We start from the raw sequence: 57,671 nt of genomic DNA, 5'->3' as shown, positions 1-57,671 counted from the left end.
GTAGATCAGGTACAGCTCATACACGGTGCCGTTGAACGTCACCTTGTTGCCGACCGCGATGCCGGGACGGTCCTCGGTTCCCACCGGGAATTCCGTGGAGGCCCAGAACTGGTCCTTGCCGGAGTCCTGCACCGCCTTGCGCAGGTCGGGCGGAATGACACTGATCGTGAGCTGGTCTGAGGCCCGCGACTCGACCCACCGGTTGCGGGGCTTGGTCTGTTCCGGCATGGCTTCGAAGACGTAGCGCCGCTGGATTACCGAACCGCGGCCTTCGACGGCGTTCAGGGTGTCGTAGACGAGGGTGATGACGCTCGACTGGTCGGTGACCTGCGCGCCGTCGAACGTGTCCTGGACCTGCTTAACGTTGTAGCGGGTCTCCGACTCTGCCTGCGTCAGCCGCTCCTGGAAGAGGTTGTTGGCGATCTGGTTCGAGAGATACGCGCCGACGACGGCGAAGGAACCGATCGCCAGCATCAGCGTGGTCAGCACGGTGCGGAACTGCAGGGACCTCCGCCAGCGGCGGTGCAGGGCGCGCAGCAGGTACCTGGACGCGGGCAGGAGCCGGGACACGCCGGTCCGGACCAGCCGGGCGACGCGGGCGGTGACGATCCGGGCGCGTCGGGCCCAGATGCGGGCCCGGAACAGCGCCGGCTGTCCGTGGAGCGACGACGGCGCGCTGCCGGTTTCAGGCGCGGAGCCGCCAGGAGCGGCGGGCTCCGGGGCTGGCTCCGCTGCGTCCTCGGCCGGCGCGGCGGCAGCCTCAGGGAGGTCGAGGCGGGGATCGGTCTCCGGGGCAGCTGTCTCCGGGGCAGGCCCGGGCTGGCCGTCCGCCGGCTCAGGAACCTGCTTTGTAGCCGACACCACGGACCGTCAATACAACTTCAGGGGCTTCCGGATCACGTTCGATCTTCGAGCGCAGCCGCTGGACGTGGACGTTGACCAGGCGGGTGTCCGCCGCGTGGCGGTAGCCCCAGACCTGCTCCAGCAGCAGTTCCCGGGTAAAGACCTGCCACGGCTTGCGCGCCAGCGCGACCAGCAGGTCGAATTCCAGCGGGGTCAAGGAGATCCGTTCGCTGTTGCGGCTGACCACGTGGCCGGCGACGTCGATCGTGACGTCCGCGATGCGCAGCGTCTCCGGGGCTTTCTGGTCGCCGGGACGCAGCCGGGCGCGCACCCGGGCCACGAGTTCGGCGGGCTTGAAGGGTTTGGGGACGTAGTCGTCGGCGCCGGATTCGAGGCCGCGGACCACGTCGGAGGTGTCGGACTTTGCCGTCAGCATGACGATCGGGACGTCGGACTCGCCGCGGATCTGGCGGCACACTTCAATGCCGTCCATGCCGGGGAGCATCAGGTCCAGCAGCACGAGATCCGGCTTGGAGGCGCGGAAGACCTCCAGGGCCTGGCCCCCGTCCGCGCAGAAGACGGGGTCGAAGCCGTCGTTGCGCAGCACAATACCGATCATCTCGGCCAGCGCCTCGTCATCGTCCACTACCAAAATCCGTGCCTTCATAGCTTATATATTCCCCTATTGAAATGGCTTTGTCGTATTCGGGCAGTCACCGGCATGGCGGGGGCGCCTGTGGCTGCTGCGGCGCCCGGGGCGGCCCGGCCGCTAATTTCGTGCCGTGAATCGGCCCGAATGCTTGCGGCCAGCCGACGAAACTATAGGCTGGGGGCAAGCCTGGCCCGGACACACGCCGGGGGCGCGGGCAGCAGGGCTTACGGGTCCCGTTCGCGTGCATCCGGTGGGCAATTTCTTGGGGAGGAAAAGCTTGTCTGAGCAGGAACCTGGCGGCCCGTCGCAATGGACCGGCCCGTCGCAGTGGGGCACCAACCCGCGGGCCCAACAACCCGCTTGGGGGCAGCAACCCCAGTGGGGCACCAACCCGCCGGCCCAACAGCCGACCTGGGGGCAGCAGCCCCAGTGGGGGCAGCAGTCGCCGGCCCAACAACCCGCCTGGGGGCAGCAGCCGCAGTGGGGTGCGCAGCACCAGGATGCCCGTTTTTCCGGCCCCCAGAGCCCCTCCCCCTACGGCCAGCCGCGCTACGTCGCCCCGCCTAAGCCGGGCATCGTGCCGTTGCGTCCCCTCATGTTCGGCGAGATCCTGGACGGCGCCTTCCGGACCGTCAGGCGCAACCCCGCCGCCATGCTCGGGGCGGGCGTGATCGCCCAGGCACTGGGCTCGGTCACCTCGGCCCTGGCCCAGACCGGCGCCCTCTTCGGAGGTTCGGCCGCGCCGTGGCTGGCGGAACTGCGCACGTCGCAGGCCGCGGCGCTTGCCTTCGGCACCGTGGCCACCGTAGGTGCCCTCATATCGCTCGTGGCGATTCTGATTTCGACGGTCATGCAGGGTGCAATGGCGGTTCCCGTGGCCCGCGAGCTGCTGAACCGGCGGACCGGGTTCCGCAGGATGTGGGTGCTCTCGCGCTCCCGGACCGGTGCCCTGCTGGGACTCGCCGGCCTGCTGATCCTGGGCGCGGCCGCCGTCGTCGCCGTAGCGGTGCTGGCTGCTTTCGCCCTGCTGGCGACCATGGGCCGCTCCGCCGTGCTGGTCCTGGTACTCCTGTTCTTCGGCCTGGCCATAGTGCTGCTCTGGGTCGGCATCCGGTTCATTGTCGCGCCGGCCGCGATCGTGGTGGAGGAGATCGGTACTTTCGCCGGACTGCGCCGTTCATGGCAGCTCACCGGCAGGAACTGGTGGCGCATCTTTGGTGTCACCCTGGTGGTGGGCGTCCTCGTCGGGGTGATGACCCAGATCCTCCTCATTCCGGTCAGCCTGGTGGGCCAGGCTCTCGGGGCCACAGTTTTCGCCCAAGGAGGCGAGGGTGGGTCCCAGGCGGTCAGGATCCTGGTCACGGTCGCGGGCACTGTGGTCATCGCGCTCGTGGGCGCCGTCGGCTATGCCTTCCAGACCTCGACGGTTGCACTGCTCTACCTGGACCTGCGGATGCGCAAAGACGGCCTCGATCTGACCTTGTTGCGGCAACTGGAGACCGGAAGTGATCCGGACGGGGTCCCGGGCCGGGCTCCCGCTGCCCTCCTCGGCGACACTTCCGCCTGGCAGCAGCCTCCCTACGGCCCTCCCCCGGTCCGAAGGTGACGGTCGGTTCCGTCTTCGCCGCTGAGCGTGCCGCGGCGGTTCTGTCCGCGCGGTTGCAGCCGGAACCTCCGGTATTGCCTGACCGGGAAGAAGCCCGGCGCTGGGCGGCGGAGGAGCTCGCCAAGGCACCCTACCGGGACGCCGATCCCAGCTGGCTGGACAAGGCGCTTGCCGAGTTCGGGCGTTGGCTGCGCTCGCTGTCCGGGGACGGTACCGCCGGCGCCGACGGCGGTTACGCCGTCCCTTTGCTGCTCATCATCGCCGCCGTCATCATCGCCGTGGCCATCCTGGTGGTGCGTCCGCGGCTCAACGCCCGGCGGCCCGCCGAGAAGGACGTGTTCGACGCCGAATCTGCACTCAGTCCCGAGGAGCACCGCGAACGGGCCGCCGCCGCGGCGGCCAGCGGCGACTGGTCCGCCGCCGTTGTCGAACAGTTCCGCGCCCTGGTGCGCGCGGCGGAGGAGCGCTCCGTGCTGGACCCGCAACCCGGCCGGACCGCCGGCGAGGTGGCCGGCCTGCTCGGCCGGGCCTTTGGACCGTACGCCCGCGACTTGGAAGACGCGGCGCTCACCTTTGACGCCGTCCGTTACGGCGGCGCGAACGCAGGAGCCGAGGACTACGACGAAATCGTCCGGCTCGACGCGTCGCTGGCCGGCACCACTCCCGATTACCGGGGCACGAACCCGAACGCCTTCGTCAGGCCGCTGTGAACACCGCAACGGCGGTGCCCAGCTGGATCCGCCGGCACCGCACCTGGGCCATCCTGGGCTTCGTCTTTGTCGCCGCCCTCGTCCTCACCACGGCGCTCCAGCTGCAGCCCCGCGGCGACCGGAGCCCGCTGTCCATCCGCAATCCTGCCCCGGAGGGAGCACGCGCCGCGGCGGAAATCCTGGGCCGGCATGGCGTCGCCGTACAGCAGCTCGATTCCTTCGATCCGACCATCAAGGCGCTTGAGGACGCCCGCCGGGCCGGCGAGCGCAGCACGGTGCTGCTCTACGACCCCAACGGGTACTTGGGCCACGACCAGCTGCGGTTCCTGGACGGCGCCGCGGACCGGATGGTGGTGGTCACGCCCCGGCTGAACACGCTGCAGGCCGTGGGCGGCGGAGTCGAGCAAGCCGGAGTGGTGCGGGACGGTACCGCGGAGCTCGCACCGGCTTGCGCCAGTCCCGACCCCACCGCGGCCGGCACGGTCTCGGCCGCGCATGGCTACCTCTACAGCGGAGAAGTCGTCTGCTACGCCCCGGGTGACGGCGGGGGCGGCCTCTACGCCGTCAGCGACGACGGCCGGACCGTGGTCCTTGGCAGCACCGAAATCCTCAGCAACGGGGCCCTGGCCGAGCAAGGGAACGCCGCACTGGTGCTGCGCACCCTTGGTGCCGAGCAGCGGCTGGTCTGGTACCTGCCCGGGATCGCCGATGTGCCGGCTGCGAAGAAACCGGTGACCCTCGATGAGCTGGCCGCGCCATGGACCCACGTCCTTGGGCCCTGGCTGGCTTTCGTCGCCCTGCTCGCAATCTTCTGGCGCGGACGCAGGCTCGGCCCGCTGGTCTTCGAACCCCTCCCCGTGGTGGTGAAGGCGGTGGAGACCGCGGAAGGGCGGGCCCGCCTGTATCACGACGCCCGAGCCGTGGAGCGCGCCGCCGAGGTCCTCCGCTCCGGCGCACTGGTGCGGCTGGCCAGGACCCTCCGACTGGGACCGGAAGCAGGGGCAGCGGCCATCATCGATGCCGCCGCCCGGCACCTGGACCGGACAGCGGAGAGTGTCTCCGGCGTCCTCGACGCCGTACCCCGCGGCGAAGCCGAGCTCGTGCGCTGGGCCCAAGAGCTGGAAAGACTAGAGAAAGAGGTACACGCCCGATGAACGATCAGCCCAGCGACTCCGCCGGCTCAGCAGCAACGAGCACGGCTGCCCCCTGGCCGGCGCCCCGGCCCGCCCCACAGCAGGCAGCGCATCAGGCAGCACAGCAGGCAGCGCATCAGCATCAGGAACCGCCGCAGGCGCAGCAGCGGCCGGCGGGTACCGACGGCTACTGGGCCGCCCCGGACCGGGATCCGGTCCGCCAGGCGCTGCTGGACGTCCGCCAGGAGGTCGCCAAGGCGGTCGTCGGGCAGGACGCCACCGTCACCGGGATGCTGATCGCCTTGCTGTCCCGGGGACACGTGTTGATCGAAGGGGTCCCCGGCGTGGCCAAGACCCTGCTGGTGCGCAGCCTCTCCGCCGCCCTCAGCCTCGACACCAAGCGGATCCAGTTCACGCCGGACCTGATGCCCGGCGATGTCACTGGCTCGCTCATTTACGATTCCCACACCTCGGAGTTCAGCTTCCGCGAGGGGCCCGTCTTCACCAATATCCTGCTCGCGGACGAGATCAACCGGACCCCGCCCAAGACGCAGGCCTCGCTCCTGGAAGCCATGGAGGAGCGGCAGGTCTCGGTCGACGGAGTCTCGCGCCAGCTTCCCGCGCCCTTCATTGTGGCCGCCACGCAGAACCCGGTGGAGTACGAGGGGACGTATCCGCTGCCGGAGGCGCAACTGGACCGGTTCCTGCTCAAGCTGACCATGCCGCTGCCCGGCCGGGAGGACGAAATCGAGGTGATCCGGCGGCACGCGGCCGGCTTCGATCCCCGTAACCTGGCCGCCGCCGGTGTCCGACCCGTCGCGGGTCCCGCCGAGCTGGAGCAGGCACGCCAGGCCGTGGCCGCCGTCGAGATCGGTCCCGAAGTCCTGGCCTACATAGTCGACGTCGTCCGCGCCACCCGTTCGGCGCCGTCGTTCCAGCTGGGCGTCTCGCCGCGCGGCGCCGCGGCCCTGCTGAACGGTTCCCGTGCCTGGGCGTGGCTCTCCGGCCGCCGCTTCGTCACCCCGGACGATGTCAAGGCCCTCGCGCTGCCCTGCCTGCGGCACCGGGTGGCCCTGCGCCCCGAGGCGGAGATGGACGGCGTGCAGGTCGACGGCGTGCTGGGCAGCATCCTCGCGTCCGTGCCCGTCCCGCGCTGAACCATGGCGATTTCCGGACGCTTCGTGCTGCTGGCGGTTCTTGGCCTGATCCCCGCAGTGCTCCTGCCCGGCTGGGCGTCCGCCACGGCGGTGGTCCTGCTGCTCGCCGCCGCGGCGCTGCTTGACCTGGGCCTCGCGGCACCGCTGCGGCAGGTCTCGGTGCAGCGCAACGACCCCGGCAGCGTTCCGCTCACGGGGTCGGCCGAATCCGTGCTGACGGTGGCCAACACCGGCCGCCGCACCCTGCGGGGCCTGGTTCGGGACGCCTGGCAGCCCTCTGCCGGTGCGCAGAACCCGAGCCAGCGCCTACTCGTGCCGGCCGGAGAGCGCCGCCGGATGACCGTCACGCTGCGGCCCACGCGTCGCGGTGAACTGGGCGCCGCACATGTCACGATCCGCGCCTTCGGCCCACTGGGCCTTGCCGCGAGGCAGCGCACGCTGCCCTGTCCCGGCGCCCTCCGGGTGCTCCCGCCGTTCCATGCGCGCCGGCACCTGCCGTCCAAGCTGCGCCAACTGCGGGAGCTCGACGGCAGGGCCGGGGTCCAGATCCGTGGTGCCGGCACCGAATTCGACTCGCTGCGCGATTACGTCCGCGGCGACGACGTGCGATCCATCGACTGGCGTGCCACGGCCCGCCGGTCCGCCGTCGTGGTCCGCACCTGGCGGCCGGAGCGCGACCGCCGCGTCGTCATCGTGCTGGACACCTCGCGCACGGCGGCGGCCCGGATCGCCGACGAGCCGCGGTTGGACACCGGCATCGAGGCGGCACTGCTGCTGGCTGTCCTCGCCGAGCGGGGCGGCGACCGCGTCGACTTCCTCGCCTTCGACCGCCGTCTCCGGGCGCGGGCAGGATCGGCGGCCAAGGGCAACTTGTTGGGGCGGCTGGTCCAGGCCATGGTTCCGCTGGACGCCGAACTCATCGAACTCGACTGGTCACAGATTCCTGCCCAGGTCCGTTCCGTTTCCGCGCACCGCTCCCTGGTGGTGCTGCTTACCGCGCTGGACGGCGGCGCTCCCGAAGAGGGGCTGCTGCCGATGGCCGCCCAGCTCGCCCGGCAGCACGTGGTGGTGGTGGCTGCGGTCCGCGATCCCATGCTCGGCGAAATGCTCCGGGAGCGAACAAGTGCCAGCGGTGTCTTCCGTGCCGCGGCGGCCGAGCGGGCCCTGCTGGAACGCGAGGCGGTCAGCGCCCAACTGCGCCACGCCGGCGTCGAAGTGGTCGACGCCGAACCGCTGGAACTGCCGCCGGCGCTGGCGGACGCGTACATTCGTTTGAAGGCCGCGGGACGGCTGTGACCCCAAGGAGGATGCCGTGACCGGCTACGAACCCATTTACAGGCAAGGCCTCGGCCCGGATTTCTCCCGGTTGCAGCCGGAACTGCAGGAGTACTTTTCGCTCGCCCCCGGCTCCGGGCACTACGGCGTGGGCGAGGGCGTTTTCGATTTCGTCGGCTGCCGGCAGCGCTGGCTGCGGCCGATGCTGCGGCTGGCGACCGGTGAACAGGCGTTCTTCCCGGAGTACGGCGAGGGGATCAGGTTCCGGATCGAGAACCACGCCCATTTGGATCCGTTCGGCCGCTCCAGCCTCACGGCCCGGCGGGAAATCCACTTCCCGCAGACCACCAGGATTTTCTCCGACACCACCAGCGTGGACTCCTCCGGAGGCGCGCCGCGGCTGGTCGATTACGTCGGCCGCTACCGCCGGCTGGTCACCGACCTCAACCTCAGCGTCACTCCCGAGGGCAGGCTGCGCGGCGTGTCCGAGGCCTCACGGTTGCTCCTGGGGCCGCTGCGGATTCCGCTGCCGGACGCCCTGGACGCCAAAGCCTACGCCGAGCAGTGGTGGTCGCCGGAGGAGAGCCGGCACCGGATCCAGGTCAAGGTGATCCAGCCGCAGATCGGCCTGGTCCTCGTGTATGCCGGCCACTTCGACTACCGGCTTGAGCCCTACCCCGCGGGCACCATGGCGCCGGGCTACCTTCCCGATCATGCCCGGCCGGACCGTTGGGAACGCCGTGCCTAGGTCCTACCCGAGCGCGATCTGGTTCAGCCCGTCGGCCAGCTGGGTCAGCCGGGTCAGCACCGCCGTCGCGGAAGACGGCGTGTGACCGGCGAGGCCGGCCGACGGCGTGACCCGGACGGCGCCCAGCGCGGCTGGCGGGAGGCCGAGCTGGCGCCACGGGCGCCAGAGCATTTCCACCGCCTCAGGGACGCGCGGCAGCACCGCGGCCGGATCATCGACCGGCAACGCCCCCGCCCAGAAGCGTTTCCCGGACTCCAGCGCACCGGCGATTTGTTCCCATTGGCGGGAGGTCAGGGCCCGCAGCGGCACCGCGATCCCGTCCGCGCCGGCGGCGAGGATCCGGTCGAAGGGAGCCTCGACTTCGGGCACGCAGACCACGACTTCGGCCGCCCCGGCATCCCTCAAGGCGTCGATGACAATACGCCAGGCCTCGGTGATTTCGGACCCCGCGACGGCGCGGAGGGTGCGGTAGCCACTGGCGGTGGGAATGGTGCCGGCCATGACCGCGGCGATGTCCGGCTCGTCCAGCTGCACCACCAGTCCGGCGCCCGGCGCCGCCGCAGCCACCCGGCGCAGGTAGGCGCCCACCCCGGCGGCCAGTGAGGCCGCAAGGTCCCGCCGCGCGCCGTAGTCGATGAGGGCCCGCTCCCCGTTGTGCAGGTGCAGTCCTGCGGCGAGGCTGAATGGGCCGCGCAATTGGATTTTGAGTTCCGAGGACGGCGTGTCCTCGGCCCCGACGACGTCGGCCAGGACGTTGATATCGGTGGACAGCGCCGAACGGGCCCGCAGGAGGTCCTTCCCCGGCCGGTCGACCAGCCGCCAGCCGTGGGGCTGGACGTCGACGGCGAGGCCCTCCAGCAGCGACGCGGTCCGGCCCAGGGCATCGGAGCCGACGCCCCGGTCCGGGAGTTCGGCGAGGAAGGGAAGGTGCGGGCTGCCGAGCTCGCCGCGGATGATGCGGGCGGCTTCAACCGGGTCCTCCCCCGGCCACGGCCCAAGCGCGGTGGCCGTGACCTGGCCGGGGACATCAGGCACGGCCACGGCTACGCCTCGGCAGTAACGGCGGGGTCCGCGGCAGCCGAGGCACGGTGTGCGGCCTCGTGCGCGGCGGCCTCGTGATCCTCGGCGATGGCCTCGTGGTGGCGGATCACTTCGCCGATGATGAAGTTCAGGAACTTCTCGGCAAATGCCGGGTCCAGGTGCGCTTCGGCGGCGAGCCGGCGCAGGCGGGCGATCTGGGCCGTCTCCCGGCCCGGGTCCCCCGCGGGAAGCTTGTGCGCGGCCTTGAGGAAGCCGACCTTCTGCGTTGCCTTGAAGCGCTCGGCCAGGAGGAAGACCAGGGTGGCATCGATGTTGTCGATGCTGGAGCGGATGGAGAGCAGTTCCGCCATCACCGCGGGATCCACGTGCCCGGCCAGCGAACTGGCCGTGGGGTCATAGGAATCTGCGTCGGGAAGGTTCAGGTTCTGCTCGGTCATTCGTCCAGTGTAGGGGCTGGCACGGGTGTCCCGCCGGGTGTTAAGCGGGACATGCCCGCCGTTCGCAGTGAACGGCGGGCATGTCCCGTGGTGCGGCCGGTGCTTCCCCGGCAGGGCCGGCGAGGCCGGCTCTCAGGCTCCGAGTACCGCGCGGAATTCCTCGCGGCGCCGTGCCTGTTCGTCCGGATCCGGGACCGGCAGCGAGGCGATAAGCCTCTTGGTGTAGTCGTGCTGCGGGTTCCCCATCACCTGGTTTCCGAGGCCCTGCTCCACCATCTTGCCCTTGTACAGCACCCCGACCCAGTGCGAGAGGATGTCCACCACGGCGAGGTCGTGGCTGATGAAGAGGCAGGCGAACCCGAACTCTGCCTGGATCTCCTTGAACAGCTCCAGCACCTTGGCCTGCACCGATACGTCCAGCGCCGACGTTGGCTCGTCGGCGATCAGCAGCTTCGGGTTCAGGATCAGTGCCCGCGCCAGCGAGGCGCGTTGGCGCTGGCCACCGGAGAGCTCGTGCGGGTACCGGTCGGCGTAGGCCGCCGGCAGCTGCACCGATTCGAGCAGTTCCCGGGTCCGCTGGCGTGCCTGCGCCGGCGTCGGCTTCGTGTGGATGACCAGCGGCTCGGCGATGCACTCGCCGATGGTGAGCTGCGGGTTGAACGACGCCGCCGGGTCCTGGAAGACAAAGCCGATCTGCTTGCGCAGCGGCTTGAAGGTGCGCTCCTTGAGATTGAGCATCTCGTAGTCCAGCACCTTCAGGCTGCCGCCCGTGGTCTTGTTCAGGCCCGCGATGGCACGGCCGATCGTCGTCTTGCCGGAACCCGATTCGCCGACGAGGCCGAAGACCTCACCCTCGGACAGGGTGAAGTTCACACCATCCACGGCCTTGAACGCGGGGCTGCCCAGCCGGCCGGGGTACTCGATGGTGAGGTTCTTGGCCTCGACCAGCACCTTGCCGCCCTGGTGGGCCCGTTCGGTCATCCCCGCCGAGGCGGAGTTCCGGCCCAGGTGCGGGACGGCGGCCAGGAGCTTCTTCGTGTAGTCCTGCTTCGGTTCGGCAAACAGCACCCGGGAGCTGGCCTCCTCGACGACGTCGCCTTGGTACATCACGACGACGCGGTCGGCGAGGTCGGCCACAACGCCCATGTTGTGCGTGATCAGCACGATCGAGGTGCCGTACTGGTCCCGCAGGTCACGCAGCAGTTCCAGGATTTCCGCCTGCACGGTGACGTCCAGGGCGGTGGTCGGCTCATCGGCAACAATGAGGCCCGGGTTGAGCGCCAGCGCGGCGGCGATTACGACGCGCTGCTTCTGGCCGCCGGAGAACTGGTGCGGGTAGTAGTTGACCCGGGTCTCCGGATCCGGGATGCCTACCTTCCGCAGGGCGTCGATGGCGCGCGCCTTGGCTTCTTTGGCGCTGACCTTGCCGGCTCCCCCGTGTCCGGCATGGGCGCGGATGCCCTCGGCGATCTGCCAGCCCACGGTGAAGACGGGGTTGAGCGCCGTCGACGGTTCCTGGAACACCATCGCCACGTCGCGGCCGCGGATTTCGCGCAGTTTCGAGGCGCTGACGCTGATCACGTTGTTGCCGTTGATCAGCACGGCGCCGGAGCTGATTGCCGTCTCCGGCAGCAGCCCCAGGATGGTCTTGGCGGTCACGGTCTTGCCGGAGCCCGACTCGCCAACGATGGCGACGACCTCGCCCGGGTTGACCTCGAGGCTGACATCCTTCACCGCGTAGACGTCCCCGGCGTCGGTGGCGAAGGTGACCCTGAGGTGGTCGATGTCCAGCACAGGCCCGGCGCCGCGGGCGGGCTGGTCCGATACGGATCCGATATTGGTGGTCATGAACTGCTCACTTCTGCTGATGCCGCCGCCTGGCTGCCGGCGGGGGCGGGTCCGGCGGGGGTGGGTCCGGCTTTGCCGGAGGCGGCCTTCTTACGGCCGCGCAGGCGCGGGTCGTTGAGGTCGTTGATGCTTTCGCCGACGAGGGTCAGCCCCACCACGGTGAGGACGATGGCCAGGCCCGGGAAGACACCGGTCCACCAGATGCCGGAGGTGGTGTCCGCCAGCGCCTTGTTGAGGTCGAAGCCCCACTCGGCGGCCGAGGTCGGTTCGATGCCGAAGCCCAGGAAGCCCAGGCCCGCGAGGGTGAGGATGGCTTCGGAGGCGTTCAGCGTGAAGATCAGCGGCAAAGTGCGGGTGGCGTTTTTGTAGATGTGCCGGGTCATGATCCTGATGTTGGACGCCCCCACCACCTTGGCCGACTCGACGAACGGTTCGGCCTTGAGCCGGATGGTTTCGGCGCGGATGACGCGGAAGTACTGCGGGATGAAGACCACGGTGATGGAGATCGCCGCGGCCAGGATTCCGCCCCACAGGCTGGAGCGTCCGCCGCTGATCACGATCGCCATGACGATGGCGACCAGCAGGGACGGGAAGGCGTACACGGCGTCGGCGATGACCACGAGGATCCGGTCCAGCCAGCCGCCGATGTAGCCGCTGACCAGGCCGAGGATGACGCCGATGAAGATCGACATGATGACCGCCACGATGATGACCATGACGGCGGTCTGAGCGCCCCAGACGACGCGGGAGAACACGTCGTAGCCGCCCACGGTTGTGCCGAGGAGGTGCTTGCCGCCGGGGGCCTGCTGGGCCGGGAAGCTGCCGTCGGCGTCGGAAATCTGGGAGAAGCCGAACGGCGCGATCAGCGGGGCGAAAATCGCGGTGAGCAGGAACAGCCCGGTGAGGATGAGCCCGGTGACGAGCATGCCGCGCTGCAGGCCGACGCTCTTGTTGAAGTGCGAGACGACCGGCAGGCGCCGGTACCAGGGGTCCCTGCGGGCTTCTGCCGCAATGGTTGGTTCGATGCTCATGTCAGTACCTCACGCGGGGGTCGATCAGCGCGGCGACAATGTCCACGATGAAGTTGGTCACGGCCACGATCACGGCAAGCAGCACCACGATGCCCTGCACGGCCACGAAGTCGCGGGCAGTCAGGTAGGTCGCGAGCTGGAAGCCGAGGCCTTTCCACTCAAAGGTGGTCTCGGTCAGCACGGCGCCGCCGAGCATGACGGCGATCTGCAGGCCCATCACGGTGATGATGGGGATCAGGGCCGGCTTGTAGGCGTGCTTGGTGACCAGGCGGAATTCGCTGACGCCGCGTGAGCGTCCGGCCTCCACATAGTCCTTTCCGAGGGTGCCGATCACGTTGGTGCGCACCAGCCGCAGGAAGATGCCGGCGGTCAGCAGACCAAGGGCGACGGCGGGCAGCACGGCGTGGGCGGTGACGTCGCCGAGTGCGGCCATGTTGCCGCTGCGGAGCGCGTCCAGCCAGTAGATGCCGGTGGGAGCCTCCAGCGCGGTGAGGGCCAGTTCCGTGGAGGTCTTGGCCCGCCCGGCGACCGGGAGCCAGCCCAGCCAGACCGAGAAGGTCAGCTTGAGCAGCATGCCGGCGAAAAAGACGGGTGTGGCGTAGCAGAGGATCGCGAAGATCCGCAGCACGGCGTCGGCTGCCTTATCGCGGCGGTGCGCGGCGATCATGCCGAGCGGGATGCCCACGAGCAGGGCCACGATCAGCGCGTTGATGGACAGCTCGAGCGTCGCCGAACCGTAGGTGGTCAGCATCTCGGAGACCTGGCGGTTGTCCGAGAGTGTGGTGCCGAAGTTGCCGGTGATCAGCTGTCCGAGGTACTCGAAATACTGCACGAAGATGGGCCGGTCGTAGCCGGCCGCGTGGATGCGCTCCGCCAGCTGCTCCGGCGGGAGCCGTCCGCCGAGGGCGGCAGTGATCGGGTCACCGGTGATCCGCATCAGGAAGAACACGAGCGTGACCAGGATGAAGATGGTCGGGAAGATCAGCAGGAACCTGATCAGGATGTACTGGCCCAGTCCCCCACCGGACGCCTTTTTCTTTGTCGGCAATAGGCCGTCGGCGTCGCTGGGCGGCGCCTCAATAAGTGTTGTCATTGGTACCTAAATTTGTGCTTCCGTCGGCTTCGTGGGCTTCGGGAATCGGTTGTCCCGCCATCAGCAAGAAAGGCGGGACGCCGCGCGGGCGCCCCGCCTCCTTGGCTGGTCAGGACCGGATGGGGAATGGACCTACTTGGAAATCACACCAAGACGGGTCTTGAAGGACGCGTCGAGGGTCTTTTCGACACCCTGGACGTCCTTGCCGGCGACCATGAGCTGGGCGCCCTGCAACAGCGGCAGCGTGGAAAGGTCCTTGGCGACGGCCGTCTGGGCGTCGCCGAGCACCTTTTCGCGCTCGGTCTTGTCAACGGTGGTGAGCTGCTTCTTGATCAGCGCCGTGACAGTCGGGTTCTCGTAGTGGTTCTTGAGGAAGTTGCCCGGGATGAAGAACGGGGTCAGGTAGTTGTCGGCGTCGGAGTAGTCCGGGAACCAGCCGAGCTGGTAAACCGGGTAGACATCCTTGGTGCGGTCCTTGGAGTAGGTGACCCACTCGGTGGACTGCAGGTCAACCTTGAACAGGCCCGACTTCTCCAGCTGCTCCTTGATCATGGCGTACTCGTCGCCGGAGGACTTGCCGTAGTGGTCCGGGTTGTACTGCAGCTTCAGGGTGACCGGGGCGGTGACGCCGGCGTCGCTGAATGCCTTCTTGGCCTTGTCGAGGCTCGGCTTGCCGTTGCCGTCGCCGTACATGTCCTTGAGCGGCTTGATGGCGCCGACGAAGCCGTCCGGGACGACGGAGTACGCGGGCAGGTAGGTGCCCTTGTAGACCTGGCTGGCGATCGCGTCGCGGTCAACGATGTCTGCCATCGCCTGGCGGACGGCGAGTGCCTTCTTCGGGTCAGCGTCGGCAGCCTTGGCGCCGAACGGCATGGTGTCGAAGTTGAAGACGATGTAGCGCAGCTCGCCGCCGGGGCCCTTGTGGACCTTGACCTTGGAGTCCTTCTCGAGGTCGGCGGCGTCGGTCGCGGTCAGGCTGCGCCCGGCGACGTCGATGTTGCCCTGCTGGACATCGAGCTTGAGGTTGTTGGAGTCCGCGTAGTACTTGATCGTGGCGCTGTCGTTTGCCGGTTTGCCGAGCAGACCCTTGTAGTCCGGGTTGGCCTTGAGGCTCACGAGCTCGTTCTTCTTGTAGCTCTCGATCGTGTACTGGCCAGCGAAGGGCTTGCCCTTGACGATGTCCTCGTCGCTCATCAGCTTGTCCGGGGAGAAGACCTCTTCGTCGACGATCGGACCGGCGTTCGCGGCAAGCACGCCCGGGAAGACCTGGTCATTGCCTTCCTTGAGCTTGAAAACCACGGTGGAGTCGTCTTTGACTTCCACCGAAGCGAGGTTGCCCAGCAGGGAGGCCGGACCGTTGTCGTCGTTGATCTTGATGACGCGGTCGATCGAGAACTTCACGTCCGAGGACGTCAGGGCGTGGCCGTTGGCGAACTTGAGGCCCGACTTGAGCTTGACGGTGTATTCCGTCGGGCTCGTGAAGGACGCGGACTCGGCGATGTCCGGGGTGGAGTCAGCCGTTCCGGGCTTGGAGTTCATCAGGAACGGGTAGATCTGGTTCATCACCATGAAGGAGCCGGCATCGTAGGAGCCGGCGGGGTCAAGGGTGACCACCTTGTCCGTGGTGCCGTAAGTAATGGTGCCTCCGCCTGCGGCGCTGCCGGAGGACGTTCCGCCGCCGGAAGGGCCGGTGCAGGCCGTCAATGCAAAGGCGGAAACCCCGGCAAGCGCGATGGCGCTCTGCAGGGCCTTTTTGTTCATTGCCATCTGTGAACTTTCTGTTCGATGAGTACTAGTGCGCAGCCCGAAGTAGCTTGACTCGAGGGGCAGCACACTGTCCTGATTCCTAGATTCAACCAGAAGACCACGGACGAATCGCTGCATCTTGTGAGTTGAGACACAAAATTTACACGAACACGGGGAACTTATCGCATTCTTCGGGATTTCGCCCGGATTTCCGGCACCCCTGAGCCTGCGCCGAAGGCCTTCGGACATGTCCACCGCCGGGGCTGCGCACCGGACAGAATCCCCACATGCGCACTCTTGGCTACGAAGAATGGACATGTCCACCGCGGGGCACCCGTTAACGCCAGGAGCGCCGCCCGCCTATGGCGAGCGGCGCTCCTGAACTCGGCGCTTCGGTGGAACGGTCTAGAGGGCGGCGCGCTGCAGGGAGCGCGCGGCGTCGATGGTGGCCTGGCCGAGGACCCGGCTGCCCTGGTAGAGCACCACGGTCTGACCGGGCGCGACCCCGCGCAACGGCTCCGCCAGCGTCACCACGAGGTCACCGGACCCGCCGGCGTGGTCCATCCGGGCGGTTGCCGGGACGGGGTCGCCATGGGCGCGGACCTGGGCGTAGCAGTCGAACTCCCCGCCGGTGGCGATCTCGGCGATCGGCAGTCCCGCCCAGGAGACCTTGATGCCCCGGATTTCGTCGATGGCCAGCAGCGCCTCGGGCCCGACCACCACCTTGTTTTCCTTGGGTCGGATTTCCAGCACAAAGCGCGGCTTGCCGTCGGCTGCCGGGGTGCCCAGCTTGAGTCCGCGGCGCTGGCCGACGGTGAAGGCGTTGGCTCCCGGGTGCTCGCCGACCTTGGCACCGGACTCGTCCACGATGTCGCCGGTGGTCATCTCGATCTTCTCCGCCAGCCAGCCGGCAGTGTCGCCGTCGGGGATGAAGCAGATGTCGTGGCTGTCCGGCTTGTTCGCCACCGAAAGTCCGCGGCGTTCGGCCTCGGCCCGGACTTCGGCCTTGGAAGGGGTATCCGCGAGCGGAAACATCGAGTGCCGGAGCTGTTCGTGCGTGAGGACGCCGAGCACGTAGCTCTGGTCCTTGGCCCAGTCCGCGGCGCGGTGCAGCTCGGGGTTGCCCTCGGCGTCGGTGATCACCTTGGCGTAGTGGCCGGTGCAGACGACGTCGAACCCCAGCGCGATCGCCTTCTCCAGCAGCGCGGCGAACTTGATCCGCTCGTTGCAGCGCATGCACGGGTTTGGCGTGCGGCCGGCGGCATATTCGTCGATGAAGTCCTGGACGACGTCTTCCTTGAAGCGCTCGGAGAAGTCCCACACGTAGTACGGGATGCCGAGCACGTCGCACGCCCGCCAGGCGTCACGCGAATCCTCGATGGTGCAGCAGCCGCGGCTGCCGGTGCGCAGCGTTCCGGGCATGCGCGAGAGGGCGAGGTGGACCCCGACGACGTCGTGTCCGGCCTCGACGGCGCGGGCTGCGGCAACGGCTGAATCGACGCCGCCGCTCATGGCTGCAAGAACTCGCATGCTGGCTTTCTCTAGGAATCAGGAGGGTCGCGGGCAGTTGAATAACACAACGCCTGCCCCGCAATTCTATCGCCACGCCGAATCCTGCCCCAAAAAGGGCTTGACGGCGGCACCCCCCGCTTCTAACGTCGGCATTAACGGTTTTAGAAAAAGCACCGGCAAACGCACAGGCGGGACGCGCGAACATGGCTGTTGAAAACATCGTGATTGTGGGTGGCGGCCTGGCCGGGGCCACCGCCGCCAAGACGCTGCGGGCGGAGGGCTTCGAGGGCCCCGTCACCCTTCTCGCCGAGGAGCCGCACGCCCCCTACCTGCGGCCGCCGCTGTCTAAGGAGTATCTCCTGGGCAAGGACGGCGAGGAAGCCCTCCCGGTGGTTCCGCCAGCCTGGTACGGGGAGAACGACGTCGACCTCCGGCTGGGCGTCCCGGCCACCGGCTTGGACACCGCGGCCCGCACGGTGGCGCTCGGCGACGGCGGCCGGCTCGGCTATTCCGCGCTCCTGCTGGCCACCGGCGCACGTCCGCGCTCGATTCCGCTTCCCGGCAGCGGCCTGGACGGGGTGATGACGTTCCGGACGCTGGAGGACAGCCGCCGGCTCCGGGATGCCCTCGCCGGCGGAGGCCGGAATGTGGTGATGGTCGGCTCGGGCTGGATCGGGATGGAGCTCGCGGCCGCGGCGAGCTCGTACGGCAACACTGTCACGCTGCTGGGCCTGGAGCAGGTTCCGCTGGAGGCCGCGATCGGTCCCGAACTGGGAAGGTTCTTCCGGTCGCTGCATGAGTCCCACGGTGTCCGGTTCCGGCTCCCGGCGTCGGCTCACGAGATCATGGGCGAGGCTGGCCGGGTCACCGGGGTCCGCACCGATGCGGGCGAGGTCCTGGCCGCCGACCTTGTGGTGGTCGCGGTAGGCGTAGTGCCGGAAACCTCGCTTGCCGCGGCCTCGGGTATCGAGCTGAACAACGGGATCCTCACGGACRCCTCGCTGCGGACCTCGGCGCCCGGCGTCTTTGCCGCCGGTGACGTGGCCAACGCGCTGCACCCGTTCACCGGCAGCCACCACCGCAGCGAGCACTGGTCCAATGCGCTCAACGGCGGCAAGGTCGCTGGCCGGGCGATGTTGGGCCGGGACGCGGTGCTGGATGCGGTTCCCTACTTCTACACGGACCAATACGACGTCAGCATGGAGTACTCGGGCTTCGGCAGCCTGGTCGAGGGGCCGCCCGTGCTCCGCGGCTCCGTGGAGGAGAGGAGCTTTCTCGCCTTCTGGCAGCGTGAGGGCCGCGTGGTCGCCGGCATGAACGTCAACTGGCCGAGGTCCGACAAACCGCAAAAAGCCATCAAGGCACTCATCACCGCACGGTCCGCGGTCAACCCGGACTCGCTGGCGGATCCGGATGTCCCGCTGGAGCAACTGCTGCCCGCGGACTAGCCTGCTGCGGTCTGGCGGGCGAGCGTACCCGCGGTCTGGATGCTGGACTCGTGGCCGGCCATCCCGGCCTGGCGGGCACGCTCATACGCCGAGGGCAGCGCCGCGAGCAGCGCGTCGACGTCGGCGTCGGTGGATGAATGGCCGAGGGTGAAGCGCTGGGCGCCCCGGGCCGTGTCCTCATCCAGGCCCATGGCGAGCAGCACATGGGAGGGCCGGGGTACGCCGGCGGTGCAAGCGGAGCCGGTGGAGGATTCCACCCCGGCAAGGTCCAGCAGGAACAGCAGCGAATCGCCCTCGCAGCCGGGGAAGGTGAAGTGCGCATTGCCCGGCAGCCGGTCCGCCCCCGGGGCTCCGCGCAGCACAGCCTCCGGCACGGCCGCGCGGACTCCGTCGATCAGCCGGTCGCGGAGCGCCGAGATCCGCTCGGACTCGGCGGCCAGGTTTCGGGTGGCCGCCTCCGCCGCGGCGGCGAAGGCGGCGATGGATGCGGTGTCCAGGGTGCCGGAGCGCACGTCGCGCTCCTGTCCCCCGCCGTGCTGGACCGGGGTCAGTTTGACGGCGCGGCCCAGCAGCAGGGCGCCGACGCCGACCGGGCCGCCGATCTTGTGGCCGGAAATGGACATGGCGTCCAGGCCGGTTTCGCGGAAATCCACCGGGACGGAGCCGAACGCCTGAACGGCGTCGGAATGCACGGGCACCCCCGCGGCGTGCGCCAGCCGCACGATTTCCCCGACGGGCTGCAGGCTCCCCACCTCGTTGTTGGCCCACATGACGGTGACCAGCGCGATCGCGCCGGGATCGTCGGCGAGTTCCGCCTTCAGCGCGGCCAGGTCGAGGACGCCGTGTTCGTCGACCGGCAGCCAGCGGACGTCGGCTCCTTCGTGCCGTTCGAGCCATTCGACGGTGTCCAGGACCGCGTGGTGTTCGACGGCGGAGCAGAGGATGCGGGTCCGCTTGGGGTCTTCGGCGTTGCGGGCCCAGTAGAGTCCCTTGACGGCCAGGTTGTCCGCTTCCGTCCCGCCGGAGGTGAAGATGACCTCCGAAGGGTGCGCTCCGGCTGCGGCGGCCAGGGCCTCGCGGGCATCCTCGACGGCCCGGCGGGCACGGCGGCCGGCCCCGTGCAGCGAGGACGGGTTGCCGGTCCGGGCCAGCTCACGCGTCAGCGCGGTCAGCGCTTCCGCGGCGAGCGGCGTGGTGGCAGCGTGGTCTAGGTATACGGACACAGGCCAATTCTACCGTGGGAGCACACTCAGCCCCAGCGGGACGGAACCGCGGGGAAGCTCGAGGACAGCGCCGCGGGACTGCAGCCGAGGGCCGGGCCCTGGTGTACATTCGAGCGGTGAAAGCGCCCTTGTACCTCGTCCTGGCCACTGTGTTCTGGTCCGGAAATTATGTCGTTGGCAAGGCGGCGGTCGCGTCAATGAGCCCGCTGGACCTGACTTTCTGGCGCTGGGCGCTGGCCGCCCTGCCGTTGCTCGCCCTGGCCCACTTCGTGGAAAAGCCGGACTGGCGGGCGGTCCTGCGCCGCTGGCCCGTGCTGCTGCTGCTGAGCGCACTCGGCATGAGCGGCTACACCCTGCTGTTGTACGGTGCATTGGGCTACACCTCTGCCCTCAACGCCTCCCTGATTACCGCGGCGAACCCGGCCTTGATCGTGGTGATGGCAGTTTTCCTGCTGGGCGAGCGGACCACACGGCTGGGCTGGCTCGGCATCGGGCTGGGGCTCGTGGGCGTGCTGCTGGTGTTGACCCGCGGCGAGCTGCAGCGGCTGTCCAGCCTCTCAATCAATACCGGCGAACTCATGATGCTCGGTGCCATCGTGGTCTGGGCCAGCTACACGATCATCGCCCGCCGGCTGGACATTCCGGCCATCGCCGCCACCGCGGTGCAGGTGGCCATGGCCGCCGTGACGCTGACCCCCTTCGCCGCGGCCCTGCACGTCCGGCTGCCGGAGACCCCGGCGGAAGGCTGGTCGCTGGCCTACATTGTCGTCTTCCCCTCGCTGGGCGCCTACCTGTTCTGGAACCTGGCCCTGAGGACCACGCCGCCGGGCACCGCGGGGAACTACCTGAACCTGATGGTGGTCTTCACCGCTGTCATCACCCTTGCGCTGGGCACGCCCCTGACACTCGTGCAAGTGGCCGGCGGCATCATTGTTGTTGCCGGCGTGCTGCTGACCGGCCTCAAGGGCCGGGCGAGGCTCAGAGCGGCCTGATCCTGGCGCAGCACTGGGCAGGCGCGGCCGCTCCCTTTGCCCGGAGTTCCTCGATATCGAGTGCTTCCACCCGCCCGGGGTCCACGCCGCAGGCTGCTGCGACTCCGCCCAGGAACGCGCCGTTCATGGCGCAGACCACCTCCGCATGGCCCTGGGCAACCTGGTGGAACGGGCAGTTGAGCAAGACCAGGCCGCCGTCGCCGGCGCCGTCGTCCGCTGGCCGGTAACCCTCGGCGGCCAGCAGCTCGGCGAAGTCCGCGGCGCCGGCACCTTCGCCCGCACCTTTAACCGCGGCCAGGCCGCGCGCCCGCGCGGCCTTCAGCAGCGCGTCCCGGGCCGAACCGCCGTCGGCCACGGAGTGTTCAATCGCCGTCACCAGCAGCTCAGCGGCCAGGTCGTAATTGCGTTCCGGGACCGATGCCGAGACCTCCCGGACGGCCGCGCGGTACAGCTTGGCCGGCCGGCCCGAGCCTGGCCCCTCCTTACCGCCAAGTTTGCGGAACTCCACCGCCAGCAGGCCGTCGTGGACCAGCCGGTCCAAGTGGAACGATGCCGTGCTCCGCGCCAGCCCGAGGGCTCCGGCCGCGTCATCGCGGCCCACCGCCTGATCCGCTGCGGCGACGTAGTCGAAGAGACGCCTGCGGTTTTCATCGCCCAGCGACGCGACGGCGGCAATCCTGCGGCTCCACGGAAAGCGGTTCATGGAATCAGCCTAACTCTAAAAACAAGATCCATTGCTTAACCCTGCTTCCCATTCTAAAATCAGAGCATCCAATTTTAGAAGGAGCGAGCAATGAAATCTCCAACAACACTGGCGGCCCCGGCCCCAACGGCGGCGGCCGCTTCCCAACGGCAGGCCTTCCTATTGCTGCGCACGGTCTTCACGGTGGCGCCGATCATTTTCGGCGTGGACAAGTTCACCAACGTGCTGACCGACTGGACGATGTACCTGGCCCCGGTGGCCACCTCGGTCGTCCCGTTGCCGGCGACAAGTTTCATGTAYGTCGTCGGCGTCGTTGAAATAGTCGCAGGCCTTGCCGTCGCGGTCCGGCCGCGCTTCGGCTCCCTGCTGGTGGCCGTGTGGCTGCTCGGCATCATCATCAACCTGCTGGTCCTGGGCAGCTACTTCGACGTGGCGCTGCGCGATTTCGGCCTGCTGGTCGCGGCGTTGGCGCTCAACAGGCTCTCGCCCGCGAGGATCCGCTAGCCCGCCGCTGCGGCCGCCGTCCTGCCCCTCAGCGGGTCAGGTCGACGGCGGCAGCACGGCCAGCCGGGCGGCGACGTCGGCACGTGCGGCCGCGAGCGCCGCGGCGTCCGGGCAGGAGACGGAGACGTAGACGGATGAGCCGGCCTTGGCGAAGAGCCGGGCATAGCTGGCGGTGACCCGCTTCCCGCTCTTTTTGCCACCCTCAAGCGCCAGCACCTCGACCTTTGGGCCCGGTTTGCCCGGTTCGCCGCCCCAGCGCAGCGATGTGGTCTTGAGGTAGGACGGCAGGATGCTGGGGTCCAGGTAATGGAAGAGGGCCTCCGTGGACGCCTTGTCATCGCCGGCCACGACCAGGGGCCATTGGTTCACCCGGACCTTGGCGGCGACCAGGCAGCCGTCGGCTTTCCGATACTCACTGGCGCCGGCCACGTCCTGCCGGCCGGGCTTCCAGCGGGGCGCATCGCCCAGCCCGTCGGAGAGTCGCACCGGCACACCGGCAACGAGGCGGTCCCCCGCGGTGAAGGGTAGGTTCCGCGCAGCGACCGCCTCGGCGTCGTAGCCCGGAGTCACGGTCGGAGTGGCGAGGGTGGCGGCTGCGCTGCCCGCCGGCCGGGGTGCCGCGGGATCCGGGACGCCGACACTGCAGCCGGCCAGCACCGGTAGCAACAGCAGCAGTGCGGCCGCACTGCGCGGCGCCGTCCTAGCCATGCCCGTCCCCCTTGCTATGCCAGCACCCGGAGCGCGCCGGGCACCACGTCGATGGTCAGCGGCAGCGGCCCGATCCGCTCGCCGTCCGCGTACGCGACGACGCCGTCGGCCGCGAGTTCCACCCGCCGGACCCGGCGGATCTGCACGGACGGGTGGGCCACGTGCCGGCCGGAAAAGACCTCTGGAAACACTGCCAGGAAGGCTGCCCGGGACAGCGGACCGACGGTGAACAGATCCAGGTACCCATCGTCGAGCGCGGCGTCCGGGACAACCTTCATGCCGCCGCCGATCGACTGCCCGTTGGCCACCGAAATCAGCATCGCCCCTTGCTGCCAGCGTTCACCGTCGGCCGTCACGGTGTACTCGATGGCACGGAAGGTGGCGAGTTCACGCAGCATGGCCAGGTTGTAGCGGGCCTTGCCGCGGGGCCAGCGCCACCGGTTGGCACGCTCGTTGACCGCCGCGTCAAAGCCCGCGGACACCACCCCGGCGAACCAGTGCGTCCGGTCTCCGGAGCTGACCCGGCCGGCGTCGATTTGTCGGCCGCCCGAAGGCAGGGCCGCCAGCACGCGTGCGGCGGCCGCCGGGATGTCGTGCCGCGGAAGGCCGAGCGCGCGTGCCATGTCGTTCCCGGTTCCGCTTGCGATGATGCCCAGCGGAGTTTCGCCGAAGGGGGCTCCCGAGCCGGCAAGTGCGTTGACGCCCAGGTGCACCATGCCGTCCCCGCCCACCACCACCAGCGCATCTACTCCGTCGGCCACCGCCTTGTCCACGGCCCGGGACAGCGCCTGGTAGCTCTCCTCGCACAGCAACTGGACCTGCGCGCCACCCGCGCGGAGACACTCCGCCGCTTCCCGGCCGGCATGCCGGCCGCGGCCGAAGGAGGCGCGCGGGTTGACGGCGAGGGCAATCTTCATGCGCTGAATTATGCCAGCCGCCGGGAACCATCCACGGCTGCACGCTCGTTATTCCGCCAGCCGGTTAAACTGTCCACGCCGGAAGTACAGGCCGGGCCGGCTCCACTGACGCAAAGGAATCTTGCTTGACGCAGGGCAACAGCTCGCATTACCAGGTCCTCAGGATCCCCGTCACGGCGACGGATAAGGACATCAAGGTGGCCTACCGCAAGGCTGCCCGCACGGCCCACCCGGACCACGGGGGCGACGCCGCCACGTTCCGCCGCGTGACCCTGGCCTACGAGACCCTGATCGATGCCAAGCGCCGGGCCGAGTACGACCGCTCCTACGGCAGCGGCACCGCGTTCTCCAGCCGCACGGCCCCGGCCGAGGAAGGGGCGCACTTCGACGCCCCGGCCGCCGGCAGCCGGTCTTCTGCACACGTCCGCCGGCCCAACACGCCGCGCAACACCGCCGCGGATGCGCCGGTCTACGTCCCGTCCTTCGAGGAGGTGGCGGCGGCGGGCGAGGTGCCGCTGATTCCGGCCTCGGTGGCCCGGCAGCAGGTCCACGGCATGCCGCGGCGGCGGGGAATCTTCGGCGCCGAGGCACGCATCCAGCGCGAAATGCGGACGGTCCAGCTGATCACCCGGCAGATCCTGCCCGCCATCCCGGCAGCCCGCCTGATCAACGGCCTGCAGTCCCCCGCGGACAACAGCCACATCGACCACGTGCTGGTCTCCGGCTACCGGATGGCCATCATCAGCTCCATGCTGCTGCCGCCGGGGGCCTACGCCTGGAACGGCAGCACGCTGAACCACGGCGGACGGTCCATCGCCCCGCCGCAGCTGGCCCACGTGGTGCGCAGGATGCAGGACATTTTCCCGGAGCTGAATGTCACCGGGTGGACTGTCGTCCACAGCACCGACGGCAACCTGCACGAACCGGTGATCGACCGGCATGGACGCTCCCGTGACCGCGCCGACAGCCACGAGATCGTACAAGTGGTCAATGCCGCCGGCCTGGCCCGGGGCCTCAAGCAGTTCCTCAGTTCCGGTCCGGCCCCGAACATTGTCAACGTGGCGGTGCTGGCCCGGCTGCTGCGCGGCATGCACTAGGGGACGCGCCCGGGAATGCGTCAGGAACCCGGCGGCTCGTTAGGATGGGAACGTGTTCCGCATCCTCTTCCACAGCCCCGAAATCCCCGGCAATACCGGCAACGCCATCCGGCTGGCCGCCATCACGGGGGCCGAACTCCATCTGGTGGAGCCGCTGGGCTTTGACTTCTCCGACGCCAAGCTGCGCCGCGCCGGCCTGGACTACCACGACCTCGCCGTCGTCACCGTCCACCCGAACATCGACGCCGCCTGGGACGCGCTGCAGCCCGAGCGGGTCTACGCCTTCACTTCCGACGGTGAGACCTCCTACACGGAGATCAACTACCAGCCCGGGGACGTGCTGATGTTCGGCCGGGAATCCGTGGGCCTGTCCGAGGAAGTCAAACACGATCCGCACGTCACCTCCCGCGTCCGGCTGCCGATGCTGCCGGCGCTGCGCTCGCTGAACCTCGCCAACGCGGCGTCGATCGCCGTCTACGAGGCGTGGCGCCAGCAGGGATTCGCGGGCGCCAAGCTCTAGCGCCGCGGGCCCCGGCGTCGGCCCTGGAGTCGATCCTGTTGCGAGCCCCGGCGCGAACCGCGATGGCAAAATTCCCTGAAATCCTTCCCATCCGTTTTCCCCGCCGCGCCGAATCCTTTCTGAGAGACCATTAACGGCGAGCGTCGAAGGGAGCGAGGAGCGGGCGGTGACAATCATGCAGGCGGATAGACGCCCGGCCCCACGGGCTGCGGGCAACCACGGCACTGTCGAAGTCCGTTCTGCCCCCGGTCCGGCGGCTGGCACCTTATGCTTGAAGGTGATGGAAACACCGAATGCCCCGAACCCCGAGGCCGCCGCTCCCCCTAGCACCTCAGCTGACATCAACCGTCGGCTGGGCGTATTGCTGGGACAGATCGCCAACGGGGACCAGGCAGCCTTCGCCGAGTTTTATCAGCTCACCTCGCGCCGCGTCTTCGGCATGGCGCGGCGGGTACTGATCGACGCGGAGCTGAGCGAGGACACCACGCAGGAAGTCTTCCTCCAGGTCTGGCAGAACGCCGCGAAGTTCAACGCCGACGCCGGCAGCCCGCTGGCGTGGCTGATGACCATTTCGCACCGCAGGGCTGTGGACAAGGTCCGGTCCTCGCAGTCCTCGACCGACCGTGAAGCAAGGTACGGCGCCAGCAGCCAGGAGATCGACCACGACTCCGTCTCCGATGAGGTGGGCAGCAAGCTCGAGGCCGAAGCCGTGGTCCGCTGCCTGGACACGCTGACGGACACGCAGCAGGAATCCGTGCGGCTTGCCTACTACGGCGGCCTCACCTACCGGGAAGTCGCTGAGAGGCTCAATGCGGCGGTTCCCACCATCAAGTCCCGCATCCGGGACGGACTGATCCGACTGAAAACCTGTTTGGGGGTGAGTTGAGATGAACGACATGAATCCACAGAACAGCGGCCGCACGCCCGGCAGCTTTTCCGCCGACATTGCCAGCGACCTCAGCTCCGGCCGTGCCGTTGACCTCGCCGAGGTCTACGCGCTGCATGCCCTTGACGACGCCGAACGCGCCGCCGTCGACCGCTACCTCGCGCAGGCGCAGCCCGCGGAACGCGCCGAGTTCGAGGAACGCGTCCGGCAGGCCCGCGAGACCCTGACCATGAGCTTCAGCGCCGAGGAGGAACCGCCCGCCGGACTCTTCGACCGCATCGTCGCCGCCCTGCCGGCCCAGGCTGCCGGGCGGGCAGCCGGGCCTGCGGCCGGCGCATCACCGGCTGCCGCTCCCCCGGTGGTGGCCCGGCCCGTCCGCGAGCACCCGGAACAGCCGGTCGCCGACGAGCTCAGCGCCGCCCGTCAACGCCGTGAGGAGCGGCGGCGGCCGCAGGGAATGCGCAACTGGCTGATCGGCGTCGCCGCGGCTGCCGCGATCGCCGTGGGAGGCGTCGGGGTGGGCGCTTACGTCGCCAACCAGAACGATCCGCTGAACCAGGTGCTCCAGGCCGGCGACGTACGCAAGGCCACGATCGACGTGATCGGCGGCGGCACGGCCTCCCTGACGCTCTCGTCCTCGAAGGATGCCGTCGTGGTGAAGATGAACGGCGTCCCGGCCCCGCCGACGGGCAAGGTCTACCAGATGTGGCTGATCCCCAAGGACGGCTCGGCCCCGGTCTCGAAGGGCCTGATGGACGCGGAGGCGCTGTCCAAGCCGGCCGTCGTCACGGGCATCGGCTCCGCGGCTGCGCTGGGCATCACGGTGGAGCCTGCTGGCGGCTCGAAGACACCCACCATGCCGACCGTGGCTGCCGCTCCGCTGGGCGCCTAGCACCCGGGAACAACAAAGCCGCGCAGGATCCGGTAGTCCGGATCCTGCGCGGCTTTTGTCGTGTCAGCGGTGTGGTGACCGCGCTGCTAGATAACCAGCGAGAGCAGCATCACGAAGGCGAAGCCCACCACCGAGATCAGCGTCTCCATCACCGACCAGGTCTTGAACGTCTGGCCGACGCTGAGGCCGAAGAGTTCCTTCACCAGCCAGAAGCCGGCGTCGTTGACGTGCGAGAGGAAGAGCGAGCCGGCGCCGATCGCGAGGGCCAGCAGCGCGGCGTGGGTCGGGGACAGCGTGCTGGCCAGCGGGCCGACGATGCCGGCGGCCGTGACTGTGGCCACGGTGGCCGAGCCGGTGGCCAGGCGCAGCGCCACGGCCACGATGAAGCCCAAGACCAGCACGGACATGTTGGCACCCTCGGCCCACTTCTTGACCGCGTCGCCGACGCCGGCGCCGATCAGGGTCTGCTTGAAGCCGCCGCCGGCGCCTACGATCAGCAGGATCGCGGCAATCGGGCCGAGGCTCGCACCGATCTTGGTGGTGATCTTGTTTCCGGTAAAGCCGACGGCGTACCCGAAGGTGCCGATGGCCAGGAGCACGGCCAGGGTCATCGCAACGAGCGGCTGGCCGACGAAGTCGAAGAAGACCCGGATCCACGGCGCCGTGGCGGGGTCGGGCCAGACGATGTCCACGACGGCCTTGAGCAGCATCAGAACCACCGGGAAGATGATGGTCATCAGCGTCACCGGGAAGCTGGGCTGGCGTTTGACCCCTTCGAGGTCGGCGCCGTGCTGGGTGTCGATGCCGCCCGCGACGGCGGGGGCGCCTACCGGTACCCACTTGGCGGCGAGCCGGGAAAACAGCGGGCCGCAGATGATGACGGTGGGGATGGCGACCAGGAGTCCGAGGGCGAGCGTCGTGCCGAGCTCGGCCTTTACCGCGCTGATCGCGATCAGCGGTCCCGGGTGCGGCGGCACGAGTCCGTGCAGCACCGACAGTCCGGCCAGGGCCGGGATGGCGATGCGCATCAGCGGCATCTTGGAGCGCTGCGTGACCAGGACAATGACGGGCAGCAGCAGCACCAGGCCGATTTCGAAGAACATCGGCAGGCCGATGATCACCGCGACGAGAGTGATGGACCAGACCACCCGGTTCCCGCCCGCCTTGGCGAGCAGCGTGTCCACCACCCGGTTGGCTCCCCCGGAGTCCGCCAGGAGCTTGCCCAGCATGGCGCCGAGGGCAATCAGCAGGCCCACCTCCTTCAGGACGCCGCCCACGCCGTCCTCGAAGTTGCTGATGATTTTGGGCAGTTCCACGCCCGAGGCCAGTCCGACGAACGCCGAACCGAGCACGAGGGCGAGGAAGGGGTGGAGCTTGAACTTGGCGATCAGCACCACGATCAGTGCGATGCCGAGGCCCGCGACCACGAGGAGCTGGGTGTCGTGGCCGGTCCAGGCCTCGACGGCAGCGGGAAGCTGCATTGCTGCGAGAGATTTCAAAACGTTTTCCTAGCTGGAATTAAGGGGTGGTGACCGGCGCGCGGTTAGCGCGTGGCGGCGTCGGCGGCGGTGAGATGGAGCCGGTCGATGATTTCCTGGGCTTCGTCGGCAGGCGTTGCCCCGACGGAAAGAGTGATGGAGTTTTCGTCCTCGGTGGGGGCTTCCAGCGCGTCGAACTGGGATTCCAGCAACGCCGGCGGCATGAAGTGGCCATGCCGGGAGGCGAGGCGGTCCGCGATCCGATCCTTGCTGCCTTCAAGGAAGACAAACACCACACCCTCCCCGCGCAGGACGTCGCGGTAACGCTTCTTCAGCGCCGAGCAGGTCACGACGCCGGGCGTCCCGGCGTCGGTGTGCTTCCGGATCCAGCCGGCGATGCTGTCCAGCCAAGGCCAGCGGTCTTCGTCCGTCAACGGCTGGCCGGCATGCATCTTGGCCACGTTCGACTCCGGATGCAGGTCGTCGCCCTCCGCGAGATCCCATCCCAGCCGCCCGGCCAGGAGGCCGGCGACGGTGGATTTGCCCGAGCCTGAGACGCCCATGATGACCAGGACGGGGTGCTGCGCAGTCTTCGCCATTAAAGTCTGCCTTCCATCAATAAATATGATTTAAACAATGGCTAGCATATGGCAGCGGTCACCCTCGGGCAACATTAGAAGCCGGCGATGGTCCCCGGGCCGTTGACGGCGACGACGTGGAACGCTTCCGCACTCCGGCCCGGAGCGAGGCCGCCGCGTTCTCCGGTGGAGAGCATGAGGGCGCGGACCGTGCGATCCATCGCCGCGACGTCGGGGTGCTGGCTGGTGTGGATGTGGATGGCGGCCAGCTTCTCCTCGACGTTCCCGGTGACGTCGACGAAGTGGTTTTCCCGCTCCTCCGGTCCGGCGAAGAGCCACAGCCAGGGCAGCTTGTAGGCTTCCAGCCCGGCCGCGGCCAGCTCCGGGTATGCGAACGGGTTCTCCAGCGCCGGGTACACCGCCCGGGTCACCGCCTCCCCCACCGCCAGGTGGTCCGGGTGGCTCTTCTGGATCCGGTTCCAGTTGCGTTCCGGGTGCATGGCGAGCACGACGTCGGGGCGGAGCTCGCGGATCAGCCGCACCACCTCGCGGATGACCTCGTGCGAGGGTTCAAGGTAGCCGTCGCGCTGGTGCAGGTAGTGGATATCGCTCACGCCCACGAGCGCGGCGGCGCGTTGCTGTTCCGCCGTGCGCAGCCGGACGATCTCGTCGCGCGTGTCCGGGTCGAAGCCCCCGGCGTCTCCGTCCGTCATGATGCAGTAGCTGACCTGGACGCCGGCGGCGGTCCACGCGGCAATGGTGCCGGCGGCGCCGAAGTCGATGTCGTCCGGATGGGCGGTGAAACAAAGCACCCGCTCAATCCGGGTGTGGTCCGGATCGAACGGGCTCTGTGCCGCGGGGGCGCTGGTGCTCAATGGTCAGCCTTTCCGCTTCTTGATTTCTTCGGTGGCCTGCGGCAGGACCTGGAAGAGGTCGCCGATGATGCCGAAGTCGGCGATCTCGAAGACCGGCGACTCGGAGTCCTTGTTCACCGCCACGATCACCTTGGCGGTCTGCATGCCGGCCTTCTGCTGAACGGCGCCGGAAATGCCGGCCGAAATGTAGAGCTGCGGGGAGACGGTCTTGCCGGTCTGGCCGATCTGGGCGTCGTGGCCGATCCAGCCGGCGTCGGTAGCGGCACGGGAGGCGCCGATGGCCGCCCCGAGTGCGTCGGCGAGGTCCTCGACGGGCCCGAAGTTCCCGTCCACACCCCGCCCGCCGGCCACGACGATCCGCGCCTCGGAAAGCTCGGGGCGTCCGCTGGCGGGCTTCTCGTTCCGGGCGGTCACCCGGGCCGCGCCGGTCAGGGCGTCCGCCGGCAGTTCGACCGTGACGGGCTGCGGGGCGGTCGCTGCGGCGGCCTGCTCCGGCTCGACGCTGTTGGCCTTGACCGTCAGCACGGCCACCGGGGTGGTGGCCTTCGCCGTGGTCGTGTACGAGCCGGCGAGCACCGACTTGTGCGCGGTGCCGTCCGCATCCACCGCGACGACGTCGGTAATCACCCCGGCGCCGAGCTTGATCCCGAGCCGGGCCGCGATGTCCTTGCCCTCGGCCGAGTTCTCGGCCAGGACCACGGTGGCTCCGGAGCTGTCGACGGCGGCGGCCAGGAATGCGGCCTTGGGGCCGACGAGGTAGTCGTTAAGGTTATCGGCCGCGGGGACGTAGAGCTCCTCCGCGCCGTAGGCCGCCAGGGCGGCGGCGACGTCGTCGTGCAGTTCGCCGCTGAACGCCACTGCGGCCTGCCCCAGCGAGCGCGCGATGGTGAGCAGCTCGAGGCTGGACTTCTTCAGCGCCGAGCCCGGGGTATCGATGAATACGAGTACTTTTGCCATGTCTGGATCTCCCTTAGAGCAGCTTCTGGGCGGCCAGGAATTCGACCAGCTTGATGCCGGCGTCGCCTTCGTCGGTGATGATGGTGCCGGCTGTCCGCGGCGGCCGGGCCTCGGCGGTCTCGACGGCGGTCCAGGACCCGGCGTGCCCGACCTGCCCGGGTTCGACGCCGATGTCAGCCAGCGTCAGGGTGGTGATGGTCTTCTTCTTCGCCGCCATGATGCCCTTGAAGTTCGGGTAGCGGGGATCGTTGATCTGGTCGGTGACCGAGACGAGGGCCGGCAGGGTGGCCTCGACGGTGTCCGCGTGCGAGTCGCCGTCGCGGCGGGCCGTGAGCTTGCCGCCGTCGAGCTCGAGCGAGGATGCGAAGGTCACCTGCGGCAGTCCGAGGCGCTCGGCGATCTGCGCCGGGACCAGCGAGGTCTCGCCGTCGGTGGAAGCCATGCCGGTCACGATGAGATCCGCGGGGGCATCGGCGCCGAGGTGCCGGATCGCGGCGGCGAGCGCCAGCGAGGTGGCGGCAGCATCCGAGCCTGCCAGCGCATCGTCACTGAGGTGGACGCCTTCGGTGGCGCCGATCTGCAGCGACTTCTTGACGGCATTGACGGCGCCGGCCGGGCCCATGCTCAGGGCGATGACCTTGTTGCCTGCCGCTTCGCCGCCGCGGGCCTCGATCAGCTGCAGCGCCGCTTCCAGGGCGTACTCGTCCAGTTCGGACAGGATGCTCTCGGACCGGTCCGTCGTGTTGTCCCCGCCGGTGAGGTGGCGGTCGAACTGCGCGTCCGGTACGTGCTTGACCAGCACGATGATCTTCAAAGTCTCTTCCACTGTGTCTACAGCAGCCTTCCATGCGGGTGGGCAGCCAGCCGGGTGGGGTCGTGGCCAGGGAGCGCCCGGGGGTGCGGGGTTGCTCCTAGCTAACCATATAGCGCAGCCCTGACGCGGCCCCGGTTAACGCCTGTGTCAGGGCTCCCCCGGCACAGCGCCGACTCGGGCGGAACGGCCGGTTCTCGGTTCGGATTAACGAGTGCCGGCCGGCACCCCAGGGCGCCGGCCGGCATGGTGCTGCTCGTTCTGCTGCTACTGGTCGGCTGCAGCCCCCAGGGTCACGTCGAGCTGCTGCTCCTGGCCGCCCCGGAGGACGGTGACCTTGACCGCAGCCCCGGCGGCCTGCTCGCGAACCGCGGCCGTCAGCTGGTTCGGATCGCTGATGGCCCGGTTCTGGAACTTGGTGATGACGTCGCCCACCTTGATGCCGGCCTTGTCAGCGGCCGAGCCCGGCTCGACCGTGGCCACATCTGCGCCGACCGAGAAGCCCGAGGAGGAGGTACCCGCCGCCTTGGACTTGACGCTCACACCGAGCTGGCCGTGGGTGGCCTTGCCGCTGCTGATGATCTCCTGGGCGACGCGCTTGGCGTGGTTGATCGGGATGCTGAAGCCGACGCCGATGTTGCCGCTGCTCGTGCTGCCGCTGGCGTCTCCGCCGGCGGAGGCGATGGCGACGTTGACGCCGATGATTTCACCCTTGCTGTTGACCAGGGCGCCGCCGGAGTTGCCCGGGTTGATAGCCGCGTCGGTCTGGATGACGTTGATTGAAATGCTGCCCTGGTCGGAGGTGCTCGGCGCCTGGCCGCCACCCGGAGGAGCGAACTGGAAGCCTTGGTCTCCGCCCTGGGAATTGTCGGCGCCGCCCTTGGGAGCGGCCGAGGAGGCCACGCTGATGGTGCGGTTGAGCGTGGACACGATGCCGTCGGTGACGGTTCCGGTCAGGCCCAGCGGGGAGCCGATCGCGACGGCGGTGTCACCGACGTTGAGCTTGTCCGAGTCGCCGAGGGTGGCCGGAACCAGTCCGCTCGGCTTGTCGATCTTGATCACGGCGAGGTCGGAGAGGGGGTCGGTGCCGACGATCTTGGCACTGAAGACCTTGCCCTCGCTGGTGCGGACCTCGACGGCGGCGTTGGCAGTCTTTCCGTCCAGGGTGACGACGTGGGTGTTGGTAAGGACGTGGCCTTCGCCGTCGAGGATGATGCCGGAGCCGGTGCCGCCGTCGCTTCCACTCGTGGCCTTGATGGTCACGACGCTGGGCGAGGCCTTCATGGCCGCGGCAGTGATCGCGTTGACGTCGTCCTTGTTGTTCACGATCACGGTGCCGGACTGGCTGGTGCTGCCGGTGGACGCGAGCGGCCGGTTCCCAAGCAGGGCGCTGCTGCCGGCTACGACTCCGCCGCCCACCAGGCCTGCGGCCAGGATGCTGGCAACCAAAGTGGGGACGCCAAAAGCGGCCTTACGCTTCGGCGCGTTGCTGGGGTGGTTGTATGCGGAGTTGTGGGGAATCGGGCCGGTGGGCTGCTGGTTGCCGTAACCGCCGTAGGGGCCGCCCTGGGCGTTCGGGGCGGAGTGCCCTGAGGCCGACGGCGCGCCGAACTGCTGGGTCTCGGGACCAGCGTGCTGGCCATAAGCCGGCGGACGCTCCGGATACACGGGACGCGGGGAGCCACCCGCTGATTGGTCGAGCCGCATGGTCGGGTTTTCCTGGGCTGAGTCCTCCGCCGCCGCTTCGTGCGGAGTCCCGGCTGCGGCCTCCCCCCGCTCAAGGGGCTCCCGGTCCTTCATCGATGGATCCGGTGACGCGCCCTGCATTGGGTTCTCAGTCATGGGACTTCCTTTCATCCTCGTCTGCAGTCAATTATGGCCGCCCTGACTGGAACAAGAGCGAACATTTGCTGGGAGGTCGCTGGACGCCGACGTGTGCCGGGGTGGCGCTAAGTCCTGCCGTCCCGGCAGCTTCAGCGCGTTTCGCTGGTGGCATATTCCCCGCGGTGGACGGCCTGTGGGGTGCACCATAGAATCAAATGGAATTGCCACAGCGACCTGCGGCTTTACACCTGCGTGGGGGCGCTGCTGCGTTCTGAGACGGCCGGCTCGGCTCGATCCGGTCACAGAAGTGCTGAAGGGTTGCACATGCGGTCAATGATGAAACGATTCCTCGCCGTTCTTGGCGTGGCCGGACTGCTGGCGCTCCCCGCCGCTCCTGCCCTCGCCGAAGATCCGGTGACCATTCCTTCCGGACAAAACATCGTCGACAGCGGCAATGTGCTGGGCAACCGCAAGGGTGAGGTCCAGGACGCCATCCAGAAGCTCCTGATGGACCACAAGTACAACCTTTACGTGGTCACCGTGAAGACCTTCGAGAACCCTGCCGATCCGAAATCGTGGTCCCAGGCTGTAGCAACGAAGAAGGGCATGGGCCGGGCCGACGTCATCCTCGCCATGTCCGACGACGGCAAGTACTACTTCTCGCCCAACTCGGCCAGCGCCATCTACTCCAAGACCAGCACCATCAGCCAGAACGCGATTGTCGCGAACCTGGCCGGCGGAAAGCGCGACTTCGCCCAGGCCGCGATCGACACTGCGGCGGCCGTCGGCGACGCCGCCGGCGGCGGCAGCGGCTCGGTCCCCTCTGCCGCGGGTGCCGGGAACGGCGTCCTGGTGGGCGTCGGCGTCGTGGCGGCCGGCGGGGTGGGAACCTACCTCTACTTGCGTAACCGGCGGAAGAAGACCGCCGCGGCCGGCGGCGCCGCTTACGGTCCGCAGGCCGAGCTCGACCCCCTGGCGGGGCTGAGTGTCGAGGAGCTGCGCCGCAAGAGCGGTTCGCTGCTGATCGAAGCGGACGACGCCATCAAGTCCAGCGAGCAGGAACTTGGCTTCGCCCAGGCGCAGTACGGTGATGCGGCCGTCGGGAACTTCACGAAGGCGCTGCAGGACGCGAAAGCCCACATGAGCGAGTCATTCAAGCTGCAGCAGCAGCTCGATGACCACATTCCGGACACCGAAGAGCAGCAGCGGACCTGGCTCGGCGAAATCATCCGCCGTTCCGAGGCTGCCCTGTCCTCCCTCAAGGAACAGAAAGCGGATTTCGACTCCCTGCGTGAGCTGGAGAAAAACGCCCCGCAGGCGCTGGCGGCCGTCGGCAGCGGCGCGACGGAAGCCGAGGCTAAGATTGCCGCAGCGGAAGAATCCCTGACCGGGCTGCGCGCCAAATACGCGGAGAGCGCGCTGGTGCAGGTGGCAGACAACATCAGCCAGGCCAAGGAACGGCTGGCCTTTGTACAGAACGCTTCCGCCACGGCACGGGAGAAGCTCGACGCCGGCGAGAGCAGCCTCGCTGCCGTCGCCGTCCGCGCGGCGGAGGAGAGCCTGCACCAGACCAACGTGCTCCTCGGAGCCATCACCAAGGTGGCCGGCAACCTGGACGAGGCCCGCAACGGGCTCGAGTCCGCCGTGGTGGACACGTCCCAGGACCTGGCCCAGGCCCGGGCCATGATCCAGTCGGGCACCCACCCGGAGCTGGCCGGACCGGTGGCCGGCGTGGAGGCAGCCCTGGCCCAGGTGAAGGCGGAGATCCAGGGCGGCAAGATCGACCCGATCGCCACCCTGGAGCGGGTGGAGAACGCCCACCAGTCATTGGACGCGGCCCTCACCGGGATTCGCGACCAGCAGGAGCAGGCCCGCCGGGCGCAGGCCTCGCTACAGCAGAGCATCATGTCCGCCCAGGCTCAGATCAGCGCGACCTCCGACTACATCACGGCCCGCCGCGGTGGAGTCGGCACCGAGGCACGCACCCGGCTCGCGGAAGCGCAGCGCAACCTTGACTACGCCCTTTCCATCTCCCGCACCGACCCGGTCACCGCCCTGCAGTACGCCCAGCAGGCCCATTCCCTTGCCGCCCAGGCGGCGCAGCAGGCGCAGGCCGATGTGGACCAGTTCGGCGGCTACGCGAACCAGGGCTACGGCCGCGGTGGCATGTTCGGCGGCGGCGGTGGCGGCGGCCTCGGCGGCGCCATCCTCGGCGGCATCCTGATCAATTCCATCCTGCACGGCGGCGGTGGCGGCGGCTGGGGTGGCGGAGGCGGCGGCTGGGGCGGCGGAGACTCCGGCGGCGGCTGGGGCGGCGGCGACTCCGGCGGCGGCTGGGGCGGCGGCGACTTTGGCGGCGGCGGCGATTTCGGCGGCGGAGACTCAGGGAGTTTCTAGCCGGCCGGTTACAGGCTAGGCGCCGGCGGACCTGTTCCGGCCGGCGGGTAGAAGCGGTACATTCACTGTTCACCGATTTCAGTGGCCACCACTGGATGGGACGAAAGGTAACACCATGGTTAAACAGTCCATTTTCGGCCGCATGGCGCAGCTGGCGAAGGCGAACATCAATGCCTTGCTCGATCAGGCCGAGGACCCGCAGAAGATGCTGGACCAGATGGTCCGCGACTACACGAACAACATCGCCGAGGCTGAATCGGCGGTCGCCCAGACCATCGGCAACCTGCGCATGCTCCAGGACGACTACAACGAGGACATCAAGAACGCGCAGGACTGGGGCAACAAGGCCCTCGCCGCCTCGCGCAAGGCCGACGAGTACCGCGCCAAGGGCGACACGGTCGACGCCGAGAAGTTCGACAACCTGGCCAAGGTGGCCCTGCAGCGCCAGATCTCGTCCGAGAACGAAGCCAAGTCGGCTGAACCCAGCATCGCTTCCCAGTCCGACGTCGTGGAAAAGCTCAAGCACGGCCTGGACCAGATGAAGGGCAAGCTCAACGAGCTCACCAGCAAGCGCAACGAACTGGTGGCCCGCTCCAGGACCGCGGCCGCGCAGACGCAGGTGCACGATGCCCTCAAGAGCATTGACATCATGGATCCGACCTCCGAGGTGGGCCGTTTCGAAGAGAAAATCCGCCGCGAGGAGGCCAAGGTCCGCGGCCAGCAGGAACTCGCGGCTTCCAGCCTGGACGCCCAGTTCAACTCCCTGGAAGACCTCGGCGAGCAGACCGAGATCGAGGCCCGGCTGGCCGCGCTGAAGTCCGGCGGCTCCGCCCCGGCCCTGGGTTCCGGCAATGGCTCCGCCACGCATTCCACCGTGGACGAAGCGGACTTCGACAAGCTCTAACCCATCGGGCAAGGGCCGGGCACGACTGGGTGCCCGGCCTTTGCTGTGCCTGCTACCCGCCGCCCGCTGTTCATCCAGTAGCGTTGAGCCATGTCTTCGACCCTTGTCTGGCTCCGCGATGATCTCCGCCTCGACGACAACCCCGCCCTGGCGGAGGCTGCCGCACTTGGCAGCCCACTGACCGTCGTTTACGTGCTGGACGAGGAATCGCCGGGTGTGCGGCCCCTCGGCGGCGCCGTGAAGTGGTGGCTGCACCACTCGCTCGAGGCCCTGGCCGCCGACCTTGAGGCGGCGGGCTCCCGGCTCCTGCTGCGGCGCGGCCCGGCCGACCGGGTCATCCGCGGACTGGCCGAGGAGTCCGGCGCCACCCGGCTGCTCTGGAACCGGCGCTACGGTGGGCCGGAACGCGCCGTCGACGCCGGGCTCAAGGAATGGGCGGCCGGCCGCGAGATCGACGCCTCGAGCTTCCAGGCCAGCCTGATGTTCGAACCCTGGACGGTGCGGACCGGCTCCGGCGGGCCGTACAAGGTCTTCACACCGTTCTGGAAAGCCTGCCTCGACGCACCCGAGCCGCGGCAACCGCTGGACGCGCCGCAACGGCTGCCACAGCCGGCCAAGACCGGCAAGGGCGGGCTGCCCGAGAGCGAGGCGCTGGAAAGCTGGGGGCTGCTCCCCCGCAGGCCGGACTGGAGTTCCGGGCTCGCCGCGGAATGGACGCCGGGCGAGGCGGGCGCACACAGCAGGCTGGAGGACTTCCTGGACGGTCCGGCGGAGGATTACGCCACGGGCAGGGACGTCCCCGGCGTCGAGGGCACCAGCAGGCTCTCCCCGCATCTGCGCTTTGGTGAAATCAGCCCGTTCCGGGTCTGGCATGCACTCCGGGAACGTTTCCCGCGCAGCGCACCGGCCGACGTCGGGATCTTCCGCTCCGAACTGGGCTGGCGGGAATTCTGCTGGCAACTGCTCTACGAGAACCCGCAACTGGCCACCCGGAACTACCGCCCCGACTTTGACCGCTTCGAGTGGCAGACGCCGTCGGACGCCGAACTACAGGCCTGGCAGCAGGGGCGCACCGGTTATCCGCTGGTGGACGCCGGCATGCGGCAGCTGTGGCAGACCGGCTGGATGCACAACCGCGTCCGGATGGCCGCGGCCTCGTTCCTGGTCAAGAACCTCCTGGCCGACTGGCGGCTCGGGGAGGCGTGGTTCTGGGACACCCTGGTGGACGCCGACGCCGCAAGCAACCCGGCCAACTGGCAATGGGTGGCCGGTTCGGGAGCCGACGCCTCCCCCTACTTCCGCATCTTCAACCCGGTCACGCAGAGCAAGAAGTTCGACGGCGCCGGCAGATACCTGCGGCAATTCATTCCGGAGCTTGCCGGCCTCGACGACAAGGCCGTACACGAACCGTGGAAGGCCGACGGCGGCGCGGCCGGCTATCCGGGACCGATCGTGGGGCTTCCCGAGTCGCGGGCGCGGGCCCTGGAGACCTACCAGCGGCTCAAGGACGGCTAGGAGCCCTAAGAGACAGCAAAGGCCCGGATCCAAGGATCCGGGCCTTTGCCGTTGTCATTGGTTGCGGGGACAGGATTTGAACCTGTGACCTCTGGGTTATGAGCCCAGCGAGCTACCGAACTGCTCCACCCCGCGTCGCTTGATCAACACTACCCTATTCCGGCCGGTACTCAGACCACCGGCTTGCGACGTCCTGGGACGCCGATGACTACCCCGTGGTTAAAGCAAGAAGTCCGGAACACTTTCCAGTGTTCCGGACTTCTTCTCAGTTGCGGGGACAGGATTTGAACCTGTGACCTCTGGGTTATGAGCCCAGCGAGCTACCGAACTGCTCCACCCCGCGTCGCAAGAACAACTCTACCTGCCGATGAACGGGAGGCAAAATCGGGGCGGCGTGATGTGCGTCCCACTGGCTTGCCGCCGGCTGTCAGGGGCGCCCCAGCGGCGCCCGAACCGAGCCCCCAGCGGCGCCCGGACCGGGCCGGGGTGGGACCACCCGACAAAGCGAAAGGCCGGACCGCCGTTCCAACGGAACGGCGGTCCGGCCTTCGGCCTTCCTTCAGCTGCCTGCCTGTCCTGCAGCGCCTACTTGCTCGGCGACGGCGACGGCGTGGCCGACGGCGACGGCGTGGCCGACGGCGATGCGCTGCCGGACGGTGACGGGGTGGCAGACGGTGAAGGCGACGGCGTCGTCGTCGTGATCTTGCCTTCCGCGTCGATCGCCCGCTGCAGTGCCGCGGAGAGCTTCTTCTGCTGCTCGCCATAGGCCGCGAAGTCGCCCTTGGCGAGGGCTGCCTGGCCGGCCTTGATCGCCGCATTGGCCTCGTCCAGGGCCGCCTTGAGTTCAGCCTTGGCGTCCTTGCCGCCCGGAGTCGGGGTGGCAGGGGTCTGGCCGTTGTTGGCGGCGTCGCCGGCGGTGGCGCCGGACCGGCCGCCGAAGAGCTGGTTTAGTGCCTCGTCCAGGGTCGGTGCGAAGCCGATCCTGTCGCCGAACGCGACCAGTACCCGCTGCAGTGTCGGGTAGGAGGTCTCACCCGTCGACTTCAGGTAGACGGGCTGGACATAGAGCAGGCCGCCGCCCACCGGCAGCGTCAGCAGGTTGCCGTTGAGCACCGCCGAAGCGCCCTGGCGCAGCAGGTTCAGGTCCTGCGACACCTTCGGATCGGAGTTGAACTTGTTCTGCGCCTGGCCGGGGCCGGGGACGTTGGCTTCCGGCGGGATCTGCAGCAGCCGCAGCTGTCCGTAACTCGCCGCCTTCACGCCCTTCTGGTTGCCGGCATCGGAGTCCGCGGCCAGGAACCCGTATAGGACGTTGCGGGCGTTGCCGTTGACCACCTGCGGGATGAAGGAGGACGTCAGCTGGAAGGCCGGCTTGTCCTGGTCGGGCATCTGCAGCGACATGTAGAACGGCGGCTGCTTGACCCCTTCTTCCTTGACGGTGGGATCGTTCGGCACGCTCCAGGCGTCGTTGTTGGTGAAGAAGCTGTCCGCATTCGTCACGTGGTACCGGCCCAGCAGTTCGCGCTGGACCTTGAACAGGTCCTCCGGGTAGCGCACGTGGCTCATCAGGGCCCCGGACATCTCCGAGTACGGCTTCAGGGACGTGGGGAAGACCTTCTGCCAGGCCTTGAGGACCGGGTCCTGGTCATCCCAGGCGTAGAGCGAGACGGAACCGTCGTAGGCGTCCACGGTCGCCTTGACCGAGTTGCGGATGTAGTTGACGGAGTTGCTCGGCAGCGCGGCCGTGCGGCCCGCCGAGGTCTGCGAGTCCCTCGTGGCGTCCGAGAGCTGCTCCTGCTGGGAGTACGGGAAGTACGGGCTGGTGGTGTAGCCGTCCACAATCCACTTCACCCGGCCGTCGACGACGGCGGGGTAGGCGTTGCCGTCGACGGTCAGGTACGGCGCGACCTTCTCTACGCGTTCCTTGGGGTTCCGGTCGTAGAGAATCTGCGATTCGGCGTTGACGCCGTCGGACAGCAAAAGGTCAGAAGACTGGAACTTGATCGCGTACAGGATCTTGTTGAAGAAGCTGCCCACGTTCGGGCCGCCGTTGCCGGTGAACGTGTACTGCGTGCCCGCGTCGCCTTCCTTGGCCGCCGGGCGGTCCTGTTCGCGGTGCGCGGCGCCGGCCGGGGCGCCCACGATCGAGTAGTCCGGCGAGTTCTCGCCGAAGTAGATCCGCGGCTGGTAGCTGGTGTCGGTGCCCAGCACGCCGGTGGAGGGAATGCCGGACTGCAGGAATTCGGGCTTGCCGTCCGCGGTGAACTTGTTTCCCTTGGCAGCGACCACACCGTAGCCGTGGGTGTAGACCACGTGCTTGTTGAGCCAGGACTGCTGGTTGGTGGCCAGGCCCCCGGGGTTCAGCTCGCGTACGGCGATGACGGTGTCCTGGATCTTGCCGTTCACCTCGTAGCGGTCCACGTTCAGGGTGCTCGGGAACTGGTAGTACGGCCGGTACTGCTCCAGCTGCGAGAACGCGTCCGAGATCAGGTTCGGGTCCAGCAGGCGGATGTTGGCGGTGGTCTGGGCGTCCGGGGCGAGGGCGCCGGTGGTGGCGTTGGTGGTGGCCTCGTAGCGCTTTTCCTGGATCTTATCCAGGCCGTAGGCGGCGCGGGTCATGGTGATGTTCCGCTTGATGAATTCGTTCTCCAGGGTCTGCTCCGAGGGGCGGACCTGGAACTGCTGGATCACCCAGGGGTAGACGCCGCCGGCCAGGATCGAGGTGATCACGAGCATGGCGGTGCCGATCACCGGCAGCCGCCACTTGCCGATGACGGCCGCCACGATGAAGAGCACGGCCACGAGGGCGGCGGCGACGGCGAGGATGGCCTTGGTGGGGATGACCGCGTTCACATCGGTGTACAGCGCACCGGCCCACCGTCCGCCGTTGTTCAGCACGGCGGAGTAGCGGTCCAGCCAGAAATTGACGCCGAGCAGCAGCAGGAAGGCCGCGCCCGTGACCGCGAGGTGGATCTGCGCGGCGCGGCTGGTGAAGACGCCGCGTTCCATCAGCCGGATGCTGCCGTAGAGATAGTGCGTGAGGATCCCGGCGATGCCGGCGACGACGGCGACGCTGAGCAGGAAGCCGGTGACGAAGCCCAGGAAGGGCAGCGTCATGAGGTAGAAGCTGATGTCCAGGTTGAACTGCGGATCGTTCTGGCCGAAGGGTGCCTGGTTGAGGAACAGCATCACCTTCTGCCACTGGCTGGCGGCCGCGCTGCCGGCAAAGAGGCCGAACAGCACCGGCAGGCCGATCATGACCACGCGGCGGATCGGCTCAAGTTGGGCCTGGTAGCGGTTGAGGTTGTCGCGGACGTCCGAGTCGGGCGCGTAGACCGGCCGTGCAATGTAGGCGATGCGGATCGCAAAGAACACGGCGGCGAACATCACGGCGAAGCCGGCCAGGAAGATGATGATCCGGGCAAGGTTCTCGGTCAGGAAGACTTCGAAGAAGCCCAGCTGCTGGTACCAGAGCACGTCCGTCCAGACATTGGCGAAGAAGATGAAGCCCACCACGATCAGGGCGACAACGATCAACGTCGGCGTCAGTGCGCCTCGCCGTTGCTGTGGCCTTCCGGGTGGGACAATGCTGGGACGGGACAAACTCGGTACCTCATAGCTGGTCGTCAGTGCTGCTGGTTTTTTAGTTGTCTAAGTGCGTCGTGTTGCTGCAGTCTAGCGACTGCCGTAGCCGCCCCGGCAGGGACGCAGCGGCCGTCATTAGTGCCACGAGTGACGCGTGAGCTTAGTTCCGGGGTCAGTCTAGTTGCTGGTGCAGGCCGGAAGACCCGATGTGTCGCCGCCGGCGGCGTCGAGCTCGACGGCACGGCGCGCCTCATCGAGCGTCTCAACCTTGACGACCTGCAGGCCGGAGGGAATATGGCCCACCACGTCGTCACAGTTGGCCGCCGGAGCAAGGAACATGGTGGCGCCCCCGGACCTGGCACCGACCATCTTCTGGGCAATCCCGCCGATCGCTCCGACGTCGCCGTCGGGAGTAATGGTGCCGGTACCGGCGACATGTTTGCCGCCGGTCAGGTCACCGGGCGTCACAGTGTCCACGATGCCGAGGGCGAACATCATGCCAGCGCTCGGCCCGCCCACCTGGTCCAGCGAGATCTTGACGTTGAACGGGAACTTGAACTTGTACTGCAGCACAACGCCGAGGAGGTAGCGGCCGCTCTGGGACCTGCCCGGGGTAACCGTCACCGGCAGCTCGCGGCCGTTCCGGTCGACGACGACCGCGACCGGCTTGCCTTTGCCCTCCGCGAGCTGCGACTGGACGACGCCCAGGGCCGTGATCGGCTTGCCGTCGATCGAGACCAGCACGTCACCTTCCTGGATCTTGCCCTTCGACGCGGAGTCGTCCGGGATCCCGGCCACCTGCAGCTTCTGCTCGAACGGGATGCTGAGTTCCTTGAGCGCCGCGGCGACGGCGTTCTCCTGGGAGGTCGTCATGGCGACCGCGCTTTCCTGCTGCGACTGTTCCTTGGTCACACCCTTGGGGAAGATCAGTTCCTCCGGATAGACCGCCTTCGAGGGGTTGAGCCAGGCGCTCAGGGCTTGGAAGACCGTAACCGGCCCGTTGGGGCCGCCGTCGACGTAGACGGTGGTGAGGTCCAGGTTGCCCTTGGCGGGGAAGGTCTGGTGCCCGGCCACGGTGATGACCGGCTTGCCGTTGTCCGTGCCGAGCGTGTTGAAGGTGGGGCCGGGCGATTCGATCACATAGGGAACGGGCAGGCTCATGGCGGCGAGGCCGAGGGCCAGAGCCAGCAGGCCGGAGACCAGCATGGTGGAGGATCGGTTGCCCTCTCCCCCGTCGCCCCGCGTGGCCGCGCTTCCCGGGGTGCCCGTGCGTCCGGCGGTGAAACGCGACCAGGCGCTGCCCCTACCGCTGCTGGCGTCGCCGCCGCTGCTGCCGTCGCCGGGCGCGGGTTCGGCCGGGGGCTGTCCGTGGGTAAACGTCAATGAAGGACCTCTCCGTGCCGGCGCCCGGGGCCTTCGCGGGCCGGGATCAAGGCGCTGCGGCTGCGGCCGAAAACCGGTGCGCAGCCTTCAAATATTCCAGCCTCTAACACTACGCGCTCGGGCGCCGCCGGGGCTCTTTGCCGACAGCGAACGTGGCCGGGTTTCGGGAGACAGCTCCTCACGCGGAGGGGTAGCGTGAAGTTGAGCACCAGTCACACCGACGATCGGCGGGATCATGACCTCTAACCCACTCAATCCGTCCAATGGGGACGACGAACCCAAGGATCCGCTGGCTGAAATGCTGCAGAACCTGATGGGCGGCAAGGGCATGGGGGACATCGATCCGGCAGAGCTCGCCAAGGCCGCCGGGCTGCCGGACGACCCGAATCTGCTGGCACAGATGTTTTCACAGGTCCAGGCCATGATGAGCGCCTCCTCCGAGGGCCCGGTGAACTGGGAACTCGCGCACGAAAACGCCCGCCGGGTGGCCGCCAGCGGCTCCGACCCGTCCGTGACGGCCGCACAGTCCCGCGAAGTTGACGAGGCCCTCCGGCTGGCCGAGCTGTGGCTGGACCAGGTCACCGAGCTTCCCGCCACCGGGCTGATCGGCCGGGCCTGGTCCCGCGCCGAATGGGTCGAAGAAACGCTGGGCACCTGGAAGCGGCTGACCGAGCCGGTGGCCAACAGCATCGCCAACGCACTCTCGTCCGCCATGACCGAGCAGATGCCCGAGGAAATGAAGTCCATGATGGGCGGCGCCTCCTCGATGCTGCAGAACATGGGCGGAGCCATCTTCGGCATGCAGCTGGGCCAGGCGATCGGCGCCCTCTCCGCCGAAGTTGTCAGCTCCACAGACATCGGCGTTCCGCTCGCCGACCTCGAAATGGCGCTGTTGCCGGCCAATGTCGCGAAATTCGGCGAAGGCCTCAGCCTGCCGGAAAACGACATCCGCCTCTTCCTGGCGGTCCGTGAGGCCGCGCATGCCCGGCTCTTCGTGCAGGTACCCTGGCTGCGCGGACACCTGCTCGGCGCGATCGAGGCCTACGCCCGGGGCATCCACATCGACACCTCCAAGATCGAGGAACTCGCCCGCGAGCTGGATCCCAGCAACCCGGAGGGCATCCAGGAAGCCCTGTCGCAGGGTGTTTTCATGCCGCAGCGCACGCCCGCCCAGGACCAGGCCCTCGAGAAGCTCGAGACGGCGCTGGCCCTGGTGGAGGGCTGGGTGGATGAGCTCACTGCCGCCGCGACGGAGAAGCTGCTGCCCTCGGCTGCGGCGCTGCGTGAGACGGTACGCCGCCGCCGCGCGACCGGCGGCCCCGCGGAGCACGCGTTCTCGTCCCTGGTCGGCCTGGAGCTGCGGCCGCGCCGGCTGCGCGAGGCTGCCACGCTGTGGGCACAGCTGAAAGAGGAACGCGGCGTGGAAGGCCGGGACGCCATCTGGCAGCACCCCGACCTACTGCCCACGTCCGCGGACCTCGATGATCCGAAGGGCTTCAGCGAACGCCGCAAGCTGGCCGAGGCCAGCGACACCGAGGTCGACGACGCGCTGCAGAAACTGCTGAGCGGCGGGTTCGACACGGCCGAACCCGGAGCAGACCAGAGCGGCAAAGAAGATACCGGCGGGACCGGGGACGATTCCAGCGGCGAGCCCGGCGCAGGGGACGAAAGCGACAACCCCAAGGCCTGATCGGCCTTTTCAGCGAACGGCAGCGGAAGCCCCGGCCGAACCTTGGTTCCGGCCGGGGCTTTCCCGTGCCCGGGAAGGTCAGCGGGCGGGGAAGTCAGCGGGCGGGAAAGTCAGCGGGCGGCGGCACTGCCGACGTCGGCCCCGGCGTCGTCCGCGTCGTCCACGTCAGCACCGTCCGCGTCGGCCGGGAGGCCGCGGGCGGTCGCGAAGGACACGCCCTCCAGGAACGCCTTGGCGCGCTCGGTCTCCGGATACGCGGCCAGCAGGCGCCAGAACGCATCGTTGTGGGCTGCCACGAGCAGATGCGCGAGCTCATGCAGGAGCACATAGTCGATGACCCACTGCGGCATTGGCTGCAGCTTGTGGGAGAGCCGGATGGTTCCCTCCGACGGCGTGGCAGAGCCCCAGCGCGAGTTCTGGTTGGTCACCCAGCGGACCGACGTCGGGACCGCCCGGCCGCCCAGGTACTTGGCGGAAAGCCCGGCGGCATGGGCGGCCAGCTCCGTGTCGCTGCCGGCCCGGCGCTTGCCGGCGGCCTGCCGGCCGCGGGTGCCCTGCAGTCGGAGCTTCTCCAGCATCCGGTGCACCCATTCGCGTTCCTGGGCGGCGCTGAAATGCGCCGGGATCGCGACGACAGCCGTGCCGTTCTCCCAGAATGCCGCCACCGTGCGGCGGCGCCGGGCCGAGCGGCGCACTTCCACGGGCGCACCGTCGGCGGTGGTCAGTGGGCTCACGCCGCTCTTCGCCGCGCCGGCCATCAGAGGCTGGAGCTTTCGGCGAGGACCGCCAGCACTGCGTCGCCGTATTTTTCCAGCTTCGACGCGCCGACTCCCGGCAGCGTGGCGAGCTGTTCGAGGGACTCGGGCCGCGCTTCGGCGATAGCGGTCAGGGTCGCGTCGGTGAAGACAACGAAAGCCGGGACATCTGCCTCCAGCGCGGTTTCCTTACGCCACTGCCGCAGCGCCTCAAAAGTCTGCTCCTCGTAGCTCGGCGGGCACTGGTTGCACCGGCCCACCTTGCGTTCGGCGCCGCTGGAAAGCATGCTGCCGCAAACCCGGCACGACGCCGGTACGGCCGCCTTGCGCCGCGGCGCGGTGCCCTTGCCGCGGACGGAGGAGCTCGCCACCGAGTCGGGCCGCAGGCCGTCCAGGAAGCGCGAAGGCTTCCGGTTGGCGCGGCCGCCCGGGGTCCTGGCCGTGGACCAGGACAGGTGCAGGTGCTCCTTGGCCCGGGTGATGCCGACGTAGAGCAGCCGGCGTTCCTCGTCAACGGCTTCGGGGGTGTCCGCGAAGGAGATCGGCATCAGGCCTTCGCTCAACCCGACCAGGAACACCGCCTCCCATTCCAGGCCCTTGGCAGCGTGCAGCGAGGCCAGGGTCACGCCCTGGACGGTGGGGGCGTGCTGCGCCAGCGACCGCTCCTGCAGTTCGTTGACGAAGTCCGCGAGGCTGAACTGCGCTCCCCTGCTGACCACCAGTTCGTCGGCGAGGGCCACGAGGGCGGCCAGGGATTCCCACCGTTCCCGCAGGGCGCCGCCGTTGTGCGGGGCGGCGTCCGTGTAGCCCAAGGAGGACACGATGTCCCGGACCAGCTGGCCGAGCGGCTCCGGGGCGGCGGTTTCGGCGACGGCGCGGGTCGCGGCCCGCAGCTGCAGGATCGCGTCCCGGACTTCCTTGCGGGCGAAGAACCGCTCGCCGCCGCGCAGCTGGTAGCCGATGCCGGCCGAGGCGAGGGCCTGTTCGTAGGCCTCCGACTGTCCGTTGGTGCGGAAGAGCACCGCAATCTGGCTCGCGGGCGTTCCGGCGTCGAGCAGTTCGCGGATCTTAACGGCGACGGTGGCCGCTTCGGCCTCGTCGTCGGAGCACTCGGTGAATTGCGGAACGGGGCCGGCCGGCCGCTGGGCCACAAGCTGCAGGGGCGCGGCCCAGGCCGCGTCCGCCACGGGTCCGCCGCTGCGCCGGCCGGCCAGCAGATCGTTGGCCAGCTTCACCACCTGCGGGGTGGAGCGGTAGTCGCGGATCAGCTTGACCACCGTGGCGTTGGGGTACTGGGCCTTGAACCCGAGCAGGTGCTTCGGCGAGRCACCGGTGAAGGAGTAGATGGTCTGGCTTGCGTCGCCGACGACGCAAAGATCGTCGCGCCCGCCCAGCCAGAGTTCCAGGAGCCGCTGCTGCAGCGGCGAAACGTCCTGGTACTCGTCCACCACGAAGTGCCGGTACTGTTCCCGGACGGTCGCGGCAACCTTGGGGTCCTCTTGCAGGATGCCGACCGTGATCAGCAGCACGTCTTCGAAGTCGATCACGTTCCGGTCTGTCTTGACGTCCTCATAGGACTGGAAGACGCGGGCGACGGCGGTCAGGTCGAAGCCTCCGGGGGTGCCGCGGCCCTGGGCTTTCTCCAGGTAGTTGGCCGGCGTGAGCATCGACACCTTGGCCCATTCGATCTCGGAGGCCAAGTCCCGGATGGAGGCCCGGTCGGTGCTAAGCCGCAGCCGGCGGGCTGCCTCTGCGATCATCTGGGCCTTGTGGTCCAGCAGGTTGGGCAGCGCGCCGCCGACGGCCTGCGGCCAGAAGAACTGCAGCTGGCGCAGCGCTGCCGCGTGGAAAGTTCGGGCCTGCACGCTGCCGACGCCGAGGTCGCGGAGCCGGCTGCGCATTTCGGCTGCGGCCCGCGCGGTGAATGTGACGGCCAGCAGTCGCTGCGGGCTGTAGACCCCCGAGTGCACGCCGTACGCGATGCGGTGCGTGATGGCCCGGGTCTTGCCGGTGCCGGCGCCCGCAAGCACGCACATGGGACCGTTCAGGGTGCTGGCCACCTCGCGCTGCTCGGCGTCGAGGCCGCCCAGGATCCGCTCCTCGAGGGAACGGTTGTCCGGTGCGGGAGGTTCGGCGGCCGGCTGGCGGTCGTGGGGCTGTCCGGCCGGAAGGGCGCTGGACTGGAAAATATCTGTGTTCACTTCTGCTGCTCAGTCGTTGAAGGGTGCGCGGCGGAGGCGCCGCGCTGCGGGGCCCGGCGAACGCTGCTGCCGCCGGGGGCTGTCACAGGGACTTCACTAAGAACGTCAGGCACTGTCCGGGCGATCTTGGATGACGCCCCCGTACCAGTGCTCGATCAGGGCCCGCGCGATCGAAAGCCGGCTGGAGATGACAATCTCGCCGCTCAGCACCGCTTCCTGCAGCTCGGCGCGGCTGAACCAGCGCGCCCGGGTGACCTCGACGCCGTCGGGCTTGGCCTCCGTGTCCTCCGTCGTTGCGGTAAAGCCGAGCATCAGCGAGGCCGGAAACGGCCAGGACTGGGAACCAAGGTACTGCGCGGCGGTAACCCGCACGCCGACTTCCTCGCCGATTTCACGGACGACTGCCTGTTCGAGGGACTCCCCGGGCTCGACGAAACCGGCCAGGGTCGAGTAGTTCCGGGAGTCGAGCGGGCCGCCGCCGCCGAGCAGCAACCGGTCATCCGGACCGACGACCGTGACGATGATCGCAGGATCCGTGCGGGGATAGTGCTCGGAATTGTCGGAGGGGCAGCGCCGGACCCAGCCGCCGGCTTCCGGCACAGTAGCGGCGCCGCAGCGCGGGCAGTGCGTATGGGTGGCGTGCCAGTTGGCGATGGCGCTGGCCTCGATGAACAGGGCCGTGTCGGTGGGGTCCAGCTGCGCGGCCACCTCGCGGAAGCCGGCCCACTGTGCGCCGGCGGGAATGCCCTCGACGTGCGGCTCGAACGGCTCGGCCCGGACCTCGAACTGTTCCGGGAGGACGAACAGCACGTATTGCGTTCCTGCGGCCGCGCGCGCTCCGGGCATTGCGGCGCCGAGGTAGACAACCTGTTCCGGGGCGTATGCGGTTCCCTTCAGCCGCGCGGCGAGGCCCGCAGCGTCGAGGAAGACGAGTCCCTCGCCGCTCACCAGCGCCTGGCGCCGGGACAGAACCATGGCCTGCACGTCGTCGGACCGCAGCAGCTCCTCCAGCATTCCCGGCTTCATCCGGGCTGCGGAGCCGCGGTCGATCATCGCAGGGCGGACCGGCAGCACGGTGTCCCGCAGCAGGTTGGCCGGCGGGCTGCCGGCAACGTGCTGTCCGGTATCAAACCGTTCGGTATCAAGCTGTCCGATATTGTGCCCGTTTATTTCTGCACTACCGGGCTCCGGTGACTCCGCAAGACTCATGTACCCACCGTACCGACCCCCGCCGACAATTGACATTTCCCCGGAGGGTCCCGCGGCGGTCCGGGACCGATTGCGGGAGGCTACCGTTCGGCGCGAATTCGGGCCGATCTTTCAGACTCGCCGTAATGCAGCGCCGTCTTGGGCCCGGCTCAATCTACCGTGGAAGCGTGAGAAGAAAACCAATCGAACTGGCAGCCGTAGCCACCGCGGCAGTCCCCGGCCTGACCCCGACCGCCGTGAGCTCCGCGCCCGACGATCCGGCAGACTTCGATTCCGCCCTTCTCCTCGACTCCGAAGGCAAGCGCTGGCGTGTTCGCTCACCGCGGCATGCCGAGGCAAGCGCACGGCTCGAAACCGAGTTCCTGGTGCTGCGCGCGTTCACTCCCGGCATCCGTGCCGAACTTCCCTTCCTGATGCCTACCGTGGCCGGCACCGTCCGGCAGGGTGAGCTCAGCACCTTCGTCTACTCCCACCTGTCCGGCGCCACGCGCTCGGTGGAGGAGCTCAGCGGCGGTTCCCCCGCGCTGGCCCGGGAGCTCGGCGCCGCCCTCGCGGCCATCCATGACCTTCCGCATTCGCTGGTCAGCAACGCCGACCTGCCCAGCTACACGCCAAACGAGTTCCGACAGCGGCGGCTCAACGAACTGGATCAGGCCGCCACCACGGGCAAGATCCCGCCGCTGCTGCTGCGCCGCTGGGAACATGCGCTTGAGGACGTCTCGCTGTGGCGTTTCAACCCGAGCGTGGTGCACGGCGACCTGCACGAGGACAACCTGCTGGTCGACGGCGACCGGGTCACGGCCGTGGCCGGCTGGACCGACCTGCGGATCGGGGACCCGGCCGACGACATGGCCTGGCTTGTCGCGTCCAATGACCAGGATTTTGTGGACGCCGTCCTCGCCCACTACACCTCCAGCCGCCGGGACGCCCCCGACGCCCATCTGCTGCGCCGCGCCGCGCTCTCCGCCGAGTTCGCCCTGGCGCAGTATCTGGTCAAGGGCCTTGCAGCGGGCGACGCGGAGATGATCCGGGAGGCCGAGTCGATGCTCGCGGTGCTCGCCGAGGACGTCGCGGAGCATGGCGGCCAGCCGATCAGCGTTGAGCCGCTGCCGCAGCCAGCCGTCACCGTGCAGCCGATCGGTCCGGACGCCCCCGGCTCGGCGCCGGGACAGGACCCTCAGCCCGTCAGCGACATGGCAGCCGCTGTCCATGTCACGCCGATCCCCCACGAGGAGCTTTCCGGCGCGGCGCAGGATGACGCTGCGGGCACTGCTGCCGCTTCCGGCGAATCGGAAGCCATCGCGCCCGAGGCCCCCAGCAGCGGTGTCGACGGGGACAGCGATTCGGAGCATGGCGGGCCCGACGGCGCGCCCGAGGCTGACGCCGAAGATGCCGAAGATGCCGCCACGCCGCCAAAGCCGACTGTTGCGGAGGACACTTCGACGACGGCGCTCACCGTGGTGCCGTTGAAGCAGCAGTAGCGGCGGCGGCAGCTAGTAGCCCGCCTTCCCGCCCAGTGCCGCGGCGACGATCTCTTCCAGGCGTTCCGCCGAGCCGAGGTCGTGCGGCCGGACCACCTGGTTGTCTGCCACGTAGTAGAACGCTGCCCGGACGTCCTCAAGCGGCACACCTTTGAGCCGCGACCATGCCAGACGGTAGACGGCGAGCTGCACAGCCTTGGTTTTGAGCTGGCTCGCGGAAGGCCGGCGTCCGGTCTTCCAGTCCACGAGGTCCCAGCCGCCGTCGGCATCGCGGAAGACGGCGTCGATACGACCGCGCACCACCACATCACCGATCCGGGTTTCCACCGGTACCTCGACGTGCGCCGGCGCCCGGTGTGCCCATTCGGATTGGCGGAAGGTCTCCACCATGGCGTCCAGTCCGTAGGCCTCGTCGATGTGGTCATCCGAACCGGCGGCCTCCCCGAGGTCCAGCATCCCGGTGGTGCCGAAGTACTCTTCGACCCACGCATGGAAGGCCGTTCCCTTGCGGGCCGACATGCCCGGCTCACGCGGGACAGGCCGCCGCAGCCGGGCCACCACGGAGCCCGCATCCTCGTCCAGGTCCACCAGCGTGGAGGCGGAAATATGGCCCGGCAGGTGAACGTCCTGGAGCGCGGACCGGCGGGAGCGCCGGTCCAGCAGGGTGGCCGCCTCCTGTGCCCAGCCGGCCGCCGGTCCGCGCAGTTTGCGCGCCGCCGGGGCCGAATCGGCTGGGGCCAAAGCTGCAGGGCCTAAGGCTGCTGGGGACGTCCCGGCCCGGGCCGGAACCGGCAACGAGCCGCCGTCGGGCTGGTCCAGTTGTTCCAGGACCCGCGCCGCGGCAGCCTCCATGGCGGCCCGGCGTCCGGGCACGAGACGCAGCCGTGCCCCGGTCCGCGGGTGGATGGGGCCCTCCAGGGGGTCGTAGGGCCACAGCGCCAGCTCCAGCTCGGAGGTCAGCGGGCTCTCCTCAGGCAACGCTTCCTCGGCGACCGAGAGCGGATGGATCCCGGCCGCCCCGGACGCGCCCAGCACTTCAAGTTCGGCCAGGAACGGGGACATTTCCGCCAGCCCGGCCCGGGAACCCACCCAGGCTGCGCTGGAAACCCAGAGCACGTGCTTGGCGCGGGTGTACGCCACATACGCCAGGCGCCGTTCCTCTGCCTCGCCGTGGGCCTGGACCGCGGACTTGAAGTCCTTTTCGGCGTCGAGCCAGCCCTTCTGGTCCGGCTGGTCGAGGTCCCACTGCGGCAGATCGGCGCGGTCCCCGCGGAGCGGCCACGGCAGTGCGGCGGATCCGCTGCTCCAGCGTGAATCCCTGCTGGACGGGAAGGCGCCGGCGTTCAGGCCGGGAACGAACACCACGTCCCATTCCAGTCCCTTGGAAGCGTGGACGGTCAGCAGCTGGACCGCCTCGTGGTTGACGTCCGGGGCGGCGGCGTCGAGGCCGTTCTCCTCGGCGGCGGCAGCTTCCAGCCAGGCCAGGAACGCGAGCACGTCGACCCGCTGCGAGGTGTGCAGGAACCCGGCGGCCGCGTCTTGGAAGGCGTCAAGGTTTCGCCGGGCCTGGTGGATGCTGATGCCGGGCCGGGCCGCGACTTCAATGTCGAGGAGCATGGCGCGCTCCACCTCGCCCAGGAGCGTGCTGAGGTCATCGCCCATGAAGCTGCGCAGTTGCCGCAGCTCGACGGAGAGCTTTTGCAGCCTCCCCAGCGCTTCGGGGCTGAGCCTGCGGCCGTGGGCGGAGGTCCAGTCCGGGCGGGGCAGCCAGTCCAGCGCCTCGACAAGGCTCGCCGCGTCGGTGAGGTCGCCCTCAATGATCGTTTCGGGACTATCAGTGTCACTGTCCCTGTCACTGTCGGCGTCCGTGTCTCCCGGGCGGCCGCGGCGCCGGGCCAGGAAGCTTGACCAGTCGCGGAAAGCCATCAGGTCCGCAGGACCGATCCGCCAGCGCGCACCGGCCAGCAGCCGCATCAGGGAGTCCGAGCGGCCCGGATCGGCCAGCACGCGCAGGGTCGCCACGAGATCGACGATTTCCGGGGTGTCCAGCAGCCCGCCGAGGCCTACGATTTCGTATGGAATGCCGCGCAGCTCGAATTCGCGGCGGATGCACTCCATCTGGGCCCGGCGGCGGCACAAGACGGCCATCGCGGGCGGCTCGGCTTCCCCACCCTTGCCGGCGTCGAAGTCGGTCCGCCGAAATTTCAGCACGTCGGCGGCGATGGCCGCCGCCTCGTCATCGTCCGTGCCGAAGCGGCCCATCACCACGCGGCCTTGGACGGCGGCAGGGCTGGGCTGCAGCGGCGGTACCTCCACGGTTTCGGCGCTGTTCCGGGCGCCGGCTGCACCGGCATGGGCTGCCGCCTTGCTGAGCGGGGCGGAAATGACGTTCGCGGCTTCAAGGATGTTCCGGCCGTTGCGCCACGCGGTGGTGAGATAGGACGTCGGCGCGACGGCGAACTTCCCCGGGGCGCCGCCGGTTTCGCCGGACCCGCGCCCATTGCCGCCGTCGTCGACCCGGACGGGGAATTCCCGGACGAAATGGAAGAGCTGGCCCGCGGAGGCACCGCGGAAGCCGTAGATGGACTGGTTCGGGTCCCCCACGGCGGTGACGGCGTGACCGTCGCCGAACAGCCGGGAGAAGAGGACCAGCTGGGCGTGCGAGGTGTCCTGGAACTCGTCCAGCAGCACCACCTTGTAGCGCTGGCGTTCCGTTTGCGCGGCCACCGGAATCTCGTTGGCCACCCGGGCCGCGAGGGCCACAAGGTCACCGAAGTCGAGTGCGCCGCGGGCCCGTTTGGCCTCCGCGTAGCGGCCCACCATGTCCGCCACGCTGGCACGGGTGCGGAGCAGGGCGCTGAGGTCCCCCGCAGCCTGGCTGGGGTTCTTCTTGGCCGTGGCGACATACGGCAGGGCCTCGAACTCGGCCGCTCGGTCCAGCAGCCAGCCGCGGACCTGGGCGGGGTCCTGCAGGTGTTCCGCGCACTCCCCGGCGAGCTGGATCACCGCCTTGACGAGGGTGGATTTCGCGGAGCGGAAATGCTGGTACTCGCCGTCATAGGCTTCCACCACCTCGCTCGCGAGCTGGAAGGACTGGGCGCCTCCGAGGAGCACGACGTCCCGTTCGACGCCGAGCCGGAGCCCGTAGTCCGAGACGATGCCGCTGGCGTAGGAGTGGTAGGTGGAGACCTTTGGTTCCAGCGCATCGGTGCTCAGCAGCCCGGCCGGGAACACCTTGTGCTCCGGGTCCGCGGCAGCGATCCGCGCCAGCGCGGCCAGCTTGGCCCGGATCCGGGTGGCGAGCTCGCCGGCGGCCTTGCGGGTGAAGGTCACGCCGAGGACCTCCTCGGGCCGGACCCAGCCGTTCGCGACCAGCCACACCACACGGTCCGCCATGGTGGCGGTCTTGCCGGAACCGGCACCGGCGATGACGAGCCGCGGCGCAAGCGGGGAGGAGATGATCAGGGACTGTTCGGCCGTGGGTGTGTTCTTCTCTCCCAGTATTGCCGACAGCTCTTCCGGGCTGAACCGCGGCGCGGGCAGCTCCCCAACATGTGCGGGCGGCGCAGAGGCAGCCTCCGCCGTCGTTGTCTCGCTGCTCATTCGGTAACCTGCTTTCCCCGTGCGCACAGCGGGCAGACCTCTGGGAGCCTGCAGCCATGGCCGCCGTGCCCGCCCTTGGCGGGGTCGTGGCGGGCTTCGAAAGTACTTCCGGACATGACCCGGGCGGCTTCGCCGACCATCTCCAGCGCCCAGTTCGCATCCGGATCAAGCGGCGGTTGGCTCTGCACGCCCGGGCTTTTGGTGCCGGTACCGAGCTGGGCCAGCACCGCCCCGCCGGACCGTGGGGGCGGACCGTCGTCCGGTCCGCCAAAGCCTCCGGCGAGCACCGCTGCCTGGTAGGCGCCCAGCTGGGGATGGCGCTCCAGCTCGGCTTTGCCGGGCTGGCGCTTGCCGGTTTTGAGGTCCACGATGACAAGCCGGCCCTCGGCGTCAATCTCGAGCCTGTCGACCTGGCCGCGGAGCACGGCCGGCCGTGCCGGCCAGGACTCCTCGCCGGCGGCTGCCTCGGAGGCGACGTCGGGAAGCTTCACCTCGAAGTCCTGCTCGACGCCGAGCAGGCTCCGCCCCTCGCTGCGCATCACCAGCACGTACTGGGCGAGCTTGCGCACCATGGTTTCGGCGCGTTGGTAATCGAGCTTGCCTTCCCAGTTGTCCTTCATTCCCAGGGACGGCCAGCGTTTGGCCAGTTCGGCCAGGTACTCGGTGCCGGAGGCGTCCGGGAGGTCCTGCGCGATGGCATGGACCAGGGTTCCGAGGCTGCGGGCAAAATCGGTTGCGGCCTCTCCGCCTGCGGCCTGGACGAACCAGTCGAGCGGCGCCTTCTGCACGGTCTCGACCTTGGAGGGCGAGACAAACACGGTGCTGCCGGGCGGCACCACGGGATCCGTCGAGGACAGCGGAGCCAGCCCCCACCAGCTTTCCGGGTGGGCGCCGGGCACGGCCGGCTGCGCACCGGCGAGGGCGCCGAGCACGGCGGTGGCCTCGGCCGCTTCGGCGGAGCCGCCGTCGAGCTGGGCGTACTGGCGGAGCTCAGCGACCAGCGCGCGCAAAGTCAGCGGCCGCTCCACGGTTGTGAAGCCGCGGCGGTCCTGGTCCGGGTGCAGGGGCGCGACGTAGTCCAGGAAGGATGAGGGCTGTTCGTCCTCCGAGGAAACGGCCGTGCAGATCAGCACCTCGCGGGCGCGCGAAACCGCGGTGGAGAAACTCCGCAGCTCGTCGTAGCGGATCTCGCGGAGCCGGCTCAGCGGATCGAGCTGCAGGGCGTACTCGACGCCGTGCTCGACGGCGTCGGCAAAGAGCGTGCTGCCAAGCAGTTCACCGCGGAGCCGGGTATTCGGCCAGACGCCCTCCTGCAGGCCGGGCACGATCACCACCGGCCACTCCCGTCCCGCGGCGCTGGCCGGGGTCATGAGTTCCACTGCGTCCTCGAGCTGTGCCCGGGCAGCCAGCGTGTCCATCGGCAGCTCCTGGCTGAGCAGGTACTCGAGGAATTGTTCCGGGCCCGAGCCGGGGAGCTGGTCCACGTACCGCTCGGCGGTGTGGAACAAGGCCATCATCGCGTCCAGGTCCCGGTCCGCGCGGGCTCCCGCCGCCCCTCCGGCAAGGGCGGCCTCGGTCCAGCGGCCGGCCAGCCCGGTGGAGTGCCACAGCGCCCACAGCACGGTCTCGGCGTTGCCGCCCGGCGCCGCCGCGGCCTCCCGGCCGGCGCGGATCATCCGGGCCACACGGCGGGCTGAATGCCCCTCGATCCCGAGCGTCGCCAGGGCGCCGGGGTCCAGCAGTGCCTCCACGAGCAGCGCGTCGCTGGTGCGGCCGCCACCGCCCAGCAGTTCCTCGCGCCGCAGCGATTGGCGGAGCCGGCGCAACTCGATCGACGTGGCACCGCCGATCCTCGAGGTGAGCAGCGAAACGGCGGATTCCGGGGTCAGGACGGCAGCGTCCAGCGCCACCGCATAGGCGTCCAGGAGCGGCCGCACGGCTACCTCGTCCCGGACCGCGGATTCGGCCACCGGGATCCGCACCGGAATGCCCTGGCCGGCGAGGTGGCGCTGCAGCTGGCTGAGCTGGCCGCCGTTGCGCACGATCACCGCGATGTCTCCGAGGTCCCGGCCGTCATTCAGCTGGGCCTCCAGGATCCGCTGCGCCACGTAGCGCAGTTCGTGGACCGGGGACGGCAGCAGGTGTGCCTCCACGGTGCCCTGGCCCTCCGGGGACGCCGGCAGGTCCGGGTGTTCGAGCCGGCGCGCCGAGGTCCCGCCGGAGCGCAGCGAAATCCTCTCCGCGACAGCCTGCCAGGCCCGCGCGACGGCCGGGGTGTGGCGGTGCGCGGTCCAGAGCGGGCGCTCAAGGGCGGCACCACCGGGAACGAGCAGCCGGGGCAGCTCGGCCACCAGGTCCGGCCGTGCCCCGCGGAATCCCTGCACGACGGTGTCCGGGGAGGAGGTGACGACCACGTCCTTGCCGGCGGCGATGTCCGCGAGCAGTTCGAACACGGCCGGGTTGGCCTCCTGGATATCGTCCACGAGGATCAGCTGGAGCCGGTCCCGCTCCGCGGCCAGGAATTCGGGGGCGTCCTGGAAAATCTGCCGTGCCGCCGTGATGATCCCGGCCGGGTCAAAGGATTCGGGCATGCGCAGGTCAAGGACGTCGCGGTACTCCGCATAGAGGGCGGCTGCGGCGGTCCAGTCCGGCCGGGCGCAGCGTCGGCCGAGGGCGGCCAGGTCCTCTGCGGTGCGTCCGGATTCGATGATCCGGTCGAAGAGTTGCCGGACTTCCTGCCGGAAGCCGCGAGTCTGCAGGGCGGCGCCCAGGTCCTCCGGCCAGGAAAGCTCCAGCCCCGCCTGGGCGTGGCCCTCAAGGAGTTCCTTGATGATCAGGTCCTGCTCGGGGCCGGACAGGAGCTTCGGTGCACGAGGCAGCGGCAGGATCCCTTCGGCCTTGGCGCGCCGGATCAGGTCGAAGGCGTAAGACGCCCAGGTGCGGGCCGGCGTCGTGCTCAGGCTGCGGTCCAGGCGTGCGGTGAAGCGGTCGCGCAGCGCATCGGCGGCGAGCCGGCCGGGGGCCAGGATCAGCATCCGCTCCGGGTCCAGACCGTCACGCAGTGCCCGGCGGACGGCGGTCTCGACCAGCACGGTGGATTTGCCGGTGCCCGGCGCGCCGGGCACCAGGACTGGTCCGGAGCCGTGGGCGACGTCGACGGCGTCCCGCTGGTCCGGCGAAAGCACCGGGACGGCACTATGCTGGGTCCGGGGCGGCAGCAGGCGCAGACCGGCCCGGTTCTGGGCCGCGGGGCCGGTGGTGGGGCTGGGAGTGTTGCTGGCGGGCTGGCTGGGGCTACTCACACGGACATTTCATCATTGGGGACGGACAATTTATGCAGCTCCCGTTCCAGGCGCTCGGCGATGGCGTCGATCCGCTCGAAGTCCGGCTCGGAGGGCGCCCACCGTGCGGTGACCAGGTCGACCCGCCAGCGGCCTCCCCCGGTGCGCTCGTAGTCCAGGTAGCTGCCCAGCAAGGGTGTTCCTTCGGCAAGGTAGAAGACCAAAGCTTCCCGTTCGTGGCCGGGCGGGGCGGCCCCGTTCGACTTCAGGATCCGCCACCAGGGGACGGCGCTGCCGTAGTGGCTCATGACCGAGCCGACCTGGCGGGGGCCGCCGGCGCCAAGGAGTTCGGCGACGTCGCCATAGGCGAGGGCCGCTCCCGGCGGCACCATCGACGCGAGCTCCAGCACCGCCTCCACATA

Annotated in this window: 45 protein-coding genes and 2 tRNA genes (2 of these 47 cut by a window edge); 18 read left to right on the top strand and 29 right to left on the bottom strand. The window is 69.0% G+C overall.

Annotated features, from left to right (window positions below; all coding sequences use genetic code 11):
* Positions 1 to 645, bottom strand: partial view of an MtrAB system histidine kinase MtrB gene (gene mtrB / locus AC1DK9_RS04520; protein ID WP_476915243.1) — the start only. The gene continues 1,116 nt to the left of window position 1, outside the view; the window shows 645 of its 1,761 coding nt (coding positions 1-645); it begins with the start codon at positions 643 to 645; the stop codon falls past the left edge of the window.
* 190 nt (positions 646 to 835) lie between these two features.
* Positions 836 to 1,510, bottom strand: coding sequence for an MtrAB system response regulator MtrA (mtrA, locus tag AC1DK9_RS04515; protein WP_476863119.1), 675 nt, complete (start codon positions 1,508 to 1,510; stop codon positions 836 to 838).
* Positions 1,511 to 1,772: 262 nt separating this feature from the next.
* On the opposite strand from mtrA, the gene AC1DK9_RS04510 reads away from it, so the two are divergent.
* From AC1DK9_RS04510 to AC1DK9_RS04485, 6 genes are read left to right on the top strand one after another with little or no spacing between them, the layout of a single operon-like run.
* Positions 1,773 to 3,101: a DUF7847 domain-containing protein gene (locus AC1DK9_RS04510; RefSeq protein ID WP_476915119.1), complete on the top strand. Its 1,329-nt coding sequence runs from the start codon at positions 1,773 to 1,775 to the stop codon at positions 3,099 to 3,101.
* Positions 3,098 to 3,811: a DUF4129 domain-containing protein gene (locus tag AC1DK9_RS04505; protein ID WP_476915118.1), complete on the top strand. Its 714-nt coding sequence runs from the start codon at positions 3,098 to 3,100 to the stop codon at positions 3,809 to 3,811. The genes AC1DK9_RS04510 and AC1DK9_RS04505 overlap by 4 nt, the downstream gene beginning before the upstream one ends.
* Positions 3,808 to 4,965: a DUF4350 domain-containing protein gene (locus AC1DK9_RS04500; RefSeq protein WP_476915117.1), complete on the top strand. Its 1,158-nt coding sequence runs from the start codon at positions 3,808 to 3,810 to the stop codon at positions 4,963 to 4,965. Before AC1DK9_RS04505 ends, AC1DK9_RS04500 begins: the two co-directional genes overlap by 4 nt.
* Positions 4,962 to 6,101: an AAA family ATPase gene (locus AC1DK9_RS04495; protein ID WP_476915116.1), complete on the top strand. Its 1,140-nt coding sequence runs from the start codon at positions 4,962 to 4,964 to the stop codon at positions 6,099 to 6,101. Before AC1DK9_RS04500 ends, AC1DK9_RS04495 begins: the two co-directional genes overlap by 4 nt.
* A 3-nt stretch (positions 6,102 to 6,104) precedes the next feature.
* The gene (locus AC1DK9_RS04490; protein WP_476915115.1) at positions 6,105 to 7,397 is read left to right on the top strand and encodes a DUF58 domain-containing protein; all 1,293 of its coding nucleotides are present in this window, start codon (positions 6,105 to 6,107) and stop codon (positions 7,395 to 7,397) included.
* 16 nt (positions 7,398 to 7,413) lie between these two features.
* Positions 7,414 to 8,124, top strand: a complete 711-nt coding sequence (locus AC1DK9_RS04485) for a DUF4166 domain-containing protein (RefSeq protein WP_476915114.1) — start codon at positions 7,414 to 7,416, stop codon at positions 8,122 to 8,124.
* A gap of 3 nt (positions 8,125 to 8,127) precedes the next feature.
* Here AC1DK9_RS04485 and AC1DK9_RS04480 read toward each other — a convergent pair whose 3' ends face one another.
* The 7 genes from AC1DK9_RS04480 to mnmA all read right to left on the bottom strand — a co-directional run bounded on the left by AC1DK9_RS04480 (position 8,128) and on the right by mnmA (position 16,850).
* A complete protein-coding gene (locus AC1DK9_RS04480) occupies positions 8,128 to 9,159 on the bottom strand; it encodes a uroporphyrinogen decarboxylase/cobalamine-independent methonine synthase family protein (protein WP_476915113.1) in 1,032 nt (343 codons plus the stop codon).
* An 8-nt stretch (positions 9,160 to 9,167) separates the two neighbouring features.
* On the bottom strand, positions 9,168 to 9,602 hold the full coding sequence (locus AC1DK9_RS04475) for a chorismate mutase (protein ID WP_476863111.1): 435 nt from the start codon (positions 9,600 to 9,602) through the stop codon (positions 9,168 to 9,170).
* 132 nt (positions 9,603 to 9,734) lie between these two features.
* Positions 9,735 to 11,450 carry an ABC transporter ATP-binding protein gene (locus AC1DK9_RS04470; RefSeq protein WP_476915112.1) on the bottom strand — a complete coding sequence of 572 codons (1,716 nt, stop codon included), beginning with the start codon at positions 11,448 to 11,450 and terminating at the stop codon, positions 9,735 to 9,737.
* The gene (locus AC1DK9_RS04465) at positions 11,447 to 12,481 is read right to left on the bottom strand and encodes an ABC transporter permease (protein WP_476915111.1); all 1,035 of its coding nucleotides are present in this window, start codon (positions 12,479 to 12,481) and stop codon (positions 11,447 to 11,449) included. Before AC1DK9_RS04465 ends, AC1DK9_RS04470 begins: the two co-directional genes overlap by 4 nt.
* A gap of 1 nt (position 12,482) precedes the next feature.
* Positions 12,483 to 13,574: an ABC transporter permease gene (locus tag AC1DK9_RS04460; protein WP_476915110.1), complete on the bottom strand. Its 1,092-nt coding sequence runs from the start codon at positions 13,572 to 13,574 to the stop codon at positions 12,483 to 12,485.
* 132 nt (positions 13,575 to 13,706) lie between these two features.
* Positions 13,707 to 15,341, bottom strand: a complete 1,635-nt coding sequence (locus AC1DK9_RS04455; RefSeq protein ID WP_476915109.1) for an ABC transporter substrate-binding protein — start codon at positions 15,339 to 15,341, stop codon at positions 13,707 to 13,709.
* 384 nt (positions 15,342 to 15,725) lie between these two features.
* On the bottom strand, positions 15,726 to 16,850 hold the full coding sequence (mnmA, locus tag AC1DK9_RS04450; RefSeq protein ID WP_476915108.1) for a tRNA 2-thiouridine(34) synthase MnmA: 1,125 nt from the start codon (positions 16,848 to 16,850) through the stop codon (positions 15,726 to 15,728).
* A gap of 185 nt (positions 16,851 to 17,035) precedes the next feature.
* Here mnmA and AC1DK9_RS04445 point away from each other — a divergent pair, with 185 nt between their 5' ends.
* Positions 17,036 to 18,280 carry an NAD(P)/FAD-dependent oxidoreductase gene (locus tag AC1DK9_RS04445; protein ID WP_476915107.1) on the top strand — a complete coding sequence of 415 codons (1,245 nt, stop codon included), beginning with the start codon at positions 17,036 to 17,038 and terminating at the stop codon, positions 18,278 to 18,280.
* Here AC1DK9_RS04445 and AC1DK9_RS04440 read toward each other — a convergent pair.
* A complete protein-coding gene (locus AC1DK9_RS04440; RefSeq protein WP_476915106.1) occupies positions 18,277 to 19,503 on the bottom strand; it encodes a cysteine desulfurase family protein in 1,227 nt (408 codons plus the stop codon). The two genes, AC1DK9_RS04445 and AC1DK9_RS04440, sit on opposite strands and share 4 nt — an antisense overlap.
* A gap of 116 nt (positions 19,504 to 19,619) precedes the next feature.
* Between AC1DK9_RS04440 and AC1DK9_RS04435 the strand changes: the two genes are divergently transcribed.
* Complete coding sequence (locus AC1DK9_RS04435; protein WP_476863103.1) at positions 19,620 to 20,495, top strand: DMT family transporter; 876 nt, start codon at positions 19,620 to 19,622, stop codon at positions 20,493 to 20,495.
* Here the strand turns inward: AC1DK9_RS04435 and AC1DK9_RS04430 are convergent.
* A complete protein-coding gene (locus tag AC1DK9_RS04430; RefSeq protein WP_476863102.1) occupies positions 20,482 to 21,198 on the bottom strand; it encodes a helix-turn-helix transcriptional regulator in 717 nt (238 codons plus the stop codon). The two genes, AC1DK9_RS04435 and AC1DK9_RS04430, sit on opposite strands and share 14 nt — an antisense overlap.
* 90 nt (positions 21,199 to 21,288) lie before the next feature.
* Between AC1DK9_RS04430 and AC1DK9_RS04425 the strand changes: the two genes are divergently transcribed.
* A complete protein-coding gene (locus AC1DK9_RS04425; protein ID WP_476863101.1) occupies positions 21,289 to 21,702 on the top strand; it encodes a hypothetical protein in 414 nt (137 codons plus the stop codon).
* Positions 21,703 to 21,738: 36 nt separating this feature from the next.
* Here the strand turns inward: AC1DK9_RS04425 and AC1DK9_RS04420 are convergent, their stop codons facing one another.
* Together AC1DK9_RS04420 and AC1DK9_RS04415 are read right to left on the bottom strand one after the other, a co-directional pair.
* Positions 21,739 to 22,410 (bottom strand): hypothetical protein, encoded by a 672-nt coding sequence (locus AC1DK9_RS04420; protein WP_476915105.1) that lies wholly within the window; start codon positions 22,408 to 22,410, stop codon positions 21,739 to 21,741.
* A gap of 14 nt (positions 22,411 to 22,424) precedes the next feature.
* Positions 22,425 to 23,327, bottom strand: a complete 903-nt coding sequence (locus AC1DK9_RS04415; RefSeq protein ID WP_476915104.1) for a diacylglycerol/lipid kinase family protein — start codon at positions 23,325 to 23,327, stop codon at positions 22,425 to 22,427.
* A gap of 125 nt (positions 23,328 to 23,452) precedes the next feature.
* On the opposite strand from AC1DK9_RS04415, the gene AC1DK9_RS04410 reads away from it, so the two are divergent.
* The 4 genes from AC1DK9_RS04410 to AC1DK9_RS04395 all read left to right on the top strand — a co-directional run bounded on the left by AC1DK9_RS04410 (position 23,453) and on the right by AC1DK9_RS04395 (position 26,722).
* Positions 23,453 to 24,424: a J domain-containing protein gene (locus AC1DK9_RS04410; RefSeq protein WP_476915103.1), complete on the top strand. Its 972-nt coding sequence runs from the start codon at positions 23,453 to 23,455 to the stop codon at positions 24,422 to 24,424.
* Positions 24,425 to 24,476: 52 nt separating this feature from the next.
* Positions 24,477 to 24,944 carry a tRNA (cytidine(34)-2'-O)-methyltransferase gene (locus AC1DK9_RS04405; protein ID WP_476863097.1) on the top strand — a complete coding sequence of 156 codons (468 nt, stop codon included), beginning with the start codon at positions 24,477 to 24,479 and terminating at the stop codon, positions 24,942 to 24,944.
* 280 nt (positions 24,945 to 25,224) lie between these two features.
* Positions 25,225 to 25,830 carry an ECF RNA polymerase sigma factor SigK gene (gene sigK, locus AC1DK9_RS04400; RefSeq protein WP_476863096.1) on the top strand — a complete coding sequence of 202 codons (606 nt, stop codon included), beginning with the start codon at positions 25,225 to 25,227 and terminating at the stop codon, positions 25,828 to 25,830.
* Between the two features lies 1 nt (position 25,831).
* On the top strand, positions 25,832 to 26,722 hold the full coding sequence (locus AC1DK9_RS04395) for an anti-sigma factor (RefSeq protein ID WP_476863095.1): 891 nt from the start codon (positions 25,832 to 25,834) through the stop codon (positions 26,720 to 26,722).
* A gap of 86 nt (positions 26,723 to 26,808) precedes the next feature.
* Here the strand turns inward: AC1DK9_RS04395 and AC1DK9_RS04390 are convergent, their stop codons facing one another.
* The 6 genes from AC1DK9_RS04390 to AC1DK9_RS04365 all read right to left on the bottom strand — a co-directional run bounded on the left by AC1DK9_RS04390 (position 26,809) and on the right by AC1DK9_RS04365 (position 33,263).
* Complete coding sequence (locus AC1DK9_RS04390; protein WP_476863213.1) at positions 26,809 to 28,203, bottom strand: GntT/GntP/DsdX family permease; 1,395 nt, start codon at positions 28,201 to 28,203, stop codon at positions 26,809 to 26,811.
* 62 nt (positions 28,204 to 28,265) lie between these two features.
* Complete coding sequence (locus AC1DK9_RS04385) at positions 28,266 to 28,799, bottom strand: gluconokinase (protein WP_476863094.1); 534 nt, start codon at positions 28,797 to 28,799, stop codon at positions 28,266 to 28,268.
* 74 nt (positions 28,800 to 28,873) lie between these two features.
* Positions 28,874 to 29,653, bottom strand: coding sequence for a PIG-L deacetylase family protein (locus AC1DK9_RS04380; RefSeq protein WP_476915102.1), 780 nt, complete (start codon positions 29,651 to 29,653; stop codon positions 28,874 to 28,876).
* A gap of 3 nt (positions 29,654 to 29,656) precedes the next feature.
* Positions 29,657 to 30,610 (bottom strand): electron transfer flavoprotein subunit alpha/FixB family protein, encoded by a 954-nt coding sequence (locus AC1DK9_RS04375; protein ID WP_476915101.1) that lies wholly within the window; start codon positions 30,608 to 30,610, stop codon positions 29,657 to 29,659.
* Between the two features lie 13 nt (positions 30,611 to 30,623).
* The gene (locus AC1DK9_RS04370) at positions 30,624 to 31,424 is read right to left on the bottom strand and encodes an electron transfer flavoprotein subunit beta/FixA family protein (protein ID WP_476863212.1); all 801 of its coding nucleotides are present in this window, start codon (positions 31,422 to 31,424) and stop codon (positions 30,624 to 30,626) included.
* A 264-nt stretch (positions 31,425 to 31,688) separates the two neighbouring features.
* On the bottom strand, positions 31,689 to 33,263 hold the full coding sequence (locus AC1DK9_RS04365; RefSeq protein WP_476863091.1) for a S1C family serine protease: 1,575 nt from the start codon (positions 33,261 to 33,263) through the stop codon (positions 31,689 to 31,691).
* A 306-nt stretch (positions 33,264 to 33,569) separates the two neighbouring features.
* On the opposite strand from AC1DK9_RS04365, the gene AC1DK9_RS04360 reads away from it, so the two are divergent.
* From AC1DK9_RS04360 to AC1DK9_RS04350, 3 genes are all read left to right on the top strand, one after another.
* On the top strand, positions 33,570 to 35,642 hold the full coding sequence (locus AC1DK9_RS04360) for a TPM domain-containing protein (protein ID WP_476915100.1): 2,073 nt from the start codon (positions 33,570 to 33,572) through the stop codon (positions 35,640 to 35,642).
* A 115-nt stretch (positions 35,643 to 35,757) separates the two neighbouring features.
* The gene (locus AC1DK9_RS04355) at positions 35,758 to 36,546 is read left to right on the top strand and encodes a PspA/IM30 family protein (protein ID WP_476915099.1); all 789 of its coding nucleotides are present in this window, start codon (positions 35,758 to 35,760) and stop codon (positions 36,544 to 36,546) included.
* 90 nt (positions 36,547 to 36,636) lie between these two features.
* Positions 36,637 to 38,061 (top strand): cryptochrome/photolyase family protein, encoded by a 1,425-nt coding sequence (locus AC1DK9_RS04350; RefSeq protein WP_476915098.1) that lies wholly within the window; start codon positions 36,637 to 36,639, stop codon positions 38,059 to 38,061.
* 58 nt (positions 38,062 to 38,119) lie between these two features.
* Here the strand turns inward: AC1DK9_RS04350 and AC1DK9_RS04345 are convergent.
* The 4 genes from AC1DK9_RS04345 to AC1DK9_RS04330 all read right to left on the bottom strand — a co-directional run bounded on the left by AC1DK9_RS04345 (position 38,120) and on the right by AC1DK9_RS04330 (position 43,029).
* Positions 38,120 to 38,196, bottom strand: a tRNA-Met gene (locus AC1DK9_RS04345).
* Between the two features lie 134 nt (positions 38,197 to 38,330).
* A tRNA-Met gene (locus AC1DK9_RS04340) sits at positions 38,331 to 38,404 on the bottom strand.
* A 242-nt stretch (positions 38,405 to 38,646) separates the two neighbouring features.
* Positions 38,647 to 41,664, bottom strand: a complete 3,018-nt coding sequence (locus AC1DK9_RS04335) for a UPF0182 family membrane protein (protein WP_476915097.1) — start codon at positions 41,662 to 41,664, stop codon at positions 38,647 to 38,649.
* Positions 41,665 to 41,823: 159 nt separating this feature from the next.
* Positions 41,824 to 43,029: a YlbL family protein gene (locus AC1DK9_RS04330; protein WP_476915096.1), complete on the bottom strand. Its 1,206-nt coding sequence runs from the start codon at positions 43,027 to 43,029 to the stop codon at positions 41,824 to 41,826.
* Positions 43,030 to 43,264: 235 nt separating this feature from the next.
* Here AC1DK9_RS04330 and AC1DK9_RS04325 point away from each other — a divergent pair, with 235 nt between their 5' ends.
* Positions 43,265 to 44,719, top strand: coding sequence for a zinc-dependent metalloprotease (locus tag AC1DK9_RS04325; protein WP_476915095.1), 1,455 nt, complete (start codon positions 43,265 to 43,267; stop codon positions 44,717 to 44,719).
* 110 nt (positions 44,720 to 44,829) lie between these two features.
* Here AC1DK9_RS04325 and AC1DK9_RS04320 read toward each other — a convergent pair whose 3' ends face one another.
* The 3 genes from AC1DK9_RS04320 to nudC form a co-directional block, all read right to left on the bottom strand.
* Positions 44,830 to 45,477 carry a M48 metallopeptidase family protein gene (locus tag AC1DK9_RS04320; protein WP_476915094.1) on the bottom strand — a complete coding sequence of 216 codons (648 nt, stop codon included), beginning with the start codon at positions 45,475 to 45,477 and terminating at the stop codon, positions 44,830 to 44,832.
* The gene (locus AC1DK9_RS04315) at positions 45,477 to 47,567 is read right to left on the bottom strand and encodes an ATP-dependent DNA helicase UvrD2 (RefSeq protein WP_476915242.1); all 2,091 of its coding nucleotides are present in this window, start codon (positions 47,565 to 47,567) and stop codon (positions 45,477 to 45,479) included. The genes AC1DK9_RS04320 and AC1DK9_RS04315 overlap by 1 nt, the downstream gene beginning before the upstream one ends.
* Positions 47,568 to 47,780: 213 nt before the next feature.
* Positions 47,781 to 48,728 carry an NAD(+) diphosphatase gene (gene nudC, locus AC1DK9_RS04310; RefSeq protein WP_476915241.1) on the bottom strand — a complete coding sequence of 316 codons (948 nt, stop codon included), beginning with the start codon at positions 48,726 to 48,728 and terminating at the stop codon, positions 47,781 to 47,783.
* 323 nt (positions 48,729 to 49,051) lie between these two features.
* Between nudC and AC1DK9_RS04305 the strand changes: the two genes are divergently transcribed.
* A complete protein-coding gene (locus tag AC1DK9_RS04305; protein ID WP_476915093.1) occupies positions 49,052 to 50,365 on the top strand; it encodes a macrolide 2'-phosphotransferase in 1,314 nt (437 codons plus the stop codon).
* Positions 50,366 to 50,377: 12 nt separating this feature from the next.
* Here AC1DK9_RS04305 and AC1DK9_RS04300 read toward each other — a convergent pair whose 3' ends face one another.
* From AC1DK9_RS04300 to AC1DK9_RS04290, 3 genes are all read right to left on the bottom strand, one after another.
* A complete protein-coding gene (locus tag AC1DK9_RS04300; RefSeq protein ID WP_476915092.1) occupies positions 50,378 to 53,968 on the bottom strand; it encodes an ATP-dependent helicase in 3,591 nt (1,196 codons plus the stop codon).
* Positions 53,965 to 57,195 carry an ATP-dependent helicase gene (locus tag AC1DK9_RS04295; protein WP_476915240.1) on the bottom strand — a complete coding sequence of 1,077 codons (3,231 nt, stop codon included), beginning with the start codon at positions 57,193 to 57,195 and terminating at the stop codon, positions 53,965 to 53,967. Before AC1DK9_RS04295 ends, AC1DK9_RS04300 begins: the two co-directional genes overlap by 4 nt.
* Positions 57,196 to 57,266: 71 nt before the next feature.
* Positions 57,267 to 57,671, bottom strand: the 3' portion of a protein-coding gene (locus AC1DK9_RS04290) for an MGMT family protein (RefSeq protein WP_476915091.1). 12 nt of this gene lie beyond the right edge of the window; only the last 405 of its 417 coding nucleotides appear in the window; its start codon lies beyond the right edge, outside the window — the gene reads right to left on this strand; the stop codon is at positions 57,267 to 57,269.

The organism is Arthrobacter sp. 01T414, assembly GCF_056398965.1.
Note: the sequence above shows the minus strand (reverse complement) of the source record. Positions and strands in the feature narration are given on the sequence as shown.

Excerpts from the sequence above, each read along its gene's own strand:
- mtrA (WP_476863119.1), bottom strand. The coding sequence starts at position 1,510 with ATGAAGGCACGGATTTTGGTAGTGGACGATGACGAGGCGCTGGCCGAG.
- AC1DK9_RS04495 (WP_476915116.1), top strand. The coding sequence starts at position 4,962 with ATGAACGATCAGCCCAGCGACTCCGCCGGCTCAGCAGCAACGAGCACG.
- AC1DK9_RS04490 (WP_476915115.1), top strand. The coding sequence starts at position 6,105 with ATGGCGATTTCCGGACGCTTCGTGCTGCTGGCGGTTCTTGGCCTGATC.
- AC1DK9_RS04475 (WP_476863111.1), bottom strand. The coding sequence starts at position 9,602 with ATGACCGAGCAGAACCTGAACCTTCCCGACGCAGATTCCTATGACCCC.
- AC1DK9_RS04470 (WP_476915112.1), bottom strand. The coding sequence starts at position 11,450 with ATGACCACCAATATCGGATCCGTATCGGACCAGCCCGCCCGCGGCGCC.
- AC1DK9_RS04465 (WP_476915111.1), bottom strand. The coding sequence starts at position 12,481 with ATGAGCATCGAACCAACCATTGCGGCAGAAGCCCGCAGGGACCCCTGG.
- AC1DK9_RS04460 (WP_476915110.1), bottom strand. The coding sequence starts at position 13,574 with ATGACAACACTTATTGAGGCGCCGCCCAGCGACGCCGACGGCCTATTG.
- AC1DK9_RS04455 (WP_476915109.1), bottom strand. The coding sequence starts at position 15,341 with ATGGCAATGAACAAAAAGGCCCTGCAGAGCGCCATCGCGCTTGCCGGG.
- mnmA (WP_476915108.1), bottom strand. The coding sequence starts at position 16,850 with ATGCGAGTTCTTGCAGCCATGAGCGGCGGCGTCGATTCAGCCGTTGCC.
- AC1DK9_RS04430 (WP_476863102.1), bottom strand. The coding sequence starts at position 21,198 with ATGAACCGCTTTCCGTGGAGCCGCAGGATTGCCGCCGTCGCGTCGCTG.
- AC1DK9_RS04420 (WP_476915105.1), bottom strand. The coding sequence starts at position 22,410 with ATGGCTAGGACGGCGCCGCGCAGTGCGGCCGCACTGCTGCTGTTGCTA.
- AC1DK9_RS04415 (WP_476915104.1), bottom strand. The coding sequence starts at position 23,327 with ATGAAGATTGCCCTCGCCGTCAACCCGCGCGCCTCCTTCGGCCGCGGC.
- sigK (WP_476863096.1), top strand. The coding sequence starts at position 25,225 with ATGGAAACACCGAATGCCCCGAACCCCGAGGCCGCCGCTCCCCCTAGC.
- AC1DK9_RS04395 (WP_476863095.1), top strand. The coding sequence starts at position 25,832 with ATGAACGACATGAATCCACAGAACAGCGGCCGCACGCCCGGCAGCTTT.
- AC1DK9_RS04390 (WP_476863213.1), bottom strand. The coding sequence starts at position 28,203 with ATGCAGCTTCCCGCTGCCGTCGAGGCCTGGACCGGCCACGACACCCAG.
- AC1DK9_RS04385 (WP_476863094.1), bottom strand. The coding sequence starts at position 28,799 with ATGGCGAAGACTGCGCAGCACCCCGTCCTGGTCATCATGGGCGTCTCA.
- AC1DK9_RS04375 (WP_476915101.1), bottom strand. The coding sequence starts at position 30,610 with ATGGCAAAAGTACTCGTATTCATCGATACCCCGGGCTCGGCGCTGAAG.
- AC1DK9_RS04365 (WP_476863091.1), bottom strand. The coding sequence starts at position 33,263 with ATGACTGAGAACCCAATGCAGGGCGCGTCACCGGATCCATCGATGAAG.
- AC1DK9_RS04360 (WP_476915100.1), top strand. The coding sequence starts at position 33,570 with ATGCGGTCAATGATGAAACGATTCCTCGCCGTTCTTGGCGTGGCCGGA.
- AC1DK9_RS04355 (WP_476915099.1), top strand. The coding sequence starts at position 35,758 with ATGGTTAAACAGTCCATTTTCGGCCGCATGGCGCAGCTGGCGAAGGCG.
- AC1DK9_RS04350 (WP_476915098.1), top strand. The coding sequence starts at position 36,637 with ATGTCTTCGACCCTTGTCTGGCTCCGCGATGATCTCCGCCTCGACGAC.
- AC1DK9_RS04325 (WP_476915095.1), top strand. The coding sequence starts at position 43,265 with ATGACCTCTAACCCACTCAATCCGTCCAATGGGGACGACGAACCCAAG.
- AC1DK9_RS04320 (WP_476915094.1), bottom strand. The coding sequence starts at position 45,477 with ATGGCCGGCGCGGCGAAGAGCGGCGTGAGCCCACTGACCACCGCCGAC.
- nudC (WP_476915241.1), bottom strand. The coding sequence starts at position 48,728 with ATGATCGACCGCGGCTCCGCAGCCCGGATGAAGCCGGGAATGCTGGAG.
- AC1DK9_RS04300 (WP_476915092.1), bottom strand. The coding sequence starts at position 53,968 with ATGAGCAGCGAGACAACGACGGCGGAGGCTGCCTCTGCGCCGCCCGCA.